A 57671-nucleotide genomic window follows, 5' to 3' on the forward strand; every position below is an offset into this window, starting at 1 on the left:
TTTCAGCGCCGATGGTACTGCATGGGGGACCGTGTGGGAGAGTAGGACGCCGCCGAACAAATTTTAGCCTCAGGCCCTGGGTCATAGACCCGGGGCCTGAGGCATTTTTGCGTTCAGGGCCGATGCGGCTCGATAAAGAACGTGCTCGATAAAGAACGTCCGGGAAATACGTCCGGAATACGTCGGGCCCGGGATCAGGAGATCCCGGGCCCGACGTATTCGATGAATTACTTGCCCGCACCCGCGGCACGTGCGAGTTCCAGGTCGAGGGATTCACGGCGGATGCGCTGGTCGGTGTAGAGCAGCGCGGTGACCGCGGCCGTGACCGGGAATGCGAGGGTGGAGCTGATGACCGCGCCGACGCCGGCGACGATGAGCGTAGGCCAGCTGGTGACGTCACTGTCGGAGCCGCCCGACACGAGCGACTCCACGACACCCACCGGCATCTGCGCGATCATGGAAACCACGAAGGTGAGCGCCACGGCGAGGAGCTGGACGCCGAAGACGCGCCACCAGGACCCGCGCACCAGCTTCGCCGAGCGGCGCATGCTCGCGATGACGCCCTGCTTCTCCAGCATCAGCGCCGGCACCGCCAGGCTGTAGCGGATCCACAGCCAGGCACCGGCCACCACCGATCCCAGGCCGCCCAGCAGCGCGAGCGCGGCGCCCGCCGACTCCGCGCCCGCCGCGGTGACCAGCATGCCGATGCCCAGCCCGACGGCGAGGACACCGCAGACCATCAGCGGCAGCAGCACCAACAGGCCGCACATCCGGCCCAGTTGGGGCCGTGCGCTCCGCCATGCCTCGCCGATCGAGGTCGTACGCCCAAGAATCGCGTGGCTGACCATGACCATCAGCATGCCCGTGGCGATGATCGAGCCGATCAGACCGATCGCCCAGGCGATGCCCACGCCGCCCAGGCTGCTGCCTATGGCATCCAGGAGTTCCCGGGGGGACACGGTCTCGGAATCGGCGAGCGACTGGAGGTCCGGCGTGTGCCGGAACCACAGGCCGGTGACCACGGTCGCCACCGCCTGGGTGCCCACCGCGAGGGCGAACGAGATCCCCAGGGCCGTACGCCACTGGACACGCACGGTCCGGATGGCGGCGTCGATGATCTCGCCGACGGCGAGTGGCCGCAGGGGGATCACGCCGGGCTGGGGAGCCTGCGCCGGAGGCGTCCAGTTCCCCCAGCCGCCACTGGCGGCGGCCTGCGGCCGCCGGCCCCCGCCGGCGGGCTGCTGCGGCCCGGGGTTGGCACGGGCGCGCTCCCGGGTGGTGCGGCGGGTCTGCGGGGGGACCGTGGAGGGCGTGGACCACTGGCCGGCGGGCGGCTGCTCGTCGGCCCACTGCGAGGAGCGTGCGTCCTCGCCGGTGCCGGGCGCCCCGTCCGCGGGGGTGGGCTCCTGCGGAGCGGCCGGGGGCCGCTCCTCGGAAGGGGAGGGTCCGGGCGAGTTCCGGCCCGGAGTGTCGTTCATCTGTCTGTCGCTCCTTCTCGGTACCCGTCCGCCGGTGTGGCTCCGGGCCATTGCCGGCAATCGTGTCACGCTGCCCGGACGGCCGGCGGTGCTCGCGGCGGGGCCGGCGAGGGGCTCGTACGGGGGAGGAATGGAAAGGGGACCTTCAATAGTCGCCTCCCGCCGGGCAGACTGGACAGATGGCTGATCACTTCGCGGCACGCGTGGATCTCGTCGGATGTCCCCTCTCTCCCGCCCTGCGGTGGGACGAGCTGCCGGAAGGGCCCGTGGTCGTGCTCCTCGACCAACGGCGGCTGCCGGCCGAGGAGGTGGAGCTGCTGTGTACGGACGTGCCCGCGCTGGTGGAGGCGATACGCACGCTCGCGGTGCGGGGCGCACCGCTGCTCGGCGTCGCGGGTGCCTACGGCGTGGCCCTGGCCGCGGCCCGGGGCTTCGACGTTGAGGACGCCGCCGAGCTGCTGGCCCACGCGCGGCCGACGGCCGTCAACCTCGCGTACGGGGTGCGGCGGGCGGCCCGTGCGTACGAGGAGGCGCTCAAGGGGGGTGCGGACGGGAGGCGGGCCGCCGCGGCCGCGCTCGCCGAGGCCCGCGTCCTGCACCAGGAGGACGCCGAGGCCAGCGCGCGCATGGCGGCCCACGGCCTGACGCTGCTGGACGAGCTGCTGCCGGGCGGTGGCTATCGCCTCCTCACCCACTGCAACACGGGTGCGCTGGTCTCCGGAGGCGGCGGTACCGCCTTCGCGGTGGCCTCCGCCGCCCATGGTGTGGGACAGCTGAGGCGCCTGTGGGTGGACGAGACCCGTCCGCTGTTGCAGGGCGCGCGGCTCACGGCGTACGAGGCGGCGCGCGCCGGCATGGCGTACACCCTGCTCACCGACAACGCCGCGGGTTCGCTCTTCGCGGCGGGCGAGGTGGACGCCGTGCTGATCGGCGCGGACCGGATCGCCGCCGACGGTTCGGTGGCGAACAAGGTGGGCAGCTATCCGCTGGCGGTGCTGGCCCGCTATCACCATGTGCCGTTCGTCGTCGTGGCCCCGACCACGACGGTGGATCTGGGAACGCCGGAGGGTGCCGCGATCGAGGTGGAGCAGCGGCCGGGGCACGAGGTGACGGAGTTCTCCGCGCCCGCGGTGGCGGGCATGACCGCGGAACCGGGGGCGGGAGTGCCCGCGGCGCCGCTGGGCACCCAGGCGTACAACCCCGCCTTCGACGTCACACCGCCCGAGCTGGTGACCGCCCTCGTCACGGAGAACGGGGTGGTCTCGCCGGTCACCCGGGCCGGGCTGGCCGAGCTGTGTGCCGGGCGGGGAAAGGGAAAGGCCGCGGGCGGGGCCGAATTCCCGGCATGATGTCCCCGGCCGCCGAAGAGGGCGGATGATCTCCGAGGTCAACGGGACACACCGAAGAATGCCATTCACCACAGGTGAGCTGAGTCACCCGGCTCTATGGACCGGATGCGAAAATGGGATGATGTCGATATGAAGGGACGCGTCCTTGTCGTCGACGACGACACCGCACTGGCCGAGATGCTCGGCATTGTGCTGCGTGGTGAGGGTTTCGAGCCGTCGTTCGTAGCGGACGGCGACAAGGCACTTGCTGCTTTTCGTGAGGTAAAACCAGATCTTGTGCTGCTCGATCTCATGCTGCCCGGACGGGACGGCATCGAGGTGTGCAGGCTCATCCGGGCCGAGTCCGGGGTGCCGATCGTGATGCTGACGGCGAAGAGCGACACGGTCGATGTGGTGGTCGGGCTGGAGTCCGGCGCCGACGACTACATCGTCAAGCCGTTCAAGCCGAAGGAGCTGGTGGCCCGCATCCGGGCCCGCCTGCGCAGGTCCGAGGAGCCGGCGCCGGAGCAGCTGACGATCGGCGATCTGGTCATCGACGTGGCCGGGCACTCGGTCAAGCGCGAGGGGCAGTCCATCGCGCTGACCCCGCTGGAGTTCGACCTGCTCGTGGCGCTGGCCCGCAAGCCCTGGCAGGTGTTCACCCGCGAGGTGCTCCTGGAGCAGGTCTGGGGCTACCGCCACGCGGCGGACACGCGCCTGGTGAACGTGCATGTGCAGCGGCTGCGCTCCAAGGTCGAGAAGGACCCGGAGCGCCCGGAGATCGTGGTGACCGTCCGCGGCGTGGGCTACAAGGCCGGGCCGAGCTGACATGTCGGGCAACGGTGCCGCTCCGGAGTGGGGCGCGGGGCGGCCCGTCGAGACGGCGGGCGGCATATCTCTCTTCCGGCGGCTGTGGCGCGCCGGACGGCTGCTGCCCGACGGCGCGGCCGCCGGGCCGGTGCATCCGGTGCTGCGGCTGTACGTGCGCTGGGTGAGGCGTCCGCTGCTGCCCGCGATGCGGCTGTGGCGGCGGAACATCCAGCTGCGGGTGGTGGCCACCACCCTGCTGATGTCGGTCGGCGTGGTGCTGCTGCTCGGGCTCGTCGTCATCGGGCAGGTGCGCAACGGCCTGCTGGAGGCCAAGCGGCACGCCTCGCAGAGCCAGGCGGAGGGCGGTTTCAAGGCCGCCCGGGACTTCGCGGACGGCACCGACAACCGTGGGCAGGACACCTCGCAGTCCGGCGTCCGGGGCATGGACTCCGGCACCTGGCTGACGACCTTGGTGCAGCAGCTCTCCAGCGGTGGCCAGGGCGTCTATCACGTGGTGGCCCTCAGCGCGGACACCAGTGACGCCGCCGTGGGCGCCCGTGGCCCGCGTGCTTCCGGGGACATCGACCCCGAGCACAGCATCCCCGCCGACCTGCGGAAACAGCTGAACACCCAGACGGGAGCGCTGGAGCGGTCCGCGTCGATCAAGCACAGCGCCTCGGACGAGGGCGAGCCCGCGCTGGTGGTCGGCAAGCGGCTGTACGACAACAACAACAAGCCGTACCAGCTCTATTACCTCTTCCCGTACACCCAGGAGGAGAAGTCGCTGACCCTGGTCAAGACCACGCTGGCGACCGCCGGGGTGTTCGTGGTGGTGCTGCTGGGCGCCATCGCGTGGCTGGTGGTGCGGCAGATCGTCACGCCCGTACGGATGGCGGCCGGGATCTCCGAGCGGCTCGCGGCGGGTGTCCTCCAGGAGCGGATGAAGGTCACCGGCGAGGACGACATCGCCCGTCTGGGTGAGGCCTTCAACAAGATGGCACAGAACCTCCAGGTCAAGATCCAGCAGCTGGAACAGCTGTCCCGGATGCAGCGCCGCTTCGTGTCCGATGTCTCCCACGAGCTGCGCACGCCACTGACGACGGTGCGCATGGCGGCGGAGGTCATCCACGAGGCGCGTGACGACTTCGATCCGGTGACCGCGCGCTCGGCGGAGCTGCTCTTCGGGCAGGTCGACCGCTTCGAGTCGCTGCTGTCGGACCTGCTGGAGATCAGCCGGTTCGACGCGGGGGCGGCGGCGCTGGAGGCCGAGCCCATCGACCTGCGGGACGTCGTGAACCGTGTGGTCGACGGCGCCCTGCCGCTGGCGGAGCGCAAGGGCAGCAAGCTGCTCGTACGGGGCGACGAACAGCCGGTGATCGCGGAGTCCGACGCGCGGCGCGTGGAGCGCGTGCTGCGGAATCTCGTGGTCAACGCCGTCGAGCACGGCGAGGGCCGGGACGTGGTGATACGGCTCGCGGCGGCGGGCGGCGCGGTCGCGGTCGCGGTGCGCGACTACGGTGTGGGGCTCAAGCCGGGCGAGGCGACGCGTGTCTTCAACCGCTTCTGGCGGGCCGACCCGGCGCGGGCCCGTACGACCGGTGGCACCGGTCTCGGCCTGTCGATCGCGGTGGAGGACGCCCGGCTGCACGGCGGCTGGCTCCAGGCGTGGGGCGAGCCGGGCGGCGGTTCGCAGTTCCGGCTGACGCTGCCGAGCACGGCCGGGGACACGCTGCGCGGTTCGCCGATCCCGCTGGAGCCCGAGGATTCGCGGCGCAACCGCGGACTGAACGAGGCCGGGGTGCCGCTCGGCGTCTCCGGCCGTGGCGGGTCCGTGCCGGCGCAGCCCGGGCCGCAGGGTCCCGGGCCCGCGCCCGTACCGGCGCAGACGCGGAGCACGCCCGCCGTCGACCCGGCGGCGCTGCCGGGCAGCGGGGCGCGCGTGGTGGCCCGGCAGGGCGGGGCGGCGCCGTACGACAAGAGCGCGGACACCTCGGACAGAGAGCTGAAGGGCACCGACGGCGAGGCCGGGGCCGGTACGGGACGTGAGGGGCAGGCGCGTGGGCGCTGAACGCGGACGCCGCAACCGGCTCGCAGGTCTCGCCGCGCTGGCGCTGAGCGGCGCGCTGCTGGCCGGCTGCGCGTCGATGCCGGACAGCGGCGAGGTCACGTCGGTGGACTCCTCGCAGCGCGCGGACGCCGACTCGCAGGTGCGGGTCTACGGCGTGGCGCCGCACAAGGGCGAGCAGCCGCAGGACTTGGTGACGGGCTTCCTGGAGGCCACGACCAGCGACGACCCGGACTACGCCACGGCCCGGATGTACCTGTCGAAGAACGTGAAGCGGAAGTGGAATCCGTCCGAGGTGACGACGGTGCTCTCCGAGCCGCCGAAGGTGGACGTCTCACGCACGGGTGACCGGAATCAGGACTTCACGATCACGCTGAACGGCAAGCAGGTCGCCAAAGTCGACGACAAGCACGCCTACAAGCCGGACGAGCGGGACTACAGCACGCGGATCCGGGTGGCGCTGGAGGACGGTGAGTGGCGCATCGACGCGCTGCCGCCGGGACTGGTGCTCGGGCTCGCGGACTTCCAGCGCATCTACCGCTCGGTCAACAAGTATTACTTCGCCGAGCTGGGGGCGAGCGGTGTGGGGCAGGGCCGCAATGTGCTCGTCGCCGACCCCGTCTATCTGCGCAAGCGCATAGATCCGGTGACGTCCTCGGTGAAGGCGCTGCTGGACGGGCCGACGACGTGGCTCGACCCGGTCGCGACGACGGCCTTCCGCGAGGGCACGCGGGTGGTCGACCAGCGGCTGTCCCTGGACGACTCCAACGCCCTGAAGGTGCGGCTCAACGACCGGGCGAACGGCACCAGTGAGGAGCAGTGCCTGCGGATGGCCGCGCAGGTCCTCTACACGGTGCAGGACCAGTCGGCCAAGGTCAGCCAGGTGACGCTGCAGCGCGAGAACGGCTCCCAGATGTGTGTGCTGCAGCGGGACCAGGCGCGGTGGTACGCACCGGACCAGACGGCGGGTCATCCGGACCGGCAGTATTTCGTCGACGCGCAGCACCGGATGGTGAGCATCGCGGACGGCGAGGAGGAGCCGCGGCGGGTCCCGGGTCCGTTCGGCGCGGACGCCCCGGTGCAGCTGCGCTCGGTCGCGGTGTCCCGTGACGAGAAGCGGGCCGCGGGGGTGGCGGCCAACGGGCAGTCGCTGTACGTCGCCGGGCTGGAGCAGGGGGCGCCGCTGGGCGACCCGCGGCTGACGGTGCGGGGCGCGGGGGCCAAGGCGGGTCTGACGGCGCCGAGTTGGGACGGGCTGGGTGACCTGTGGGTCGCGGACCAGGACCCGGACCGGCCGCGCCTGCTGCGCCTGCCGGGCGGTACGGGGACGCCGGAGGAGGTCCAGGTGCCCCGGCTCGACGGCGGGCGGATCACCGGGCTGCGGGTGGCCGCGGACGGTGTGCGCGTCGCGCTGCTGGTGACGAAGGGCGACCGGACGACGCTGAAGCTGGGGCGCGTGGAGCGGCACGGCGGAGTCGGGCGGATGACGCTCTCGGTGCAGGAACTGCGTTCCGTGGCGCCGAGGTTGGAGCAGGTCGACGCGGTGTCCTGGGCGGGCGGCAGCCGCCTGCTGGTGGCGGGCAGCGAGCAGAACGGCCTCCAGCAGCTGCTGTACATCGAGACCGACGGCTCGCTGTCGAACGCCTCGGCGCTGCCCGGCATCACCGGGGTGCGCGGGATCGCCGCCGCGGAGAACGCGGCCAAGGCGCCGACGCTGGTCGCCGAGCGCGACGGCGGGATCGTACGGCTGCTCCAGGACACCAACTGGAAGCTGCTGACGAAGGAAGGCTCGGCGCCGGTCTACCCGGGGTGAGGGGCGCTCGCGCCCTCGGGAAGTTCGAGGGTGCGCTGCTTCATTTGAGGGTGCTGTGCTTCAGCAGGGCTGTTCGATGTGTGCTGTGCCCTTTGTGGTCCGTGGTGCTTCTGAGTGTGACCAATGGTTCTCCTGAGGTTGTGACCGGGAGTTATCCACAGGGGTGGCAGGGGTTGCCATGCCGCGGGACAGTAGGGCCATGCGCAGGTGGTGGCAGGAGATCACCGGCCTGGTGCTGCCGGTCGACTGCGCGGGGTGCGGCCGGTGGCGGACGGTGCTGTGTGAGGAGTGCCGCGCGGCGCTGAGCGGGTCCCGGGCCCGCCGTGTGTGGCCGGACCCGGTGCCGGTGGGGCTGCCGCCCGTGCACGCCGCGGCGCGGTACGGCGACAGGGTGCGATCGGTGCTGCTCGCGCACAAGGAACGGGGCGCGCTGGCGCTGGCGGGCCCGCTGGGGGCCGCACTGGCGGGAGCGGTGCGTGCGGTGGTGGAGGGGGCGGACGGGGGCGAGGGGGAGGTGGGGAGGGGCGGGGGAGGCCCCCTGCTGCTCGTTCCCGTCCCCTCCGCGAGGCATGCCGTCGCCGCCCGGGGGCACGATCCGGGGCGGCGGATCGCTCTCGCGGCCGCGGGTGTGCTGCGGCGGGCCGGGCTTCCCGCGCGGACGGCGACGGTGCTGCGGCAGCGCAGGGCCGTCGCGGATCAGGCCGGGCTGGACGCCCGGCAGCGGCGGGCGAATGTGTCCGACGCATTAGGGGTACTCAAGGGGGCAGAGGGGCTGTTGTGTCAGAAGGGTCCGGTGGTGCTGGTGGATGACCTGATGACGACGGGAGCGTCGCTGAGCGAGGCGGCGCGGGCCGTGTCCCTGGCCGGAGGCCGGCTCCTCGGGGCGGCCGTGGTCGCCACTGTCGAGCGTACGCCTGCCGAGCCGGCGCCGCGCATAAGCGGAACCCTCGGAGAACGCCACTCGTTGACGAGGGAAACGGCAGGAAAACACCTGAATGGGGGTACGCCCCGGTAGGGGCTACCGACAGGCGTCCGGGCGAGATATGTTCGGTTGTGAGGAATGGCAAGAGCTATGCCTCATATCTCCGAATGGCGCTTTTCCTGTGCTTTCGAAGAAGCTTGGAGTCGATGGGGTGTAGATCTTGTCGATGGGGCAGGAGGAGGTGAAACCGCCGAGTCGGTGGCTCCGGGGTGCCCCCGGGGCTTGTTGCAAGAGGGATGCGCTCCGCATCTTCAGCGGGGCGATCCGGGAACGGAGTTCTGCGTGGACATCGTCGTCAAAGGCCGCAAGACCGAGGTGCCCGAGCGCTTTCGCAAGCACGTGGCCGAGAAGCTGAAGCTGGACAAGATCCAGAAGCTCGACGGCAAGGTGATCAGCCTCGACGTCGAGGTGTCCAAGGAGCCCAACCCCAGGCAGGCCGACCGCTCCGACCGGGTGGAGATCACGGTGCGTTCGCGTGGACCGGTGATCCGGGCGGAGGCGGCGGCAGCCGATCCGTACGCCGCGCTGGACCTCGCCACCAGCAAGCTGGAAGCGCGGCTGCGCAAGCAGAACGACAAGCGTCACAGCCGCAGGGGCAACGGACGCATTCCCGCGAGCGATGCCGCGTCGACCGTCATCGGTGCCGCGGAGCTCAACGACAGCGGTGAACTCACCGTGGAGCAGGCGATGGACGGAGTCCCGGTCACCCGCATGGGACCGCTCGAGGTTCAGGGCGAAGGCCCCCTGGTGGTCCGGGAGAAGACCCACACCGCCGCTCCGATGACGCTCGACCAGGCGCTCTACGAAATGGAGTTGGTCGGCCACGACTTCTATCTGTTCGTCGACTCCGAGACCAAGCTGCCCAGTGTCGTCTACCGGCGGCACGCCTACGACTACGGCGTCATCCGTCTCAACGCCGACCCGCTGTTCGAAGCGGAGCCCGGCGGGGCGGGCGGAGCGCTCGGCGGCTGAGCCGGGAGGCCCGGCAGGCGGCCGAAGCCTCTCGCGGCCCGCGTCGTAGACATCCATCCAATGGTGCCCTCGGAGCGCTCAGGCGCTCCCTGGGCACCCTGTGCGACGGCGGGAGCACCGCCCGGTTGCGCGGCATGAAATCATGACGGTCGGCCAACCACCGGCCCGCCGAAACCGGTTGGGGTGGCGGTGCACTGTGCAACCGCGAGGGACTCTGGGCCTTCAGGGGTCTCCAGGGGGAGGAACGATGGCGGACAGGTTCGGGCCGGTGCTCGTGCCCGGCGAGGACGACGACGAGAGTGTCTGCGCGGACCGGGGCGGCACGCGCGCGGAGCCCATCAGGGTCCTGGTGGTGGACGACCACGCGCTCTTCCGCCGGGGGCTGGAGATCGTCCTCGCGCAGGAGGAGGACATCCAGGTCGTCGGCGAGGCCGGGGACGGTGCGGAGGCGGTCGACAAGGCCGCCGACCTGCTGCCGGACATCGTGCTGATGGATGTGCGGATGCCCAAGCGCGGCGGCATCGAGGCGTGCACCTCCATCAAGGAGGTGGCCCCCAGCGCCAAGATCATCATGCTGACGATCAGCGACGAGGAGGCCGATCTCTACGACGCCATCAAGGCGGGGGCGACCGGCTATCTCCTCAAGGAGATCTCCACCGACGAGGTGGCCACCGCGATCCGGGCGGTCGCCGACGGGCAGTCGCAGATCAGCCCGTCCATGGCCTCCAAGCTGCTCACCGAGTTCAAGTCGATGATCCAGCGCACGGACGAGCGCCGGCTGGTGCCCGCGCCCCGGCTCACCGACCGTGAGCTGGAGGTGCTCAAGCTCGTCGCCACCGGGATGAACAACCGCGACATCGCCAAGGAGTTGTTCATCAGCGAGAACACCGTGAAGAACCACGTGCGGAACATTCTGGAGAAGCTTCAGTTGCACTCCAGGATGGAGGCCGTGGTCTACGCGATGCGGGAGAAGATCCTGGAGATCCGCTGAGGGCGGGCGGGGCGTGGCTGCCTCCGGCTGGGGACCGGGGGCCATCCCCCCCCGGGGGGGCGCGGGATCGGTGAAAGCGGCCGCGCCGGTCAGCCGAGGGCGGTGACCAGGGCCGCGGCCAGCTTCGCGTCGTCGCAGCGCTCTATGCGCACGGAGTCGCAGCCCACCCACTCGGCCGCCTCGCGCAGTGCCTGTGCCATGGGTGCCACGGCCCTGGGCCCGTCGAGGGAGACCTGGCGGGCCACCAGGGTGCTGCCCTCGCGGGCCGGGTCGACCCGCCCGGCCAGCCGTCCGCCCGTCAGCAGCGGCATCGCGAAATAGCCGTGCACCCGCTTCGGCTTGGGCACATACGCCTCCAGCCGGTGCGTGAAGCCGAAGATCCGCTCCGTGCGCGGCCGGTCCCAGATCAGCGAGTCGAACGGTGAGAGCAGCGTCGTACGGTGCCGGCCGCGCCCCTCACCGGCCAGCGCCCGCGGATCCGCCCACGCCCGCTTGGACCACCCGGCGACCTCGACCGGCACCAGCCCCGTGGCCTCGATCACCGCGTCCACCTGCTCGCCCTTGAGGCGGTGGTAGTCCGCGAGGTCGGCCCGGGTCGCGACGCCCATCGCCGCGCCCGCCTGGGTGACCAGGCGCCGTACGCACTCCAGGTCCTCCAGGTCGTCGTGGAAGAGGGCGTCCGGGACGGCGCGCTCCGCCAGGTCGTACACCCGCTTCCAGCCGCGCCGCTCGGTGCACACGACCTCGCCCGTGTCGAGCAGCCACTCCACGGCGATCTTCGTCTCGGACCAGTCCCACCAGGGGCCGCCGTTCTTGGCTCCGCCCAGCTCCGTGGCCGTCAGCGGACCATCCGCTGCGATCCGGTCGCGGACGGCGGCGCAGGAGCGCTCCGGCTCCTTCATCACGTGCCAACGGTGCCCGCGCGCCTGGAACGCCCGCCGCCGGAAGGCGAAGAGCGGCCACTCCTCGATGGGCAGGAGGCACGCGGCGTGCGACCAGTATTCGAAGCTGTGCGGCGGCTCGGCGGCCGTGCGCGGCGTCCAGTAGGCGGACTCGACCGCGGCGCGCCCGACCGCGCCCAGCCGTGCGTACGGCACCAGCTCGTGCGAGCGGGCCAGCACCGAGATCGTGTCCAGCTGCACCGCGCCCAGCCGCCGCAGCACCCCGCGCACCCCGGCCCGCCGGTCGGGGACGCCCAGGAGCCCCTGGGCCCGCAGCGCGATGCGCCGCGCCTCGTCGGCGGAGAGCCGGTGCTCGGCGCGTGGACCCTTGGCAGCGGCGGCAGTTGTCATGCTGGAGACCATGACGCCAGCGTAGATCCCGGCACTGACAACGCCCGGGTCGGCCGGGCCTGTTCGGTCTGGGCCCGTTCGGTCAGGCCCGTTCGGGGAACGGCAGGTAAGGGGTCACGGTCGGCAGGCCCAGGTCCGAGGGGAGCAGCGAGCCGACCCAGGCGTCGCGGCGCGTACCGGCGTACGGGATCTTCGCGCGCTGGGTGCCCTCCATGCGGAAGCCCACCTTCAGGGCGACCGCGCGGGAACCGGTGTTCCCGGCCTCCGCGTACCACTCCAGCCGCTCCACGCCGAGCTCCTCGAACCCCCAGCGGGCCACCTCGCGGGCGCCCTCCGTGGTGTAGCCCCGGCCGCGCCGCTCCTTGGCGGTCCAGTAGCCGAGCTCGGCCTGCCGCTCGGGGGAGCGCAGCTGGGCGAGCCGCACCAGGCACATCGACCCGACCAGTTGACCCTCGTCACGGGTGAACAGGCCCCAGGTGTACATCGAGTCGTCGCGCCAGCCCGCCGGGCAGGTCTCCTCCAGGAAGGTCCGCGCGTCCTCGCGGGTGTAGGGGGAGGGGACGCTGGTGTAGCGCGGGATGTCCGGGTCCTGGCAGGCCGCGTGCACGGCGTCCACGTCGGACGGAGTGAAGGGGCGCAGCGTCAGGCGCGGGGTGGTGAGGGAGAGGGGTTCCATGCGGGGAGTGTGGTCGTCGGCCGCGGTCCCGGGCGAGTGATTTTCCCCGTTGACGTCGATCGCGGAGAAATGTCACAGGCCCGGCACCTTCGGGTGGTGCCGTTCGTTCACCGTGCGGGTGACACCCGGCCCAGGACCTGACGGACCTCCCGGCGCGGCGGGGTCCTCGCTTACGATGGCCGTTGCGGCGGGGACTGTCCCGTCGTGCCCGCGCACCCTCCCCCTGCCTGCGGCGGGGGCAGCCCCAGTGCCAGGCCCGACCGGCAAGGAGTCAGCCTACGTGTCCGTCTTCGGCAAGATCATGCGTGCAGGAGAAGGCAAGATCCTGCGCAAGCTGCACCGCATCGCGGACCAGGTCAATTCCATCGAAGAGGACTTCCTCAGCCTCTCCGACGCCGAGCTGCGCGCGCTGACCGACGAGTACAAGCAGCGGTTGGCCGACGGGGAGTCCCTGGACGACCTGCTCCCCGAGGCGTTCGCGACCGTCCGTGAGGCCGCCAAGCGCGTGCTCGGCCAGCGGCACTACGACGTCCAGCTGATGGGCGGCGCCGCCCTGCACCTGGGCTATGTCGCGGAGATGAAGACCGGTGAGGGCAAGACCCTGGTCGGCACCCTCCCGACGTATCTGAACGCCCTGTCGGGCAAGGGTGTCCACCTGATCACCGTCAATGACTATCTGGCGGAGCGCGACTCCGAGCTGATGGGCCGGGTGCACAAGTTCCTCGGTCTGTCGGTCGGCTGCATCCTCGCCAACATGACGCCCGCGCAGCGCCGCGAGATGTACAACTGCGACATCACGTACGGCACGAACAACGAGTTCGGCTTCGACTATCTGCGCGACAACATGGCCTGGTCGCAGGACGAGCTGGTGCAGCGCGGGCACAACTTCGCGGTGGTCGACGAGGTCGACTCCATCCTCGTCGACGAGGCCCGTACGCCGCTGATCATCTCCGGCCCGGCCGACCAGGCCACCAAGTGGTACGGCGACTTCGCCAAGCTGGTCACCCGCCTGAAGAAGGGCGAGCCGGCCAACCCGCAGAAGGGCATCGAGGAGACCGGCGACTACGAGGTCGACGAGAAGAAGCGCACCGTCGCCATCCACGAGTCCGGCGTCTCCCGCGTCGAGGACTGGCTGGGCATCGACAATCTCTACGAGTCGGTCAACACCCCCCTCGTCGGCTATCTGAACAACGCCATCAAGGCGAAGGAACTGTTCAAGAAGGACAAGGACTACGTCGTCATGGACGGCGAAGTCATGATCGTCGACGAACACACCGGCCGTATCCTCGCCGGCCGCCGTTACAACGAGGGCATGCACCAGGCGATCGAGGCGAAGGAAGGGGTGGACATCAAGGACGAGAACCAGACCCTGGCCACCATCACCCTCCAGAACTTCTTCCGCCTCTACAGCAAGCTCTCCGGCATGACCGGTACGGCGATGACCGAGGCCGCCGAGTTCCACCAGATCTACAAGCTCGGCGTGGTGCCGATCCCGACCAACCGGCCGATGGTCCGCAAGGACCAGTCCGACCTCATCTACCGCACCGAGGTCGCCAAGTTCGACGCCGTGGTCGAGGACATCGCGGAGAAGCACGAGAAGGGCCAGCCGATCCTGGTCGGCACGACCTCCGTCGAGAAGTCGGAGTACCTCTCGCAGCAGCTCGCCAAGCGCGGCATCCAGCACGAGGTGCTCAACGCCAAGCAGCACGACCGGGAGGCGACGATCGTCGCCCAGGCCGGCCGCAAGGGCGCCGTCACCGTCGCCACCAACATGGCCGGCCGTGGCACCGACATCAAGCTCGGCGGCAACCCCGACGACCTCGCCGAGGCCGAGCTGCGCCAGCGCGGCCTGGACCCGGTGGAGCACGTCGAGGAGTGGGCGGCCGCCCTGCCGGACGCCCTGGAGCGTGCCGAGGCCGCGGTGAAGGCGGAGTTCGAGGAGGTCAAGGCGCTCGGCGGGCTCTATGTGCTGGGCACCGAGCGCCATGAGTCCCGCCGCATCGACAACCAGCTGCGCGGCCGTTCCGGCCGTCAGGGCGACCCGGGCGAGTCCCGGTTCTACCTCTCGCTGGGTGACGACCTGATGCGCCTGTTCAAGGCCCAGATGGTCGAGCGCGTGATGGCCATGGCCAACGTCCCCGACGACGTGCCGATCGAGAACAAGATGGTCACCCGGGCCATCGCCTCCGCCCAGTCGCAGGTCGAGCAGCAGAACTTCGAGACGCGTAAGAACGTCCTGAAGTACGACGAGGTGCTCAACCGCCAGCGCGAGGTCATCTACGGCGAGCGCCGCCGCGTCCTGGAGGGCGAGGACCTGCACGAGCAGGTCAAGCACTTCATGGACGACACCATCGACGACTACATCCGCCAGGAGACCGTCGAGGGCTTCGCCGAGGAGTGGGACCTGGAGCGGCTGTGGGGCGCCTTCAAGCAGCTCTACCCCGTGAAGGTCACCATCGAGGAGCTGGAGGACGCCGCGGGCGACCGCGCGGGCATCACGGCGGAGTTCATCGCGGAGTCCATCAAGGACGACATCCACGAGCAGTACGCCGCCCGTGAGGAGCAGCTCGGCTCGGACATCATGCGTGAGCTGGAGCGGCGCGTGGTGCTGTCCGTCCTGGACCGCAAGTGGCGTGAGCACCTCTACGAGATGGACTACCTCCAGGAGGGCATCGGCCTGCGCGCCATGGCCCAGAAGGACCCCCTGGTGGAATACCAGCGCGAGGGCTTCGACATGTTCCAGGCCATGATGGAGGGCATCAAGGAGGAGTCCGTCGGCTATCTGTTCAACCTGGAGGTCCAGGTCGACCAGCAGCTGGAGGAGGTCCCCGTCCAGGACCGCGGCGAGCGCCCGTCCCTGGCGAAGGAGCCCCAGGACGCCGTCGTCGCCGGTGCCCGTCCGGAGATCCGCGCCAAGGGCCTCGACGCCCCGCAGCGGCCGGACCGGCTGCACTTCTCGGCCCCCACGGTCGACGGTGAGGGCGGTGTCGTCGAGGGCGACTTCGTCGGCGACGAGGGCCCGACGCGCTCCCCGGCGGACGGCATGACCCGCGCCGAGCGGCGCAAGGCCCAGAAGAACAGCGGTGGCCGCCGCCGCAAGAAGTAATTCCGGCGGGCGGTGACACGAGGCGGGGGCGGGGCACACGGTGCTCCGCCCCCGCCTCGCGCGCTAGGCGCGCGCCCCGCCGAGCTCGACGGCCGCGCACCGCCACCGCTGGTCCGTGCCGTGCTCCAGACGGAAGGCGAGCGCCTGGAGCCGGTCGCCGGAGACGATCCGGGCGAACGCCTCGATCACCCCGGGCCGGGGCCGGAACTCGTCGCAGTGCCGGACGAAGGGCGTACGGCCCGGCGGCGGGGGCCGCAGCGGGGCCCGCGGGGCCAGCGCGGCGAGCTGGTCGTAGGCGTCGCCCACGGTGTGCCCGAGCATCCAGTGCACCGGGCGCTGGCCGCTGAGGGTGAGCAGCAGCCGGTTGGCGAACCAGTAGCGCGGCAGGCCCTCGCGCTCGCGGCGGCGGGCCGCCGCGTCGGGGTGCGGGCGCCTGCTGTCGGCGCGCCGCGGCGGGCCGGTCCTGGCCGCCCGTGCGGGCCTGGCCGGTCCGGTGGTGGTGCGCTGCATGCCGATCGCCCCCGCGATGCCGGGCCCGGTGCCGATGCCGGGCGGTGGCCTCTCCTTGTGGTCTTTGTGGATCTTCTACCGGCGGCCCGCTGAGGGCGGCAAGGACGCGTGGGCGCGGGCCGGGCGGCAGACCGGTTTCCCCTATCAGGGGCCTGTCGGGCCCAAGGGGCACAGGAGAGCGTTTCGGCGGCCCGGCGGGACTGGAAGTCCCTGGGGCGGCAAGCGGGGGGAGAAAGCGCCTCCACCGGGTCTCCCGGCACTCCGAAGGGGGACTCCCGCCGTATGCTGGCAGCGCGTTCTTTCAGGCTTCAGGATCTTCAGGAAAGCAGCGGTCATGCGCGTCTACGTCCCCCTGACCCTCCCCGGTCTCGCCGAGGCGCACCGGACCGGCCAGCTGGGGCCCGCCCCGCTGCACGCCTTCGCCGTCACCCCCGCGCTGCGCGAGTGGTATCTCTCCGACGACGTCGAGGAGCTGGAGTACGCGGCCCTCGGCCGGGCCGCCGAGGCGTCGCTGCGGATGCTCGCCGGTGACCCGGACGCCGCCCGCCGGCGCGTCGTCGTCGCCGTCGACGTGCCCGAGGGCGCCGCGACCACCGACCCCGACCAGGGCCTGGAGCAGTCCACGCTGGGCCGGGTGCGGCTGGCCTCCGCCGTGCCGCTGGCGAAGGCGGCGGCCGTGCACCTCGACTCCGGTGACGCCGAGGCGGATGTCGCGGCCGCGGCGGCCGCGCTGGGCGCCGCCGACCAGGGCGACGACGACGCGCAGTTCACCGTGGACGGCGCGGAGGACCACGACCTGATGTGGTTCGGCGTCCAGGAGATCGCCGGCCTCATCTGAGGAACGCCCTGGTGGGCGCGGGTGCCCGGGGGCTTCGGGCGGCGTTGTCAGTCCAGGTCGGTACCGTCGGGTCCATGGGGAATCACGGGGCGCACATCATCTGGGACTGGAACGGCACGCTGTTCCACGACACCGACGCGGTGATGGCGGCGACGAACGCCGCCTTCGCCGAGATCGGCCTGGAGCCGATCACGCTGGAGCGGTACCGGGAGCTGTACTGCGTCCCGATCCCGCGGTTCTACGAGCGGCTGATGGGCCGTCTCCCCACCCGGGCCGAGTGGGACCACATGGACCTGGTCTTCCAGCGGCACTACCGTGACCACTCCCCGCGCTGCGGCCTCGCCGACGGTGCCGAGGGTCTGCTGGAGAGCTGGCAGGGGGCGGGCGGCACCCAGTCGATCCTGTCGATGTTCGGGCACGACGAGCTCGTGCCCCTCGTCCGCGGTTTCGGCATCGAGCGCAGATTCGTCCGCGTCGACGGGCGCACCGGCCCCTCGGGCGGCAGCAAGGCCGAGCACATGGCCCGTCACGTCGCCGGGCTCGACGGCATACCCCCTCGGCGCGCCGTGGTGATCGGCGACGCCGTCGACGACGCGGTCGCGGCGGCCCACGTGGGCGCCCACGCGGTGCTCTACACCGGGGGGTCGCACAGCCGGGGCAGCCTCGGTGAGGCGGGTGTGACGGTGGTCGACAGCCTGGCGGAGGCCGTCGCCGAGGCGGAGCGGCTCGTCGGCGCCGCTCGCTGAGGCGCGGGGGAGCGGGCCGCGCACGGACCCGGCTGAGGACACCGGCTGGGGACAAAGGGGGGCAAGTGACGCTTGAGGAAGAGTTGAGCGGAGAGGGGCGCCGCGTCGCTGTCCAGACCGTCAAAGTTCGGGCCCGGGTTTTGTACACAAACGGCTCATGACGCTTCCCCGGGGAAGAGCGATAGCCTTACCAGGTGATCAGCGCGATATCCAGCAGGGGCGACGACGCCCCTGTCCTGCGCCCGGAGTGCCACCGCACCCGGGCCGCCGCTGGTCCCCGCACCTGGGCACCTCTGACGAATCTCGTCAAGAAAGGCCCGGTCACCTCTCATTCCGGCATAACGTCGAGGACGACCGGATACCCCGTGTCGCGGCGTGATGCCTTCACCGTCTATGTCACGCAACGGCGCGCGACAGGAGCCAGAGGACATGCAGACCAAGCTGGACGAAGCCAAGGCCGAGTTGCTCGAACGGGCGGCCCGCGTCGCTGAGAACAGCCCGGCCGGGGGGCAACAACCGACTGGGCCGAAGGGTGAGGGCAGTCTCGACCCGGAGACGTTGACCGCCTTTCTCCAGCGCTACTACCTGCACACCGCGCCCGAGGACCTCAGCGGCCGGGATCCGGTCGACGTCTTCGGCGCCGCGCTCTCGCACCACCGGCTCGCGGAGAACCGGCCGCAGGGTACCGCCAATGTGAGGGTGCACACACCGACGGTCGAGGAGAACGGCTGGACGTGCAGCCACTCCGTCGTCGAGGTCGTCACCGACGACATGCCCTTCCTGGTCGACTCCGTCACCAATGAGCTCTCCCGCCAGGGCCGCGGCATCCACGTCGTGATCCACCCCCAGGTCGTCGTGCGCCGTGACCTCACCGGCCGCCTCCTGGAGGTCCTCGGCTCCAACTGCGACGCCCACGGCGACGGCAAGGACGCCGTCCTGCCGCACGACGCCCTCACCGAGTCGTGGATCCACGTCGAGATCGACCGCGAGACCGACCGCGGTGACCTCAAGCAGATCACCTCCGACCTGCTGCGCGTCCTGTCCGACGTCCGCGAGGCCGTCGAGGACTGGGAGAAGATGCGCGACGCCGCGCTGCGCATCGCCGAGGAGCTGCCGTCCGAGCCCTCCGCCCCCGATGTGCCCGAGTCCGAGGTGAGCGAGGCCCGCGAGCTGCTGCGCTGGCTGTCCGCCGACCACTTCACCTTCCTCGGCTTCCGCGAGTACGAGCTGGCGAAGATCTCCACCGACGGCGGCGAGGAGGACGTGCTCAGCGCCGTCCCCGGCACCGGCCTCGGCATCCTGCGCTCGGACCCCACGCACCACGACGAGGGCCACCACGCCGGCCCCCTCGGCTCCCACCTGGCCCGCCCGGCGTCCCCGTCCTTCAACCGGCTTCCGGCGGACGCCCGCGCCAAGGCCCGTGAGCACAAGCTGCTCGTGCTGACCAAGGCCAACAGCCGCGCCACCGTGCACCGCCCCTCCTACCTCGACTACGTCGGGGTGAAGAAGTTCGACGCCGACGGCAACGTCATCGGCGAGCGCCGTTTCCTGGGCCTGTTCTCCTCCGCCGCGTACACCGAGTCGGTGCGCCGGGTCCCCGTCGTCCGCCGCAAGGTCGCCCAGGTGCTGGCCGACGCCGGGTTCACGCCCGACAGCCACGACGGTCGCGACCTGCTCCAGATCCTGGAGACCTACCCGCGCGACGAGCTCTTCCAGACGCCGGCCGACCAGCTGCGCACCGTCGCCACCAGCGTCCTCTACCTCCAGGAGCGCCGCCGCCTGCGGCTCTACCTCCGCCAGGAGACCTACGGGCGCTACTACTCCGCCCTCGTCTACCTGCCGCGCGACCGCTACACCACGGGCGTCCGGCTGCGGCTGATCGACATCCTCAAGGAGGAGCTCGGCGGCACCAGCGTCGACTTCACCGCGTGGAACACCGAGTCGGTCCTCTCCCGGCTGCACTTCGTCGTCCGCGTCGAGCCGGGCGCCACCCTGCCCGACCTCACCGACGCCGACGTCGAGCGCATCGAGGCCCGCCTGGTCGAGGCCGCCCGCTCCTGGGCGGACGGCTTCGCCGAGACGCTCACCGCAGAGGTGGGCGAGGAGCGCGCCGCCGAGCTGCTGCGCCGCTACGGCCAGGCGTTCCCCGAGGGCTACAAGGCCGACCACAATCCGCGCAGCGCCGTCTCCGACCTCGGTCACCTGGAGAAGCTGACCACGGCCGGCGGCGACCGCGACTTCGAGCTCAGCCTCTACGAGCCGGTCGGCGCGGGCCCCGGCGAGCGCCGCTTCAAGATCTACCGCACCGGTGAGCCGGTCTCCCTCTCCGCCGTCCTGCCGGTGCTCCAGCGCCTCGGCGTCGAGGTCGTCGACGAGCGCCCGTACGAGCTGCGCTGCTCGGACCGGACGACCGCCTGGATCTACGACTTCGGGCTGCGGATGCCCGAGCGGGTCGAGGGCGACGACGCGCGCACCCGCTTCCAGGAAGCCTTCGCGGCCGTGTGGACGGGCGCCGCGGAGAACGACAACTTCAACAAGCTGGTGCTGGAGGCCGGTGTCGACTGGCGCCAGGCGATGGTGCTGCGGGCCTACGCGAAGTACCTCCGGCAGGCCGGGTCGACCTTCAGCCAGGCGTACATGGAGGACACTCTCAGCAACAACGTCCACACCACGCGCCTGCTGATCAACCTCTTCGAGGCCCGGATGTCGCCGGCGCTCCAGCGCGCCGGGCACGAGCTGATCGACGGGCTGCTGGAGGAGCTGGACGGCGCCCTCGACCAGGTCGCGAGCCTGGACGAGGACCGCATCCTGCGGGCCTTCCTCACGGTCATCAAGGCCACCCTGCGCACCAACCACTTCCAGCGCACCAGCGCCGGTCTGCCCCACGCCTATCTGTCCATCAAGCTCGACCCGCAGGCCATCCCCGACCTCCCGGCGCCCCGCCCGGCGTACGAGATCTGGGTCTACAGCCCGCGCGTCGAGGGTGTGCACCTGCGGTTCGGCAAGGTCGCGCGCGGTGGTCTGCGCTGGTCCGACCGGCGTGAGGACTTCCGCACCGAGGTGCTCGGCCTGGTCAAGGCGCAGATGGTGAAGAACACCGTCATCGTGCCGGTGGGCGCCAAGGGCGGCTTCGTCGGCAAGCGGCTGCCGGACCCGTCGCTGGACCGCGACGCCTGGCTGGCCGAAGGCATCGCCTCGTACAAGACCTTCATCTCGGGTCTGCTCGACATCACCGACAACATGGTCGGCGGCGAGGTCGTGCCCCCGAAGGACGTCGTGCGGCACGACGGTGACGACACCTATCTGGTCGTCGCCGCCGACAAGGGCACCGCGACCTTCTCCGACATCGCCAACGAGGTCGCCGAGTCGTACGGCTTCTGGCTCGGTGACGCCTTCGCGTCCGGCGGCTCCGCGGGCTACGACCACAAGGGCATGGGCATCACCGCCCGCGGCGCCTGGGAGTCCGTCAAGCGGCACTTCCGGGAGCTGGGACACAACACCCAGACCGAGGACTTCACGGTCGTCGGCGTCGGTGACATGTCCGGTGACGTGTTCGGCAACGGCATGCTGCTGTCGGAGCACATCCGGCTGGTGGCCGCCTTCGACCACCGCCACATCTTCCTCGACCCCACCCCGGACGCGGCCGTCTCCTACGCCGAGCGCCGCCGTCTGTTCGAGCTGCCCCGGTCCTCCTGGGCGGACTACGACACGAGCCTGCTGTCGCAGGGCGGTGGCATCCACCCGCGTACGGCCAAGTCGATCCCGGTCAACGCGCACGTCCGGGCCGCCCTCGGCATCGAGGCGGGCGTCACCAAGATGACCCCCGCCGAGCTGATGAAGGCGATCCTGCGCTCGCCGGTCGACCTGCTGTGGAACGGCGGCATCGGCACGTATGTGAAGGCGTCCACCGAGTCGCACGCCGATGTCGGTGACAAGGCCAACGACGCGATCCGCGTCGACGGCCAGGACCTGCGGGTGAAGGTCGTCGGCGAGGGCGGCAACCTCGGTCTGACGCAGCTGGGCCGCATCGAGTTCGCGCGCGCCGGCGGGCCGGAGGCCACCGGCGGCCGGGTGAACACGGACGCCATCGACAACAGCGCCGGTGTGGACACCTCCGACCACGAGGTGAACATCAAGATCCTGCTGAACGCGCTGGTCACCGACGGCGACATGACCGTCAAGCAGCGCAACAAGCTGCTGGCGGAGATGACCGACGAGGTCGGCGAGCTGGTCCTGCGCAACAACTACGCGCAGAACGTGGCCCTGGCCAACGCCGTCGCCCAGGCGCCCAGCCTGCTCCACGCCCATCAGCGGATCATGCGCCGGCTGACCCGCGACGGTCACCTGGACCGCGCGCTGGAGTTCCTGCCCACCGACCGGCAGATCCGCGAGCGCCTCTCGGCGGGCCGCGGGCTCACCCAGCCGGAGCTGGCGGTCCTGCTCGCCTACATCAAGATCACGACGTCCGAGGAGCTGCTGGCCACCGACCTGCCGGACGACCCGTATCTGGAGCGGCTGCTGTACGCCTACTTCCCGCAGGCGCTGCGCTCCTCCTTCGGCGAGCAGATCGACGGGCACGCGCTGCGCCGGGAGATCATCACGACGGTCCTGGTCAACGACACGGTCAACAGCGGCGGTTCCACCTTCCTGCACCGTCTGCGGGAGGAGACCGGGGCGTCGCTGGAGGAGATCGTCCGGGCGCAGACCGCGGCCCGGGAGATCTTCGGCCTGGGCAAGGTCTGGGACGCCGTCGAGGCGCTCGACAACCTGGTGCCGGCCGAGGTGCAGACCCGCGTCCGGCTGCATTCGCGCCGCCTCGTCGAGCGCGGCACCCGCTGGCTGCTCAACAACCGGCCGCAGCCGCTCCAGCTCGCCGAGACCATCGAGTTCTTCCGGGACGGCGTGGCGGCGGTCTGGTTCCAGCTGCCGAAGCTGCTCAAGGGCGCCGACAGCGAGTGGTGGCAGTCCATCCGCGACGAGCTGGTCGCGTCCGGCGTGCCGGACGACCTGGCCGTCCGGGTGGCCGGTTTCTCCTCCGTCTTCCCGGCGCTGGACATCGTCGCCATCGCGGAGCGCGGCGGCAAGGAGCCGCTGGACGTGGCCGAGGTCTACTACGACCTGGGCGACCGGCTGCACATCACCCAGCTGATGGACCGGATCATCGAGCTGCCGCGCTCCGACCGCTGGCAGTCCATGGCCCGCGCCTCCATCCGTGAGGACCTCTACGCGGCCCACGCGGCGCTCACCGCGGACATCCTGTCCGTGGGCAACGGCGCCTCCACGCCGGAGCAGCGCTTCCGGACGTGGGAGGAGAAGAACGCGGCGATCCTCGGCCGGGCGCGCACCACGCTCGACGAGATCCGCGGCTCGGACGCCTTCGACCTGGCCAACCTGTCGGTCGCGATGCGGACGATGCGGACGCTGCTGCGGACGCACAGCTGACGCCTGGATGAACAGAGGGCGGCCCCGGGGGGAAATCCCCGGGGCCGCCCTTTTTGTCGGGTTGATTCGTGTTAAGAGAGTCCAATGAAGGTCGTCACACGAGTTGCCCCCGCCCCGGCGCCTCCGAAGGCCCTCCCCGACCATGCCGCGCGCCGGGAGGCGGCGCTGGCGGCCGTCCTCTATCTCGCCGTCGCGGCGGCCGGGTTCGCCGTCCTGTTGCTGATCAACCATCACCTCGGGCGCGGCGTGGAGCAGCTGCTGCGCCGCTGGGACAGCGGCCACTATCTGCACATCGCCAAGCGCGGCTATCCGGGTGAGATCCCCTACGACCCGGACGGGGAACCGAAGTTCAGCACCATCGCCTTCTTCCCGCTGGTGCCCGCCCTGATCCGGGCGGTGCACCTGCTGACCGGGCTGCCGTTCCCGTACGCCGGGGTGGCGGTCTCCTGGTGCGCGGCGGCGGTGGCCGCGGCCGGGGTCTACCGGCTGGTGCGCACGGTCGGGGGGCGGCCGGGCGCGGGGTACGCGTGCGTGGCGCTGTGGGCGTGTTCGCCGTACGCGTTCGCGCTGTGGGTGCCGTACTCGGAGGCGGTCTTCAGCGCCGCGCTCCTGTGGTCGCTGGTGGCCCTGCTGGAGCGCCGCTGGCTGACGGCGGCCGCGCTGTGCGTCCTGGCCGGTGGCGTACGGCCGACGGCCTCGGTGCTGATCGGCACGGTGATGCTGACCGCCGGGTGGGCGGTGATCCGGCGGCGGGACGGCTGGCGGCCGTGGGTGGCGCTGGCGGCGGCGCCGGCGGGGCTGCTGGGGAGCTGGCTGTTCCTCGGCGGCAAGGTGGGCCGGCTCGACGGGTGGTTCGAGGCGGAGCGCGCCTGGGACCAGCAGTTCGACTTCGGCCGGGCCACCGCGCACCTGCTGAAGGGGATGCTGCTCTACCACCACGCGGGCCACACCGGTGATCTGCGCGGCACGGTCGTGCTGGGGCTGCTGCTGCTCACGGCGATCGGGGTGGTGGCGCTGGCGCTGGACCGTCAGGTGCCGTGGCCGCTGGTCGCGCTGGTGGCGGGCGCGTGGGTGCTGATGGTGGGGACGCCCGGTTCGCCGCTGTCCAAGCCACGCTTCATGCTGCCGTTCCTGCCGGTTCTGCTGCTGTTGGTGGCCCGGCCGCTCGCGCGTGCTCCGCTTGGGGTGCGGGTGTGTCTCTACGGTGGAGGTGCGGTGGTCTCGGGGTGGTACGCGGCGGGGTTGCTCGTGCTGTTCGCGGGGTCGCCGTGAGGGGAGGGCTCGCCCGTACGGGGCGGCCGGGCCCGGCGCGGCAGCGCCCGGAACACCCAGGCGCGGTAGGACCAGAAGCGGAAGAGGGTGGCCGCGCCGATGCCGAGGAACTTGAAGAGGTTGCTCTGGAAGGGAGTGTCCCAGCCGAAGCCGTAGGTGGCGACGTAGAGCACGCCGTTCTCGATGACCAGCCCGACCGCGCTGAAGGCGGCGAAGAGGGCGATCTCCCGGCTGCGGTGGCTCTTGTCGCGGTCGCGGTAGGCGAAGTGGCGCAGCCCGACGTAGTTGAAGGCGATGGCGACCACGGTCGCGAGCACGCTGCAGCGGACGACGGGCAGGCCCGTGGTGGTGCGGCAGAGGTTGAAGACCGCGAGGTTGACGAAGATCCCCAGGCCGCCGACCGTGCCGAACTTCGCGAACTCCCGGCCGAGGGCCAGCAGCCGTGCCGCTCGGGAGGGGGGCGCCGCGCGCGGTGTGCCGGGCGCTCCGGGGCCGGGGGTGCCGGACCTCCTCGGTCGCAAGGGTCGCAAGGGCCTCTCCCATTACGTTCGCCACGCAAAGCAGACATTTGCCGCAGAGAACCGATTGTAGTGTAAATTGCCGCAAAAACTGACACAGTGCGAAGATGACGGCGAGGACAGTGGCATGACAGAGGCGGTACTGCTCGTCGGCGGCAAGGGGACCCGGCTCCAGCCGCTGACCCTCAACACGCCGAAGCCGATGGTCCCTGCCGCCGGGGTGCCCTTCATCGCCCACCAGCTGGCCCGCGCCAGAGCCGCCGGGGTCGGCCACGTCGTCCTGGCCACCTCCTACCTCGCCGAGGTCTTCGAGCCCTACTTCGGCGACGGCTCCGCCCACGGCCTGCGCCTGACCTATGTCACCGAGGACGAACCGCTGGGCACCGGCGGCGCGATCCGCAGCGCCGCGAGCGCCCTGACCTGCGGCCCCGGCGCACCCGTGCTCGTCTTCAACGGTGACATCCTCACCGGCCTCGACATCAGGGGCCTGCTGCGCCGGCACGAGCGGGCCCAGGCCGAGGTCACCCTGCACCTCACCCGCGTCGCCGACCCCCGGGCCTTCGGCCTCGTGCCCACCGGCCCGGACGGGCGCGTCCTGGCCTTCACCGAGAAGCCACAGCACCCGGAAGAGATCGTCACCGACCAGATCAACGCCGGTTGCTACGTCTTCCGGCGCGACGTCATCGACACCATCCCCACCGGCCGCCCCGTCTCCGTGGAGCGCGAGACCTTCCCCGGGCTGCTGGCCTCCGGCGCGCTGCTGCACGGCGTCGTCGACGCCTCGTACTGGCTGGACCTCGGCCGCCCCGCCTCCTTCGTCCAGGCGTCGGCCGACCTCGTGCGCGGCGTCGTGCGCTCCCCGGCCGTCCCCGGCGAACCGGGGGAGTTCCTGCTGCTGCCCGGCGCCCGTGTCGAGGCCGGCGCCCGCCTCGGCGGCGGCACGGTCGTCGGCGCGGGGGCGTACGTCGCGGCGGGCGCCGACATCGAGGGCTCCGTCGTCCTGGACGGCGCGCACGTCGAGGCGGGCGCCCGCGTGCGCGCCAGCATGATCGGCCAGGACGCCCGGGTGGGCCCGCGCACCGTGCTCGACGGCGTGGTGATCGGCGACCGTGCCACGATCGGCGCGGACAACGAACTCCGCGACGGTGCCCGCGTCTGGTGCGGCACGGCCATCCCCGACGCCGCCATCCGCTTCTCCGCCGCCTGAAACGGACCCCGCCGGCCACACCGACAAGGACAGGCACATGAGCGCAATCCGCACACCCGCCATGACCCCGCTCCCCACGGAGTGGGGGCGCACCGCGACGACCGTGGTGATGCCCACGTACAACGAGGCGGACAACCTCCCCGCCATGGCCGAGGCGCTCATGGCGCTGCCGCTGGAGGGGCTGCGGCTGCTCGTCGTCGACGACAACAGCCCCGACGGCACCGGCAAGATCGCCGAGGACCTGGCCGAACGGTACAACCGGCCGGACCGCGCCCGGATGTCCGTCCTGCACCGCACCACCAAGGACGGCCTCGGGCGCGCCTACGCCGCCGGCATGGCCCGCGCCGTCGACGAAGGGGCCGCGTACGTCGTCCAGATGGACGCCGACGGCAGCCATCCGGCCGACAAAGTCCCCGAGTTGCTCGGCGTCGCCCTCGCCACCGGGGCGGACGTCGTCGTCGGCAGCCGCTATGTCCCCGGCGGCACCCTCTCCGCCGCCTGGGGCCTCCACCGCAGACTGCTCTCCCGCTGGGCCAACGCCTACGCCAGCACGATCCTGGGCACCCGCGTCCGCGACATCACCAGCGGCTTCAACCTCTGGAGCGCGGAGGCCCTGCGCGCCATCGACCTCGCCACCGTCGGCAGCGCCGGATACAGCTTCCAGGTCGAGATGAAATACCGGGCCCTGCGCGCCGGGCACATCGTCATGGAGGTGCCGATCCACTTCGAGGACCGCACCGTCGGCGAGTCGAAGATGAACCTGGCCGTGCAGCTCGAATCCGTGGCCATGCCATGGCGACTGCGCGCGAGGGCCGCCCGTGCCGCCGACGGCCGCGCCCGCTGAGCGCACGGCCCCGCGCACCGCCGGGGCCCCTGGGTCCGGCCCGCGCGCCCCGCGCCGGGCGCTCGCGGCCTGCGTCCTGCTGCTCGCCGCCCTGCTGCTGCTCATGGTCGTACGCCTGCCCTGGGCCGGCGATCTGGGGATGCACGCCGCCGTCCTGGAACGGCTGCGCGCCGACCCGCTCCACCCCGGCAACCCCCTGGTGCGCGCGGACACCTCCAGCCCCTACTACTCCCCGTGGGCTCTCCTGCTGGCCCTGGCCGCCTCCGTGACCGGCTGGAGCACTTTCACCGTGCTGCGCCTGGGCGGCCTCGCCGGACTCGCGCTGCTGGGCACCGGCATCGCCGCCTTCGTCCGCACCTTCACGCGCGCATGGGCGGCGGTCCCGCTGGCGCTGCTGTGCGTCCTCTTCCTCCACGGGGTGCGGCTGTTCGCGTGGAGCGGCTTCCCCGGCCTGGTCTCGCTGTCGCTCACCCTCGCCTACCCCAGCACCCTCGCCCTCGGCCTCGCCTTCCATCTGTGGGCGCTGCTGCGCGGGGCGCTCGCCGCAGGCCGGGGCCCGGCCCGCTTCCTCGCGCTCGGGCTGCTGCTGGCGTGCGTCCTGCTCGTCCACCAATTCACGGGCGCGGTCGCCGTGCTGGGCGCCACCGCGATCCTCCTGGGCACCCGGCCATGGCCCCCCGCCGCGGTGTGGGTACGGGTGGGCGTCGCGGCCGTGCCGGCCGTCGCGGTGCTCGCCTGCTGGCCGTACTACTCCTTCTTCTCGCTGCCCGGCGCGGGCGGCCTCGACGACATCCACCGGCCGCTCTACGACCACCTCGCGACGAAGTTCGGCCTGGCGGCCCTCGGCGTGCCGGCCCTCGCGGCGCGCTGGTGGCGCGACCGCCGCGACCCGCTGGTGCTCTTCTGCGGGCTCGGCCTGCTGGTCTTCGCGGCGGGCGGACTCGCCGGGCACCAGGCGTGGGGGCGGATCCTGCCCGCCGCGCTCCTGCCCGCCCAACTCGCCCTCGCCGTCGAGATCGCCGACGGCGCCCACCGGCGGCTCCGCGCCGCCCTCGTGCCCCTGACGGCGGCCGCGCTGCTGGCGGGCGCGTGGACCCAGGCCGGGGCGCTGTCGTACGTCCTGCGGCCCGCCGCCCTCCCGCCGCCGCTGCGCCGGGTGCACACGATCGCGCTCTGGCCGCGCTTCGACTGGGCGGCGCGCGCGATGCCCCGGGGTGCCACGGTGATGACCGACAACTACTACGCGCTGCGCACCGTCCCCGCCTACGGCCCGTACACCGTCGCCCCCGCCTACCCCGACGTCTTCCTCCGTGACGAACAGCGCCGCCGGGACGCCACCCGCCGCTACTTCTCCCCGGCCGCATCCCGGGCCGAACGGCTCGGCATCCTCAAGGAGTTCGGCGCGCGCTGGGTGCTCCAGCGGAACGGCGGGCCGGGCCTGCCGCCGGACGACCCCGCGCTCAGGACGGCGGCGCGCGGACCCGGCGGCTTCGTCCTGTCGGAAGTGGTCGCATCGTGAGCGGCTCCCGGGGCGCGCCCGGCGTCGTCCACTCCCGGTGGCCCGGTTCCGCCGACGCCCCCGCCCGGTGGCTGCGCGGGCGCGCGCCCCGGCCGCTGCTCGCCGCCGCGCTGCTGGTGCTCGCGCTGGACGTCGCGCGGGTGCTGTCCGGCACCCGGACCGGCCTCGACAACGCCGTCGTGGTGCGCGCGGCACGCACCCTGCTGGACGGCGGCTCGCCGTACGCGGACAAGCGCTTCCTCTATCTGCCGGGCGCGGTCTTCGCGGCACTGCCGCAGACCCTGGCCGGGGAGCGCGCGCTGTTCTACGCGGTGCCGGTCGCGACCGCGCTGCTCGGACTGGCGGGCGTGCTCGTCTCGTTGCGGCTCTTCGGCGTGCGCGCCGACAGCCGGCTCGCGGCGGCGATGGTCGCCGGGCTCGGCGTGTTCGAACCGTTCCACGGCCTGGTCAGCCTCGGCAACTGGACGGTCCTCTCCGTCATCGCCTTCCCCGTCACTCTGCTCCTGGCCCACCGCGGGCGCTGGTGCGCGGCCGCGGTGGTCACCGGCGCGGCCGTCGCCCTGAAGCCGATGCTCGTGCCGCTGCTGCTCCTGTTCGTGCTGGCCCGCCGGTGGCGGGCGCTGGCCTGGGCCGTCGGCGTGCCCGTCGCGGTGTCGCTCGCGGCGGCGTCGGCGATGCCCCGGCCGGGCCGGTTCCTCACCCGGACGCTGCCGTTCCTGCTGCACGGACAGGACGCGTACGCCCGGCCGTTCGACGCCTCCTGGACGACCGTGCTGCCACGGCTCGGGGTGCCGTCACCGGTGGCCTTCGCGCTCGCCGGGGCCGCGGCGCTGACCGTGCTCGCCCTGGCCCGGCTGCGCTGGCGGGCCGGGGGAGACGAGCGGGCGCGGCTCGTGGAGTGCGCGTCCCTGCTGATGCTCGCGGCGTTCCTGATCTCCCGGCCGTCGTTCCAGCACTACATGCTCGTCGTCCTGCCGTCGCTGGCCGCCTCCGCGGTGGTGCGCGGTACGGCGGCGCGCTCGGCCTGGTGCTGGCTCCCGCTGCTCCCGGAGCTCGCCGCGGTGCGCTGGCCGTATCTGGACGGGGCGCGGAGACATGCCTTCCGCGACATCGTCATGATCACGGGCGTGACCGCGGCACTGGCCGTACGGGCCTGGCGCGGCCGGGCCGGGCCCGCCCGCGAGGTCACTGTCAGTGGTCGCGTCTACTCTTTCGGTAGTGATCCCGATGCCGGTGATCACCTGGACCGCTCGGAAACGGGGTGAAGTGTGAGCACTGTGCGACGGCCCGCCCGGCAGGGCCCTGACGTCAGTGTCGTGGTGATCGCCTACAACGACGCCGAACGGCTGCCGCGCGCCGTGCGGTCCGTGCTCGGCCAGTCCCTGCGCGCCCTCGAAGTGATCATCGTCGACGACTGCTCGGCCGACGGCACCTTCGCCGCCGCGTGCGAGCTGGCCGAGGCCGACCCCCGGGTGCGCGCCCTGCGGCTGCCCGCCAACAGCGGCGGCTGCGGCGCCCCGCGCAACGCGGGCATCGAGGCGGCCCGCGCGCCCCACGTGATGTTCCTCGACAGCGACGACGAACTGCCCTACCACGCCTGCAAATCCCTGCTGCTCACCGCCGAGGAGACCGGCGCCGACCTCGTCACCGGCGAGGTCACCCGCTTCTTCGAGGAGACCGGCAGCACCGGCCTGTGGTATCCCGAACTCTTCGACGACGCCCACGTCTTCGACGGCATCCGCGCCGCGCCCCGGTACTTCCTGGACGCCCTGTCCACCAACAAGCTCTACCGCGCCGACTTCCTCGCCCGGCACGGCCTGCGCTTCCCCGAAGGCGTGCACTACGAGGACTCCCTCTTCAGCGCCCAGGCCCTCACCCACGCGCGCCGCTTCGCCGTCGTCCCCTGGCCCGTCTACACCTGGTGGCTCGCCGCCGACCCCGCCACCCCCTCCATCACCGCGGGCCGGCACCGGATCGAGAGCGTGCGGGACCGCGTCGCCGTGGCCGGGCTCGTCGACGCCTTCCTCCGGGAGACGGGCAACGCCGACCTCAAGGCGGCCGCGGACGAGAAGTTCCTCCGCCACGACCTGCGCCTCTATCTGGGCGACCTGCCCTTCCGCGACCACCGCTGGACCGCGGAGTTCGCCGCCGTCGTCACGCCCCACCTGCGCACCCTCGCCCCCGAGGCCCACGCCGCGCTGCCCCGCGAACAGCAGATCTGTCACTATCTGCTGGGCGCCGGGCGGTTCGCCGAGGCCGCCGAGTGCGCGCGCACGCTCGACCGCCCGCACCTCGCCCCCCGCCACGTCGTCCGCGCCGCCGGGCGGATGTACTGGGGGCCGCTCCCCCCGGCCGGCCCCGAGGCCGCCGCCGGCCTCGACATCACCGGATGGCACCTGGACGCGCAGCCGTTCACTGGCGGGCCCCTGCGCCACGAGGTGGCGCACATCGGCCCCGCCGGGCCCCTGCTGCGCGTCCTCCTGCACACCCACGACCCCGCGCGCCTGCTCCCCGACGCGGGCCCCGACACCGCCGAGCTGCGCGTCGCCACCACCGCGGAACCCCTCGCCGTGCCCTTCCGCTACGACCCGCCCCGCACCGGCGCGGACGGCCTGCCCGCCCCCCGCACCGCCACCATCGAGCTCGACCCGCGCCGGATCCCCCTCGGGGTCAAGGGATTCCGGGGCCGCCGCCACCCCGTGGTCGTCCTCGGCCGGATGGGTCTCACCCGCACCGACCCCCTGCTGGTCCCCGGCGACCTCACCTCCCTCACCCTGCACCTGGCGCGTCACCGGCTGCGCGTCGGCCGCGAGGAGCGGGACGCCGGGCGGCTCGAACTGACCTGGGAGCGCACGGGATTCCTCGGCCACGCCGAGGCCGCGGCGCCGCGCCTGCGCACCGTCCACCGCGGGCTCCACCGGCTCACCCGCCGCGTCACCGGCCCCCGCGCCAAGGTCCTCACCTACCACGAGCTGCAAAGGCTCCCCATCGACGACGAACTGGTCGTCTTCGAGGCCATGGAGGGCCGCGGCTACACCGACAGCCCCCGCTACCTCCACGAGGAACTCCTGCGCCGCGGCCTCCCGCTGCGCGCCGTCTGGTCGTACACGGGCAGCCGCTCCTCCTACCCCGAGGGCATCCCCCTGATCAGACGGGGCAGTTGGGAGTACGTCCGCACCGTCGCCCGCGCGCGCTACTGGGTCGATTCGCACGGCTTCCCCGTCCCCTACGGAAAGCGTCCCGGCACCCGCTATCTCCAGACCTGGCACGGGCAGGCGTTCAAGCACATGGGCTTCGACGTCCCCGGACTGCGCCTGGCGGGCGCCGAGCGGCGGCGCCTGCACCGCGAGACGGTGGCCCGCTGGGACGCCCTCATCGCGCCCAGCGAGGAGTTCGAGAAGACCTTCGTCCGGGCCAACGGCTACACCGGCGAGCTGCTGCGCACCGGCCTGCCCCGCAACGACCCGCTCGTGCGCGGGCACGAACCCGAGCAGCGCGAGCGCGCCGCCGTCACCCGCGAGCGGCTCCAGATCCCGCCTGGCCGCAAGGTGCTGCTCTACGCCCCGACCTTCCGCGACGGGACGCGCGGCGGCGAGTCGATCCGGGTCGATCTGGACGGGCTGGTGCGGCGCACCGGCGAGGAGTGGATGATCATCGTCCGCCCGCACTACTACGAACGCTTCACGGTGCCCCGCGAGCTGGGCCACGCGGTGCGCGACGGACGGGAGTTCCTCGATGTGAACGACCTGCTGCTCGCCTCCGACGCCCTGCTCACGGACTACTCCTCGGTGATGTTCGACTACGCGAACCTGGGGCGGCCCCTCCTCTTCTACGCCGACGACTACGACCGCTACCGCTCCCTGACGCGCGGCACGTACTACGACCTGACCGAGATCGCCCCCGGCCCGCTGCTCGGCACGGTGGACGAGCTGGCGGCGGCGCTCACGGACCTGGACGCGGTCCGGGAGGAGTGGGCGGGGGCGTACGAACGGTTCCGGACCCGCTTCAACCCCTACGCGGACGGCCGGGCCGCCGAGGGTGTGGTCAAGCTGTTCTTCGAGGGCGGCCGGGCGGGAGGCGGCGGGCGATGACGGCGCGCGATCTGTTCCTCGTCGGCATCGACGTCGACTCCATGGGCGGCTCCCAGCGGGTCCTGCACACCCTCGCCCAGGGCTTCGCGGAGCGCGGGCACCGCGTGGAGCTCATCGGGATCCGGCCGAGCCCCGAACCCCACGTCTATACGCCCGACCCCGCCTACGGGCACACCACCCTCTACTCCGCGCCGGCGGCGCCCCCCTGGCGGGCCGGCTCCTTCGCCGAGCGGCTGAGCCCCGCCCGGACGCGCGCCGCCCGCGCCGAGCGGCGCGAGCGGGACCAGGCCCGCAGGCACCTGGCCGCCCGCTTCGCCCGGGTGCCGGACGGGCTGGTGATCATCGGCTCGCCCTGGGCGGCGGACTGGCTGGACGAGGTCCCGTGGCGCCACCTCAAGGGCATCGGGCAGTACCACGAGTCCTTCCTCCAGGCGTGCGCCTCGGAGAACCTCCAGCTGATCCTGCGGCACTATCCGGCGTTGGAGAAGTCGGTGTTCCTGAGCGAGCCGGACGCCGCGGAGTTCCGCCGCAGGAGGCTGCCCAACGCGACGGTCCTGCCCAACCCGCTGCCCTTCGACCCCGGCCCGCCCGCGCCCCTGGACACCCGGCGGATCGGCGCGGTGGGCCGCCTGGAGGAGGTCAAGCGGCTGGACCGGCTGCTGGACGCGTTCGCCGTCGCGGGCGCGGCGGAGCCCGGCTGGGAGCTGCACTGCTTCGGCGACGGCCCGCTGGAGCCCGAACTGCGCGCCCGCGCCGAGCGGCTGGGTATCGGGGACCGGGTGCGGTTCCGGGGCAGCGTGCGCGACATGGCCGCCGCCTACCGCGAGCTGTCGGTCGTGGCCCTCACCAGCGAGCGCGAAGGCCGCCCGATGGCACTGGCGGAGGCGTCCGCCGTGGGCGTGCCGTGCGTCAGCTTCGACCTGTCCGGCGGTGTGCGGGAGTTGGTCGCCCACGGCCGCACGGGCTCGCTGGTTCCCCCCGGCGACACGGCGGCCTTCGCCGAGGCGCTCCGGCGGCTGATGGCCGACGCGGCGCTGCGCCGGCGGTACGGGCGGGCGGCCCGCGCGCATGTCGCGTCCCTGCGGCTGGAGGACGTGCTGGAGCGCTGGGAGGCGCTGTTCGCGGAGATCGACCGGTAGGGGGGGGGCGGGGTGGTGGGGGTTGCTCGCTGTTGTCGCCTGCGGGTTCGTTGCCGCCTGCGGCGGGAGCGGCCTTGGGGGACCCCCCGGACGGAGTCCGGGGGAGCGTCCTCAATCGCCGGACGGGCTGGGGGTGTGGGGTTCTTCGCCGTCGTCGACGGCGGGGCCGCGCCGCGGAGGGGCCACGCGGGACTGCTTTGCTTTACGTCCCGCGCGACCCCTGCGCGGCCCTGCCCCTCGCGTGCGTGGACGGCCCCAGGGCCCGGAGGGACGTCAGGGCTTCGGGGTGCTCCATCAGCCCGTCCGGCGTTTGAGGACAAGCGGCGAAGCCGCTTGGGGGGTCTGGGGCACCGCCCCGGTTCCGGGAAGGGGCGGGGCGGGGGAAAGGGGCCCACCGGCCCGCACCTGAGCCCTTACCCGGGGCGGAGCCCCGACCCCGCGTCAGGCGCGGCCAGGAAGCCGCGAAGCCCGGGAGAGGACCCGCCACAGCCGTGGTGCGACGGCCGCCACCCCGGCCGGCCCCGCCGCCACGCGCAGGGCCAGGGAGCCGGTGGTCGTGGCGTACGGCCGGGCCAGCAGGAGGCCGAAGCGGCGGCTGGGCAGGGCGGTCCGGCGCGGTGTGCGGCCCGTGGCGCGGACGGACGTGCGGAAGGAGCCGCCCGACGCCAGGTGCGGCCGCACGCGGATGTCCCAGGACTGCGGGGCCGCGCCCGCGCCGTCGCGGATCCCCAGCCGGGTGAGCCGGCTGAGGCGGAGCGGCAGCCGCACGGTCCAGAGCGGGCCGCCGCCGGCCAGGGCGCTGGTCAGGGGGACGGTGCGGCGGAGGGTCGCCGTGCCGTTCCGGTGGCGCAGTTCGACATCGATGGTGCGGGGCGGGTCGGCGGCGAGCCGCCCGTGCAGGTCGTGGACGCTCAGCCGCAGTTCGCCGCGCAGGAGCCGCAGTTCGGCGTCCACGGTCACCGGGAGCTGCGCGAGGGGCACGGCCGCCGGGTCGGTGAGGCCGTCCAGGGGCGCGCCGGGGAGGTCCGCCGCCCACACCGGGTCGCCGCCCCGCTCCGCGTAGGGCGGCGGCAGCCGGGCCGGGCGGGCGGCGAGCTGGGCGAGGCGGCCGAGGTCGCGCGGCGCGTCCGAGGCCAGGATCACACGGGCGATCCAGCGGGCCGGGGCGCGGGCCGCGACCAGCTCCGCCTCCTCGTACGTGGCGAGATAGCCGCGGGTGATCCGCCACCACGCGTGCCGGTAGCCGAGGCCGCGCACGGGCAGTTCGCGGACGTACATCCGCAGGTCGTGGTCGAGGAACTTCACCCGCGCGGCCCGGGCCAGCGGTTTGCTGCCCGCGTCGCGGAAGACGTCCACGCTGCGCCGGTGGGCGCGGACGCGGGCCTGCCAGTTGGCGACGCGCTCGCGGTCCAGGGAGATCGAGGGCGCGGCGGCGCCGCGGCGCACGTGCCAGACGTAGACGGTGTCGGGCACGGTCGCGATGCGCGGCGCCGCGGCCAGCACCCGCGCGGTGAAGACGAAGTCCTCGTAGATGAACGGCCCTTCGGGGAAAGCGATGGCGTGCTCGGCGAGGAAGGCGCGCGAATAGAGCTTGTTGACGCAGAGGGTGTCATGGAGGAGCGCGGGGCGCTCCTCGGGCGGGCGGGCGCCGGCCCGCCGGTAGAGGCCGGGCTGCCAGCGGGTCTCGCGGCCCTCGGGCAGCTCGCGGCGTACGCACAGACCGGCCGCCACCGGCGCCCGGTGCCGCAGCGCGGCCCGCAGCAGGGCCTGGACGGCGCCGTCGGGCAGCGTGTCGTCGCTGTCCAGGAACATCACGTACGGCGCGGTCGCGGCCCGTACGCCGTCGTTGCGCGGGGCGCCGCAGCCGCCGCTGTTGACGGCGCGGTGGATGACCCGCAAGCGGGGCTCCCCGGCGGCCAGCGCGTCGAGCAGCGGGCCGGTGCCGTCGGTGGACGCGTCGTCCACGGCGATCACCTCGGCCACCGCCGGGCCCTGGGCGAGGGCCGAGCGCACGGCGTCACCGATGTGGGCCGCGTCGTCGAAGCCGATGACGATCACGCAGACCCGCGGGGCGGCGGGCGGTTTCCGGGACTCGCTGTCGTCTGCCTCCACGAAAGCCATTTTTACCTACGAAACATCACCATCGGGGATATTCACGGCCCGGGCGTGGCCGGGCGGGACACGGAGGGGCCGGGATGCGGACAGTGCTGGTGAGGAGGGCCCGTGCGGCCGGAGGGGAGCCGGCCGCCCCCGGGCCGGTGCCGGAGCCCGTGCGGCGCGCCGGCCGGCGCGCCGCCGTGCTCGTCCCCGCGGCCGTGATGCTCGGCATCGGCCTGTGGGGGCTGGACCGGGGCACGATGTGGCGGGACGAGAGCGCCACCTTCCAGGTGGCCCGCCGCTCGGTGCCGCAGATCCGGCACCTGCTGGGCAGCGTCGACGCCGTCCACGGCCTCTACTACCTGCTGATGCACTGGGTCCTCGCCCTGCGCGCCGACGAGATCGCGCTGCGGCTGCCGTCCGTCGTCGCCTCGGCGGCCACGGCCGCGCTCGTCGGCGCGCTCGGCAGCCGCCTCGCCCGGCCCCGCGTGGGTCTGTGGGCCGGGCTGCTCTACGCCGTCACCCCCTTCGTCAGCCACTACGCCCAGGAGGGCCGCTCGTACGCCCTGGTCGCCGCCGGGGCCGCGCTCGCGACCTGGCTGCTCGTGCGCGCCGTCGAGGACGGCGGGCGCGGGCGGTGGGCCGGCTACGGCGTGGTGGTCGCGGTCACCGCGCTGCTGCACGAGTTCGCGATCCTGCTCCTTGCCGCGCACGCGCTGACCCTGCTCATCTCCCGGGTACCCGCGCGGATCTGGCGCGCCTGGGGCCGCGCGGCCGCCGCCGCGTGCGTCGCGCTCGCCCCGCTGGCGGTCCTCTCGCGCGGGCAGAGCGCCCAGGTCTCCTGGATCAGGACGCCCGGACCCGCCGAGGCGGAAGCGCTGCTGCGCTCCTTCGCGGGCCCCCGCGACCTCGTCCTCCTCGCCACGCTGCTGCTGATGACCGTGGCCCTCGCCGCCCCCGGCCCCCGCGGGAGCCGGCTCCACCTGAACGCCGTCGCGCTCCCCCTGGCGGTCCTCCCGCCCGTGCTCCTCTACGCGGCCGCGCAGTTCCAGCCGCTCTTCCTCGACCGCTATCTGCTGTTCTGCCTCGCCGGAGTGCCGCTGCTCGCCGCCGCCGGGGCCGACCGGATCCTCGGGGCGCTCCCATGGCGGCGGGCCGTGGCGGCGGCCGGGGTCCTCGCCGTCGCGGCGGCCTTCCTGTGGCAGCTGCCGCAGCAGGAGCGCGAACGGCTCCCCGTCAGCCGCGGCGACGAACTGGCCCCGGTGGCACGCCTGGTCGGCGGGGAGGCCCGGCCGGGCGACGCGGTGCTCTTCCTCCCGCTCCACGAGCGCCGCGTCGCGCTCGCCTACCCGCGCGACTTCACCGGGCTCCACGACCTCACCCTCAAGAGGTCGCCCGCCGCCTCCGGCACGCTCTTCGGCGAGGAGGTCCCGGCGGGGGAGCTGCGCACGCGGCTGGCGCGCCTGCGCCCGGGGGCGCGGGTGTGGGTGGTGGCGGACACCACCACGGTGGGCACGCCGTGGTTCCGGGCCCAGCGCCCGGAGTCGGCCAAGTGGGACGGACTCCGGGAGTTCTGCGCCGAGAAGTCCTCGGCCCACGTACGCGGGGGAGCGGTATCGCTGTACGTACGCCGTGGCTGAGGCCCTATTTCACGGCCCCCGCCATCACCCCGCTCACGAACTGCCGCTGGAACGCGAAGAAGACCGCCAGCGGCACCACCATCGACAGGAACGCGCCCGACGCGAGCACGTCGATGTTGTCGCCGAACTGGCGCACCTGCTGCTGGAGCGCCACCGTGATCGGCGGGTGCCCGCTGTCCGCGAAGATCAGGGCGATCAGCATGTCGTTCCACACCCACAGGAACTGGAAGATCCCCAGCGAGGCGATGGCCGGCCCGCCCAGCGGCAGCACGACCCGGGTGAACAGCCGCAGTTCGCCCGCTCCGTCCAGCCGCGCCGCCTCCAGCAGCTCGCGGGGGATCTCCGCGAAGAAGTTGCGCAGCAGGAAGACCGCGAAGGGCAGCCCGAAGGCCGTGTGGAAGAGCACCACGCCCGGCGTGCTCTCGAAGATGCCCAGCTTGTCGAAGAGCTTGGCCACCGGGATCAGCGCCACCTGCACCGGCACCACCAGCAGCCCCACCACCGCCATGAACCACCAGTCGCGGCCCGGGAAGTCGAGCCAGGCGAAGGCGTATCCGGCGAGCGCGCCGATCAGGATGACCAGCACCGTCGCGGGCACCGTGATCAGCGCGGTGGTCAGCAGGGAGCGCATCACCGTGTCGTTGTGGAAGAGATCGCTGTAACTGGACGTGGTGAGCTGCGCCGGGTGGGCGAAGACCTTCCACCAGCCGGAGCCCGTGATATCGGACTTGTCCCGCAGCGACGAGAGCAGCAGCCCCACCGTGGGCGTCAGCCAGAACAGCCCGACGGCGATCAGGAAGAAGCGCATGGCGCCCCCGCCCAGCCGGGCCGCGATCCGCGCGGGCAGCGACTGCCTGGCCCGTACGGCCGTGTCCACCGTGGTCATCGCTGCCGCTCCTTCCGGATCCGCCGAATATTGACCAGCATCACCGGGAGCACGAGCACCAGCAGGAAGACCGCGATGGCGCTGCCCACCCCCTGGTTGACGTCCGTGCCGAACGACGACTGATACAGCTGGAGGGCCAGGACGTTCGCCTTGTCGAGGCTCGCGCCCGGCGCGATGATGTAGACGAGGTCGAAGATCTTCAGCACATTGATCATGAGCGTGATGAGGACGACCGCCAGCACCGGCGCCAGCAGCGGCACGGTCACCCGGCGGAAGACCTGCCACTCGTTCGCGCCGTCCACCCGCGCCGCCTCCAGCAGTTCACGGGGCACGCTCGCGAGCCCCGCCGCGATGAGCACCATCGCGAAGCCCGCCCACATCCACACGTACGCCCCGATGATCGACGGGGTGACGAGGGACGGGCCGAGCCAGTCGATGCCGTTGTAGTGCGAGGCGAAGTTGGCGGCGGCCAGCCGCAGCCGCGCGCCGTCCGCGACGGCGGGCAGCGTGAAGGTGCCGTCGGACTCCGTCGTGGCCGAGGCGACGGCCGCGCCGTCCTTGACGGCCTCGACCTTCACCCCGCCCAGCGCCTTCTCACCCGCGTCGATCATGCCGGGCGTCCCGCCGCCACCCCGTGTGAAGTCCATCCACACGGTGCCGGTGACCTTCCCGGCCACGCCCCGCGCCGGGATGGCGTCCTTCGCGCCGCCCAGGTCCCCGGGCTTCACGCCCACCAGTGGCAGGGCGGCGGGCGTGCCCGCCTTCACCACCGACCGGGTGGTGAAGGCACCGCCGCTCGCCGTGAGCACCTTGTCGTTCACGGGGTGCGCGCCCGGGAAGGGCGCCGGCTTCGCGAACGTGTCGTGAATGCCCACCCACACGGCGTTCGCCACGCCGCGGTCCGGGTTCTGCTCGTAGACCAGCCGGAAGATGATGCCCGCGGCGAGCATCGATATCGCCATCGGCATGAAGACGACCAGCTTGAACGCCGTTCCCCAGCGCACCCGTTCGGTGAGCACCGCGAAGATCAGCCCGAGCGCGGTGGCGACGGACGGCGCGACGATCACCCAGATGACGTTGTTCTTCAGCGCCGTACGGATCCGGTCGTCCGTGAACACCTCATGGTAGTTGTCGACCCCCACGAAGCCGTGGCCCGAGGCGTCGAACAAGCTGCGGTAGACGGAATAGCCGATGGGATAGACGACGAGGGCGCCGAGCAGGGCCAGCGCGGGCAGCAGGAAACAGGCCGCCACCCACGGCCGGGTGCCCAGCACGCTGCGGGACTTCTTCGAGGGCGGTACGGCCGCCGGGGCCGCGGCGCCGCCCGCTGTCGCGGTCGACATGGGGCTCCCGTCCGTTCAGTTCCTGAACGCCTTGGCCGCGTCGGACTCCAGCTTCGCCTGGGTGCCCGCCACGTCACCCGGGTTCTTCAGGAAGTCCTGGAGGTCCTTCCACTCGCCCTGCCCCGGCTTGGCGCCGAAGGAGGCGGGGGCCTGGTCGGACATGTCGAAGCGGAAGTCGTCGCCCGCGGCGACGAGGGACTTCGCGATGCCCCGGAACACCTCGTCGGGGTACGCGGCGGGGTCGAGGTTCTTGTTCGCGGACAGGAAGCCGCCCTGGTGCGCCCAGATCGCGGCCGCGTCGGGGGAGGCGAGGAAGGTCAGCAGGGCCTGGGCGGCCTGGCCGTCCTTCAGCGCCACGCCGACGTCGCCGCCGGTCACCACCGGCGGCTTGGCGCCGACGGCCGGGAACGGGAAGACCTTGGCGTCCTTGCCGAGCCGCGCCTTGGCCCCGGCGATGTTCACGGCCGCGAAGTCGCCCTCGAAGACCATGGCGGCCTTCGCCTTGTCACCGCCGAGGAAGGTCTGGGTGACGGAGTCGGGGAACTGCGTCCCGATCGCCCCGCCGTTGCCGCCCGCCAGCAGCTCCTTCTTGCCCAGGAGCTGCCCGAGCGTGGTCAGCGCGTCCTTCACGGACGGATCCGTCCACTTGATGGCGTGCTTGGTGAGCTGGTCGTACTTCTCCTGGCCCGCCTGGGAGAGATAGATGTTCTCGAACCAGTCGGTGAGCGTCCAGCCGTCCGCGCCGGCGACCGACACCGGGGAGACGCCGAAGTCGGCGATCACCTGCGCGGTGTGCAGGAAGTCGGCCCACGTCCTGGGCTCCTTCGCGCCCGCCGCGTCGAAGATCTTGGTGTTGTACCAGACCAGGGACTTGTCGGCCGCCTTGAAATAGACGCCGTACTGCTTGCCGCCGTGCGAGCCGAGTTCCTGCCAGCCCTTGGCGAAGTTCTTGTCGAGCTGCGCGGTGACCTCACCGCTGAGCGGCTTCAGCCAGCCCTTCTCCGCGAACTCGTTCAGCACGCCCGGCTGTTGGAGCATCGCCACGTCCGGCGGGTCGCCGCCCGCGACCTTCGAACCGACGAAGGACGCCATGTCGTCACCGCTGGGCACGAACGACACCTCGGCGCCCGTGCGCTTGGAGAACTCGTCCAGCACCTTGGTGAAGTTCTTCTGCTCGTCACCCGTCCAGACGGCGGTCACCTTGAGCTTCTGCCCGCTGAGCTCGGGGAGTCGCACGGTCTGCGGGACCGCCCCGCCGCTGGTGCTCGCCGAGGGCTTGTCGTCGCTCTTGTCATCACTCCCGCAAGCGGCGGCGGTCAGGCCCAGTGCCCCCACCGCTACGAGTGCCAGTGCCCCGCGCGTCCCGCGCGCCGTACGTATGCTGCGCCGCCGCATTGCCGCCCCTCCCGTACGAGCTCCCCGCAGACGGCCGGGCTTGCCCGTCTCCCGTGCGACAGGTCTACGCCGGGTGGGGGGCTCCCGCAATAGCGTGTCGCGCGTCAAGTGGCTGATCGTGATGGGGCTGTGATGAGGCGTCAGGTGAGGGCGGGGGGTTGTGGGCCTGCCCTGCCCGCACTGGGCGCGTGCCCCAGGCCCCCGGCTGCGGGCCGGTTCACCGCCTGCGGCGGGAGCGGCCTGCGGCCGCGTCCTCAAGCGCCGGACGGGCTGGTTTGTTCCCCAGCCCCGCCCCTTCCCGAAACTGGGGGCAAGCCCCCAGACCCCCGCAACACGCTTCGCGCGTTGTCCTCAAGCGCCGGACGGGCTGAATGCGAACCCTGAAGCGGACACGTCCCGCACTTGCTCTCCGGTGGGAGGGGGTGGGGCTGGAGGGTGGGGTTCTGGAACGCGGTGCGTCGTCACGGCACTCAGAACGCAAAAGGGCACCCGCACCGCGTTCCAGGTCCCCAGCCCGGAAGACCCACCCCCGGCACCCACCACAAACCAGCCCGGCCGGCGCTTGAGGCCACCCCACAGAAAGCACAACGGACCCGCACCAGACAACGGCGAACCCGCAGGGCGCTCCCGCCGCAGGCGGCGACGGACCCGCACCAGACAACGGCGAGCCCGCAGGCCGCCCGACACGCACAACCCGCAACGCACCACCACTCACCCTCAAAGCAACGGCGGCGCCGCCTCCACCCCAGCCGACTGCGCCGCCCGCTGGAGCGCACTCGCCAGCAACGCCAGATCCGTAGGCCCATTGCCCAGCTCACGCAGCGGCCGTCGCGTCGGAGGGTCACCCATACGCGCCCAGTCCAACGGCACGACCGTAGGCCGCAGCGTCGCCGTCCGCGGGATGCGTCCCGTGACCCGGCCCGCCTGGAACGGCGTCGTGGCGTCGTCGTCCGGCCGCATCAGCCGGCCGCGGCCCGGCGCGGGGCCGCCCGTGCCGCTGCCGTCGCCCGGCGAACCGTCGGCCGAGGGCGGCGCGATCTCCAGCGCGGCGCGCAGCCCGGCCCGCTCGACGGCGGCCGTGTCGGCCGTACGGTCAGGGCGGCCGGACGCGGCCACGAGGTGCACGCCGAGCCGCTCGCCGTCGCGGGCGACGGCCTCCAGGGCCCGGACGACCGAACCCGCCGCGGGGCGGCCCGTGCTGCCCAGCGCGGGGGCGACCAGGGCGTCGAAGTCGTCGACGAGGACGACGAGCCGGGGCAGCGCCGTCTCGGCCGTGCGCGACGGACCGCCCTTCTGCGTACGGAGCTTGAGCGTGCCGCTCGGGGCCGTCTCCAGATCGCCGGTGGAGTCCGCCGGGCGCCGGGGCGCGACGACCTGCGGGGCGGCAGGGGCGGCAGGGGCGGCCGACGCGGCCGCCTGCGCGTGCCACGCGGCGAAGTCGAGCCGCCCCAGCAGCTCGGCGCGCCGCTTGAGCTCCGAGGTGAGCGCCTGCGCGAACTCCCGCATCCGCATGGGGTCGGCGGCCGCGAGATACGTCGACACGTGCGGCAGGTCCGTACAGAGCCGCAGGCCCTCGCCGCGCTCGGCGCCCGCGCCGTCGACCAGCACGAGCGAGAGCCGGTCGGGGCGGTCGGCGGCCGCGAGCGAGGCGGCGAGCGAGCGCAGCAGCTCGGTCTTGCCGCTGCCGGGGCCGCCCTCCACGAGCAGATGCGGCCCGTCGGCCGCCAGGTCCACCGCGAGCGGGCCGTGCGGTCCGGCGCCCAGCACGGCGACGGCGCGGCCGCCCGGCCGGGTGCCGCGGTCCGTGGCGGCCGCCCAACGGGCCGTCAGCGAGGCGGGCGTGGCTCGCGCGAGCCCCAGCTCGTCCAGCAGCCGGGCCGTGCGCGGCAGCGCGGCCACGACCCGGGACGCCTGCCCGTCCGCACCGCCCGAGTCCGCCATCCGCAGCGGCGCGAGGGCCCGAGCGAACCGCTCGGCCCATGCCGCCGAGACGGCGTCGACGGCCGCCACCACGGCGGCGCCGACCGGCTGTTCGCCCTGGCCGCCGCACGCCGCGACGGCGCCCCCGGCCGCGGCGCCCGCGTGCGCGTCCTGGTGCAGACCGTACGGATCCGGGCGGCCGGTGTGCAGCGGCTCCACCGCGGTGCCGGGGGCCGCCCCCGGCCCGAACGCGCCCTCGCCGTACGCCCTGTCGGCCGCCGGGGCCGGTGCCCGGTGGATGACCTGCACGACCGTGGCCACGTCGCCGCTCAGCAGCGCCACCACACCGCAGTGCGGGAACGCCGGTGCCGCGGCCCGCGCCGTCGCCAGCGTGGCGGAGACGGGGGAGGCGGGCGTGGTGGCCGGGGCGTCGGCCAGACAGATGAGGTGGATGCCCGCGGCCCGGCCGCCCGTGGCCAGCCGCGAGACCGTCTCCCGGAGATCGGCCGAACCCGGGTCGCCGTCCACGATCAGCACCGTGTGCGCCCCCGTGTGGCGCTCGGCGGCCGCGGTGACGGCCGCCGGGGGAGCGGCCGCCCAGTGCGGGCCCAGCGGGCCCTCGTCCAGCCGGCGCACGAGCTCGGCGACCCGGGCCACGGCCTGCTCGCGGTCGTACGCCACCAGCAGCCGGCAGTCCTGGCCGCGCACCGGCCGCAGCTGCGGCAGCCAGCTCAGCCAGGACCACTCCGCCAGCCGCTCCTCCGCCGACCGCGAGCGGTCCGCGCTGATGAGGACGAATTCCAGGGCCGCGGGCGAGTGCAGCGCCGCGAGCTGCGCGAGGACGGACCGGGCCAGCCCCGACAGCCGCCCCCGGGGCCCGGCCAGGCCGAGCGAACCGGCCTGGCGCAGCCCGACCGTCACCGGCACCGAGGTGAGCGGCGCGCTGCCGTCGGCGGTGTGCCGGTCGGCGGTGCCGAGCCGGACGGTCAGCAGGTCGGGGTGGTCCGGGCCACGCTCCCACAGACGCGGGCCCGGCCCGAGGACGGTCAGCAGCACGCTCGCCGGGTCGGGCCAGCGCTCGCGCAGGACGGCCGACTCCGCGCGGGCGCGCTCGGCCGCGTCCTCGGTGCCCCACTCGTCCGTGGTCAGGGGGCGGGTGACCGCGCCGCGCCCGCCGGCCAGCCGCCGGGCCCATGCGCCTATGCCGCGATTGCGGCCGCCCGCGCGCCTGCGCGCGTCGTCCGGGGCGTGCTCGTCGCTCTCCGCGTCCGCGGCCGTCACCGCCGCGCCCAGCGGGACGCCGCGGCCACCGTGGGTGACCGGGCTGCCGGGCGGGCTGTCGAAGGGACGGGCCGTCGCGCTGTCCGGGCCGAGGACCGCGGTGCCGAGGGAGGTGGCACCCGCCCTCGGGTCCGCCTGCGCCGGGCCGCCGGGCCCGCCCAGCCAGGCCCCGGCCACGGGCGCCCCCACGGGCCCGTGGGGCGGCTCGACGACGCCCACCCGCAGGTGGCCCTCGCCGTCGGGGGCGGCCGGGAGCACGCTCGGGGCGGCGTCCAGCGTGCCGTGCAGGCTCAGCACGGACTCACCCGCGCGCAGCAGCGCGCCGGAGGGATACACGACCGGCTCTTCCCCCACGGCCTCGCCGTCCAGGGTGGTGCCGTTGGTCGACCCCAGATCCCGCAGGGTCACGGTGCCGTCGTCGGCCAGGGTGACCGCGCAGTGCAGCCGGGAGACGTCCGGGTCGTCGAGGGGCACGTCCGCGGCGGTGGAGCGGCCGACGCTGACCTCGCCGCCGTGCAGCAGGTGCACGCCGCCCGCGTCCGGCCCGGAGACCACGTGCAGCCGGGCGGCGGCCTCCGGCGTGCCGGAGAGCAGCACGCCCGCGTGCCGCTCCGGATCGGCCGGGGCGCAGAGGGAGAGGACGGCGCCGTCGATCAGGGGCGGCTCGCCGAGCGCGCAGCGCTGGGCGTCGAGCCGCTCGGCCCCGGCGTAGACGACGACGGCGCCGCTGCCGAGATCGGAGCCGGCCGCGGCGACGGCCGCCGCGAGGCCGCTGGTCACACTGGCGAGGGCGGTGCCCGTGGGGGCGGTCACCAGGACGTCACAGGCGCGTGTGGCGTGCGTGGTGTGGCCGCTGAGCGGCCCGAGGACGGTCAGCCGGATCTGCATCGCCGTCAACGGTCCCTTCCTGCCCCTGCCGCGGCCGGGACAGCGGGCGCATCCGCCGCTTCCCCCACCGTGCACGGGCGCTTCGGCACGTACAGGTCACCACGTCGCGCGGGGCCCCGCTCTCCCTCCCCACCGCATCCGTGCTGCGAGCATCCTCGCACCTGCCGCCGACAACGCGCCCGGCGAGAGCCAATTCGTGATCTTGGACGATGATCGGGCCGTGCGAAAAATGCGGATGATGACCAAGTAAGGGCCAGGCAGGCCGGGGAAGCGCTCACCGGAAGGCCATTTTTTGCCGCTTGATGACGCTCATTGGCAAGTTTTCCCACGGCCGTCGTCGTGCCGTTCGCCGCGCCTCTTTCGGGTCACCTCACACCACCCCGCCGCCCCACGGCAACCAACTGTCCGGAACGCGCGTCTTTACCCCAAGCCCCCCGGATTTCGGCAGGCCGGTGGTCCGTACGACGGCACTACAGTGGGCGAAGGGCCGCCACGGCGCGCGACGACCACGAGGCGTCACGGGAGCGGGAGCGGCCGTCAGCAGCGTGGATCACGACAGCGGATCACGGCAATCACGACCAGGGAGCGCATGACGTGCGGCCGGTAGGCAGCAAGTACCTCCTCGAGGAGGTGCTCGGACGCGGGGCGACGGGCACCGTTTGGCGGGCCCGGCAGCGCGAGACGGCCGGTTCCGAGGCCGCCGTGGCCGGGCAGCCCGGCGAGACCGTCGCGATCAAGGTGCTGAAGGAGGAGCTGGCGAACGACGCGGACGTCGTCATGCGCTTCCTGCGCGAGCGCTCCGTCCTGCTGCGCCTCACGCACCCCAACATCGTCCGCACGCGTGACCTCGTCGTCGAGGGCGACCTCCTCGCCCTCGTGATGGACCTGGTCGACGGCCCGGACCTGCACCGCTATCTGCGCGACAACGGCCCCTTCACCCCGGTCGCCGCCGCCCTGCTCACCGCCCAGATCGCGGACGCCCTCGCCGCCAGCCACGCCGACGGCGTCGTCCACCGCGACCTCAAGCCGGCGAACGTCCTGCTCTCCGGGGCGGACGGGCAGCTGATGCACCCGATGCTCACCGACTTCGGCATCGCGCGCCTCGCGGACTCCCCGGGCCTCACCCGCACCCACGAGTTCGTCGGCACGCCCGCCTATGTCGCGCCGGAGTCCGCCGAGGGCCGCCCGCAGACCTCCGCCGTCGACATCTACGGCGCGGGCATCCTGCTGTACGAGCTGGTCACCGGGCGCCCTCCGTTCGCCGGGGCCACCGCGCTCGAAGTCCTCCACCAGCACCTGAGCGCCGAGCCGCGCCGCCCCACGACCGTGCCCGAGCCGCTGTGGACGGTCATCGAGCGCTGTCTGAGGAAGCGGCCCGAGGAGCGGCCCAGCGCCGAGAACCTCGCCCGCGCCCTGCGCGTCGTCGCCGCGGGCGTCGGCGTGCACGCCTCCCCGGCCCAGGCCGAGGCCGCCCTGGGCGTCGCCGCCCTGCTCGCCCCCGACCCCGAGCCCGCCCTGGTGCCCGGCAGCGGCGACGGCTCGCCGCTCGGCTCCCCGTCCGGCGACGCCGAGCCCACACAGGTGCTGCCGTCGAACGCGGGCTCCTACGACCCGAACGCGGCCACCAGCCTGCTGCCGAACACCCCCGGCGGCGCGCACGGCGCCGATCCCACCCAGGTCATGCCCGCCGGTTCCGGCCCGAGCGGCGGCGCCGACCCCACCCGCGCCATGCCGCCCGTCCCGCCGCTGCCCGGCGGCGACGGCCCGCACCCCTGGCAGAGCCAGATGCGCGCCGCGCGGGACCGCAACGAGCAGACGCAGATGCGCTACCTCGACCCGAGCGAGGACCCGCTGCGCCGCCGCCCGCACCGGCAGGCGGCCCAGCCGCAGCAGCAGTACCAGCAGCCCCCGCAGCCTCCCCAGCAGCAATACGGGCAGCAGTACGCGCCCCCTCAGCAGCCGTACGCTCCCCAGCCGCAGCAGTACGCCCCGCAGCAGCCGTCCCGGCGGCAGCAGCGCCCGCAGGCGCAGCCCCAGCCACAGCCGCAGCGTTATCAGGAGCCCCAGCCGCAGCGGTACGCCCCGGAGCCGCCGCCCGCGCGCCGCGAGCCCCGCCCGCCCCGGCAGCGCAGCGCGAATCCGATGCGCATCCCGGGCCTCGGCTGCCTCAAGGGCTGCCTGTTCATGGTCGTGGTGCTGATCATCGGCTCCTGGCTGGTCTGGGAGTTCACACCGCTCAAGGACTGGGTCGCCGACGGCAAGAGCTTCTGGGACGCCGCCTACGGCTGGTTCCTCGACATCAAGGACTGGGTCTCCGGCCTGGGCTCCTCCTCGGGCGGCGGCAACTAGCGGCGGGCGCGTCACCACCGGCGCCGCGTCAACTGCGCCGCCGCGTCGACATGTCGACACCCAAGGGGTGTTTTAAGCCGCAGAAGTGACAGTTGGTGCGGGATCGGCGCCCCCAACCCCCTCGCGGCCGCGTAGCTTGGTCGCCAGCGCTCCCTTGTCGGACGTCGGAGGACCCGGAAAGGAACCCGAACAGCCTTGGCACGGAAGATCGGCAGCCGGTACACCGCCCATCAGGTCCTGGGGCGCGGCAGTGCGGGCACGGTGTGGCTTGGCGAGGGCCCCGAGGGCCCGGTCGCCATCAAGCTCCTGCGCGAGGACCTCGCCTCCGACCAGGAGCTCGTCGGCCGGTTCGTGCAGGAGCGCGCGGCCCTCCTCGGACTCGACCACCCGCACGTGGTGGGGGTCCGCGACCTCGTCGTCGACGGCGCCGACCTCGCGCTCGTCATGGACCTCATCCGCGGCACGGACCTGCGCACCCGCCTCGACCGCGAGCGCCGCCTCGCGCCCGAGGCGGCCGTCGCCATCGTGGCCGACGTCGCCGACGGCCTCGCGGCCGCGCACGCGGCGGGCATCGTGCACCGCGACGTGAAGCCCGAGAACGTCCTGCTGGACATGCAGGGGGCCCTCGGCCCCGGCGGCGCCCACCCGGCGCTCCTCACCGACTTCGGCATCGCCCGGCTCGTGGACTCCCCGCGCCCGGCCGAGCCCACCATCCCGCGCCCCGCCGGGCCGGGCGGGCGCTCCCCGAGCCCCCGCAGCGTCATCGGCACCCCGGACTACCTAGCCCCCGAGATCATCGAGGGCCTGCCGCCGCGCGCCTCCGTCGACGTCTACGCCCTCGCGACCGTGCTCTACGAACTGCTCGCGGGCTTCACGCCCTTCGGCGGCGGCCACCCCGGCGCGGTGCTGCGGCGGCACGTGACCGAGACCGTGGCGCCGCTGCCCGGCATCCCCGACGAGCTGTGGCAGCTGATCGTCCAGTGCCTGGCCAAGGGGCCCGCGTCCCGGCTGCGCGCGTCCGAGCTCGGCGTCCGGCTGCGCGAGCTGCTGCCCGGCCTCGCCGGGATCCCGCCGCTCGACATCGACGAGCCCGAGGACGAGCCCGAGGCGGTCGCGGCCACGCTCACCGAGCGGGAGACGGCCTACGACGGCGGGTCCGCGTCCTTGGGCGTGGCCACCGCGCCCCGGCGGCGCGGCGCCGTCCCGCTGGTGCCGGGAGCCGTCGCCGACTCCAGCCGCGAGACCCACACGAGCATGCGGGTGCCCACGCCCGCGGAGCTCGCCGGCGGCGCGCACGGCACGGCGCGGGCCCCGAGGGCGGCCGGCCAGCGCCGCGCGGGCTCCGCACGCCACCGCTCCCCGGAGGAGACCCGGCGCCGCCGCATCAAGCTGGGCGCGGCCGCGGTCGCGCTGGCCGCGGCGGCGGGCGTGGGCGGCTGGTTCGCGGTCACGTCCCACGAGGCGAAGTCGCCCACGCCGGGCGTCCACCACGAGGACCACCCCCCGACGGACCCGGACCCGCTGCCGTAGCCGCCTGCGGCGGGCACTGGGCGCACCCATCGGACACCCGCAGCCCGGCGCAGCCGTTAGGCTGGGTGCGTGGCAGTCGTTGATGTATCCGAAGAGCTGAAGTCCCTCTCCTCGACCATGGGGTCGATCGAGGCCGTCCTGGACCTCGACAGGATGAGGGCTGATATCGCCGTGCTCGAGGAGCAGGCGGCCGCCCCCTCCCTGTGGGACGACCCGGAGGCGGCGCAGAAGATCACCAGCAAGCTGTCGCACCTCCAGGCGGAGCTCCGCAAGACGGAGAACCTGCGCGGCCGCATCGACGACCTCGGGGTGCTCTTCGAGCTCGCCGAGGCCGAGGGTGACGCCGACGCCCTCGCCGAGGCGGAGACCGAGCTGGGTGACGTCCGCAAGGCGCTGGCCGAGATGGAGGTCCGCACGCTCCTCTCCGGTGAGTACGACTCCCGCGAGGCGCTGGTCAACATCCGCGCCGAGGCCGGTGGCGTCGACGCCTCCGACTTCGCCGAGCGCCTCCAGCGCATGTACCTCCGCTGGGCCGAGCGCCACGGCTACAAGACGGAGGTCTACGAGACGTCGTACGCGGAAGAGGCCGGCATCAAGTCGACCACCTTCGCCGTCCAGGTCCCGTACGCCTACGGCACGCTCTCCGTCGAGCAGGGCACGCACCGCCTCGTCCGCATCTCGCCCTTCGACAACCAGGGCCGCCGCCAGACGTCCTTCGCGGGCGTCGAGGTGCTGCCGGTCGTCGAGACCACCGACCACGTCGAGATCGACGAGTCCGAGCTGCGCGTCGACGTCTACCGCTCCTCCGGCCCCGGCGGCCAGGGCGTCAACACCACCGACTCCGCGGTGCGTCTGACCCACATCCCGACCGGCATCGTCGTCTCCTGCCAGAACGAGCGCTCGCAGATCCAGAACAAGGCGACCGCGATGAACGTCCTCCAGGCCAAGCTCCTCGAGCGCCGCCGCCAGGAGGAGCAGGCCAAGATGGACGCGCTCAAGGGCGACAGCGGCGGCTCCTGGGGCAACCAGATGCGGTCGTACGTCCTGCACCCGTACCAGATGGTCAAGGACCTCCGCACGGAGTTCGAGGTCGGCAACCCGACCGCCGTCCTCGACGGTGACATCGACGGCTTCCTGGAGGCCGGCATCCGCTGGCGCAAGCAGCGGGAGAAGTAGCAACAACCAGCCGTATAGGCGGACATACCCGCTTGTAACCTTCTTGACGCTGCCTCAAAAACTGGTCAGGCTGACGCGCGGCATGCGTATCACTGGGGTGCGTGTGGCGGGGGGACGAGCGGCCCGGCCGGTCCGGCCGGCTCAGCCGCTCTCGACCCCCGGATGCGCCACCGCCCCGTGCATAGCTGCTCCGATGACGATCAGCTACTGGGGGTAGCAGGTATATGACCAAGAAGACGCGGCTGCGCGTCGCGCGCATAGCCGCCGGCGCGGTTGTCGCCGCGGGTGCTTCGCTGACCGCGGCCGGTGCGGCTTCGGCCGCGGGCGTCCATGTTGCCGGAGTCGCCACGACGAGCGGTGTGCACACCGCCGTCGCCGTCGACGGCGACCCCAACGAGATCCCGCAGCCGCCGGTGGGCGGTGACACGAGCGGTACGGCGACCGGCTCCACCACGGGCACGACCGGCACGACGACGGGCGGTCCGTCCTCGGGTGGTCAGACGGACGGTGGCCAGACCACCGGCACCACGACCGGCGGCCCCTCCACGGGTGGTCAGACCGATGGTGGCCAGACGACCGGCACCACGACGGGCGGTCCGTCCACGGGCGGCCAGACGGACGGTGGCCAGACCACCGGCACCACGACCGGCGGCCCCTCCACGGGCGGCCAGAGTGATGGCGGTACGACGGACGGTGGCAAGACCACGGGCGGTCAGACCGACGGCGGCAAGACCACCGGTGGTCAGACGGACGGCGGCACCACCGACGGCGGCAAGACGACCGGTGGCCAGACCACGGGCGGTCAGACGGACGGCGGTCAGACGGACGGCGGTCAGACGGACGGCGGTCAGACGGACGGCGGCAAGACCACAGGTGGCCAGACCACCGGCGGTCAGACCGACGGTGGCAGGACCACCGGCGGTACGGCCGACGGCGGCACCACCACCGGTGGTGACCACAGCGGGACCACCGGCGGCGACGGCTCCAATGGCGGTGACCACAACGCGGCGACCGGCGGTGCCACCGGTGGCGACCAGGGCGACAAGCCCGGTCGCACCTGCCCCGTGGACACCAACAGCAACTGCGGCACCAACACGGACACCGACAGCGCGGGCGCCAAGCCCGTGCAGCAGGCCAAGCCCAAGGAGCAGCTCGCCGAGACCGGCGCGGGCCAGACGACCTTCCTGGTCGTCGGCGCCGCGACGATGATCGCGGGCGGTATCGGCTTCCGGCTGCTGCCGCGTCTGATGACCCGCGCCACCGCGGCCTGACGGCCCGGGCGGGAACGACCGAGGGCCCGGAGCGCGCGACAGCGCTCCGGGCCCTCGTACGTGTGTGCGGGGGTGCCGCGGGGTGACCGGGTGACTACCCGGCGAAGCCGCGCGCCACGACGGCCACCGCTATCAGCGCCACGAGCAGCGCGAGCAGCGTGGCCGGGGTCAGTCCGGCGAAGACGCCTTCCTGGTGCTGCAGCCGCTCCCTGCTGGCCCGGCACACCGGGCAGCGGCCCTCACTGACGGGGGCCGCGCAGTTGGCGCACACCAGTCGGTCGCATGTCATGCGATCTCCTCCTCCGGTACGTCCAACGCGCGGGATGGCCGGGCGGTTCCCCCTACCACTGTGCCAGCTTCCACGCCGTTCGGCGCGGCCGGTCGGCCGTACCCGGGGGCGTGGACCCGATTGCCCCAGTTTTGTCCCCGCGGAGCCGGTGGCAAACGCGCCAAGAGGGGACGCCGACTGCGCGTGCACCGATGGTTCGCGTATGGTCACGCACACCGACGGGAGCCGCGCGCGCGGTGTTCCGTGCCCCCTATCCAGGTCGACGCGTGGTGCACTCGTGATCCGATTCGACAACGTCTCCAAGTCCTACCCCAAGCAGAACCGGCCGGCGCTCCGCGATGTCTCGCTGGAGATCGAGAAGGGCGAGTTCGTCTTCCTCGTCGGCTCGTCCGGTTCCGGCAAATCCACCTTCCTGAGGCTGCTGCTGCGCGAGGAGCGCGCCACCACCGGCCAGGTCCATGTGCTGGGCAAGGACCTCGCCAGGCTCTCCAACTGGAAGGTGCCGCAGATGCGCCGCCAGCTGGGCACGGTCTTCCAGGACTTCCGCCTGCTCCCCAACAAGACGGTCAACGAGAACGTCGCCTTCGCCCTGGAGGTCATCGGCAAGCCCCGGGGCGAGATCCGCAAGGCCGTGCCCCAGGTCCTGGAGCTCGTGGGCCTCGGCGGCAAGGAGGACCGGATGCCCGGTGAGCTCTCCGGCGGTGAGCAGCAGCGCGTCGCGATCGCCCGCGCGTTCGTCAACCGCCCGCTGCTGCTGATCGCGGACGAGCCCACCGGCAACCTCGACCCGCAGACCTCGGTCGGCATCATGAAGCTGCTGGACCGGATCAACCGCACCGGGACCACGGTCATCATGGCCACCCACGACCAGCAGATCGTGGACCAGATGCGCAAGCGGGTCATCGAATTGGAACAGGGCCGTCTCGTGCGCGACCAGTCGCGTGGCGTCTACGGCTACCAGCACTGAAAGGACGCCATGCGCGCCCAGTTCGTCCTGTCGGAGATCGGCGTCGGTCTCCGTCGCAATCTCACGATGACCTTCGCGGTGATCGTCTCCGTCGCTCTGTCGCTCGCGCTCTTCGGCGGGTCTCTGCTCATGCGCGAGCAGGTCAGCACGATGAAGGGCTACTGGTACGACAAGGTCAACGTCTCGATCTTCCTTTGCAACAAGACCGACGCGGAATCCTTCCCCTCCTGTGCCAAGGGGGCGGCGACGGAGGACCAGAAGAAGGAGATCCGCACCGACCTGGGGAAGATGACGGACCTCGTCCAGAGCGTCCAGTTCGAGACGGCCGACGAGGCGTACAAGCACTACAAGGAGCAGTTCGGCAAGAGCTCCCCGATCGCGGGCTCGCTGACGCCGGACCAGATGCAGGAGTCCTTCCGCGTCAAGCTCAAGGACCCCTCGAAGTTCGAGGTCATCTCCAGCGCCTTCTCGCAACGGCCCGGCGTCCAGACCGTGCAGGACCAGAAGACGCTGCTGTCCAATCTCTTCAACCTCCTCAACGGCATGAACTTCGCGGCGCTCGGCGTGATGTTCCTGATGCTGATCGTGGCGCTGATGCTGATCGTGAACACCGTGCGGGTGTCCGCGTTCAGCCGCCGCCGGGAGACCGGCATCATGCGGCTGGTCGGCGCGTCCAGCTTCTACATCCAGATCCCGTTCATCATGGAGGCGGCCTTCGCGGGCCTGCTCGGCGCGGGTTTCGCCTGCGTCCTGCTGGTCTGCGGCCAGTACTTCCTGGTGAACAACTGGCTGGTGCACCACATCGACGTCATCCAGTTCATCGGCTGGGACGCGGTGCTGGCCAAGCTGCCGCTGGTGCTCGCCATCGGGCTGCTGATGCCCGCGCTGGCGGCCTTCGCGGCGCTGCGGAAGTACCTCAAGGTCTGAGGCGGCGGGACCCGGGCGCCGTAAGGGACAACTCCCCGTACGGCGCCCTCTCGTGTCCTAGACTCACGCGCATGCCCGGCCCGTCGATGTTCTCGCCGCGGCGCCGCGGCAGACGCGGTGCCGCACTGACGCTGGTCTTCGCGGGCGTGCTGGCGACGGGCGCCGCGGCCGGTTCCTGGGGCGCGGACGCGCAGGGCGGCCGGAAGCCGGCGGAGGCCCGCCTCGCGGCCCGTACGGCGGCGCGGCCCGCCGCGGGGCCCGGCGGCGCGGCGGGGGCGCGGGGCGAGCGCCTCGTGGACCGCGGCGCCGTCGAGGCCGCCGCCGAACAGGCCGAGCAGGACGGCAAGTCCGGCGCCGAGGCCGCGGCCGAGGTGGTCGGCCGCGGCGGCGACCGCTGGAGCTCCGTCTACAGCGCCCGCGAGTACGAGGGTTTCGAGCGCGCCCTGGACGGCGCGTACGTCGGCGTCGGCCTCTCGGCCCGGAGCACGGGCGACGGCCGGACCGAGGTCGACGGCGTCCGGCCCGGGGGGCCCGCGGACCGCGCGGGCATCCGCGCCGGTGACGAACTGCGCACGGTCGACGGTGTGCCGACGGCGGGCCTCCCCGTCACCGAGGTGATCGCCCGGCTGCGCGGCGACAGCACGGGCGAGCAGGGGACCGCGGGCACCCCCGTGACGATCGGCCTCCAGCGGGCCGGGTGGTCGTGGCAGCGGACCCTGCGCCGCGCGCGGCTGGACACCGAGAGCGTCGCCGTGGACCGGCTGCCGGACGGACAGGCCGAGGGGCCCGCCGCCACCCGGATCAAGGTCGACTCCTTCACCCGGGGAACGGGTGAGCGGATCCGCCGGGCGGCCCGCGCGGCCGCGCGCGGCGAGGGCATCCTGCTGGATCTGCGGGGCAACTCCGGCGGCCTGGTCGACGAGGCCGTGACCGCGGCCTCCGCCTTCCTCGACGGCGGCCTGGTGGCCACCTATGACGTACGGGGCGGACAGCGCACGCTGGAGGCCCGGCCCGGCGGCGACACCGGGGCGCCGCTCGTCGTGCTCGTCGACGGCGGCACCATGAGCGCCGGGGAGCTGCTGGCCGGAGCCCTCCAGGACCGCGGCCGGGCGGTCGTCGTGGGCACCCCGACCTTCGGCAAGGGCTCGGTGCAGCTGCCCAGCCGGCTCGCGGACGGCTCGGTCGCCGAGCTCACCGTCGGCCACTACCGCACCCCCTCCGGCCGCTCCGTCGACGGCCGCGGCATCGCTCCCGACCTGGTCGTACGGAGCGATGCCGAGCGGCGGGCCCGCACAGTATTGAGTGGCCTCAGGGGTGGGTCGTAGTGCGAGAATGGCCGCGCTATGGCTAAAGAGACGACGGGTCGCAAACTGGTCGCGCAGAACAAGAAGGCGCGGCACGACTACCACATTCTGGACACCTACGAGTGCGGCATGGTGCTGACCGGCACCGAGGTCAAGTCGCTCCGGCAGGGCCGGTCCTCGCTGGCGGACGGCTTCGTGCAGATCGACGGTGGCGAGGCGTGGCTGCACAACGTCCACATCCCCGAATACACCCAGGGCACGTGGACGAACCACAGCGCGCGCCGCAAGCGCAAGCTGCTGATGCACCGCGCCGAGATCGACAAGCTCTCCTCCAAGTCGCAGGAGACGGGCCACACGATCGTGCCGCTGGCGCTGTACTTCAAGGACGGCCGGGCCAAGGTCGAGATCGCCCTCGCCAAGGGCAAGAAGGAGTACGACAAGCGGCAGACGCTCCGCGAGAAGCAGGACACCCGCGAGTCGAACCGCGCGATCGCGGCGGCCCGCAGGCGCCAGCGGGCGTCGCAGGCGAGGCGGGTCTGACCCGGGGTCGCCCGTCAGCGGGAATACGCTGGCACCGTCGCGCGTCGGTCACGTACGATGGGCACTGCACACCCCACGGGGTGCGCACCTTGAAAAAACAACATGGGGATGATCGGTTTCGACAGCGGATGTCGAAGCAGGGGAAGCGAGCCGAGGAAGCGGCAATGATCTCGTAAACCATATGTCGCAACCAATAATCGCCAACACCAAGCGCGATTCCTTCGCCCTCGCTGCCTAAGTAGCGACTTTGCGAAGTGTCAGCCCGGGGCTGTTCCCGACCCGGATCCTGGCATCAGCTAGGGAACTAAACCTCTAGACCCGGTCACGGGGTCGAGAGGGAAATCAAACAGTGACTGAGCCCGTCGGAGACTTGTCCGTGTGATCTTCGGGGCCGAGAAAATCGCAGCGGACTGCGCTCGGAGAAGCCCTGATTCCGCACCGTTGGACGCGGGTTCGATTCCCGCCATCTCCACTCATCCCATGTGAGGCGAAGGCCCCACCGCTCCGGCGGTGGGGCCTTCGTCGTGTGTGCCGCGTGCCCGCGCAGGGCAACCCGGAGGCCGCCGCGTCCCTCTTCCTCGGTGGCGGACAAGGGGGTGCGCGGTGAAGTGGACGCATGCGGTGCTGGCCGTGGTGGGAGCCGCGGCGCTGTGGCCGGCCGTCGGCCCGGCCCGGGGCGCGGCGGCCGACGACGGGCGGGGCGGAGTGCACCTGCTGCTCAACGGCGCCTTCGACAACCGCCCCGGCGGCCTCGTCGACATCGATGTCCAGGGCGTACGCGGCCGGGGCGACGTCACCGTCTCCTCGCCCGTCTTCCCGCACCGCGTCACGCTCGCCCCCTACGCGCACCGCGCCCCCGCCGCCGAGCACGGCCACCACGCGCGGCCCGCCATCGCCATGAGCGCGAAGCCCGGCAGCTATCCGCTCACCGTGCGCGCGGGCGGGCGGGTCGTCGCCCGGGACAAGGTGGAGGTCGGGCCCTCGCGCAGGCCGCGGTTCACGGTGACCGCGCCGGGCGAGGTCATGCGGCCGGGGGAGCGGCTGTGGATGGCCTACGACGATCTGTTCCCCGGCGAGACGGGGACGGCCTTCGAGGTGCGCTCGCCCGCCTTCCCCGCGCCCGTGCGGCTCAGCCACGACCCGTCGGGCGCCGACTGGAACAACCCCCGGCTGTTCGCCGGCGGCCTCGGCCTGCCGGCCTCGGTGAAGGACGGCACCTACAAGGTGACGCTCACCGGCCCCGGCGGCCGGAAGATCGACGAGAAGCCGCTGGTGATCCGCGCCGCCCGGCCCGGCGACCGCGACTATGTGGGCCGGGCGCGCGGACCGGCGTTCTTCGGCACCACGCCCGCGTCGGGCCCCGAGCGGGCCCGTACGCACGGCCACACCGTCCCGGCCGGCGGGACCGTCAACGTGCTGTGGCGCGATGCCTCGCCCGACCCGGGCGAGGAGGGGCGGCTGACCGCCACGTCACCGGCCTTCGAGCGGCCGGTGCCGCTCAAGCGCGACGAGAGCAAGGCGGGGGACGGCGACTCCCCCCGCTACTACGGCCCCGCGCGGATCCGGCGCGGCCTGGGGGAGGGCAGCTATCCGGTGACCGTGGTCAGCCACCACGGGCGCGTACGGAAGATCGGGCAGCTGGTGGTGACGGCGGCGGCCTCGCCCTCCAAGGTGTCCGGGTCGGCCCTGGTGACCACGGTGGTCCTCGCGGGTCTCGCCGCGCTGCTGGGGCTGACGGGTCTGGCGCTGGCCAGGTCGCGGATCAGCGGGCCCGCAGCCTGAGGAGCACGGTTTCCCACGCCCGGCGCTTGCGGGTAACCGGCGGAAGGGCGTCCGGGGTGCGGGGCGCGGCCACCACCAGCATGCTGCCGCTGACGGTGAACAGGGGGCTTCGGCAAGAGGAGTTCGGCATGTGCTCAACTCTCGCCGCCGTCGTGCACCGCGGTCCAACACCTGATCAGTGGCCATTCACGCACTCCTGTTGTTAACTGCCGTGCGTGCCGCACGACATAGAGCCACGCCTCCTCCGCGCCTTCACCGCCGTCGCCGAAGAGCTGCACTTCACCCGCGCCGCCAGCCGCCTCCACCTCGCCCAGCAGGCTCTGAGCCGCGACATCCGGCGGCTCGAACAGCGGCTGGGCGCCGAGCTGTTCACCCGCACCACCCGGCAGGTCACGCTCACCGCCGAGGGCGCGCGCCTGCTGCCGTACGCCCGGCGGATCCTCGCCG

41 protein-coding genes and 1 other RNA gene (1 of these 42 running past the window's edge) are annotated in these 57671 nt (G+C 72.8%); 30 read left to right on the top strand and 12 right to left on the bottom strand.

Translation table 11 applies throughout. From position 1 onward, the window contains the following. Positions 1 to 227 precede the first annotated feature (227 nt). Positions 228 to 1478 carry a hypothetical protein gene (locus ACH427_RS29795; protein ID WP_398874466.1) on the bottom strand — a complete coding sequence of 417 codons (1251 nt, stop codon included), beginning with the start codon at positions 1476 to 1478 and terminating at the stop codon, positions 228 to 230. 179 nt (positions 1479 to 1657) lie between these two features. Between ACH427_RS29795 and mtnA the strand changes: the two genes are divergently transcribed. The 7 genes from mtnA to ACH427_RS29830 all read left to right on the top strand — a co-directional run bounded on the left by mtnA (position 1658) and on the right by ACH427_RS29830 (position 10439). Continuing rightward, positions 1658 to 2827, top strand: a complete 1170-nt coding sequence (gene mtnA / locus ACH427_RS29800; protein WP_398874468.1) for an S-methyl-5-thioribose-1-phosphate isomerase — start codon at positions 1658 to 1660, stop codon at positions 2825 to 2827. A 129-nt stretch (positions 2828 to 2956) separates the two neighbouring features. Further along, positions 2957 to 3634, top strand: a complete 678-nt coding sequence (mtrA, locus tag ACH427_RS29805; RefSeq protein WP_361525340.1) for a two-component system response regulator MtrA — start codon at positions 2957 to 2959, stop codon at positions 3632 to 3634. A gap of 1 nt (position 3635) precedes the next feature. After that, complete coding sequence (gene mtrB / locus ACH427_RS29810; RefSeq protein ID WP_398874470.1) at positions 3636 to 5684, top strand: MtrAB system histidine kinase MtrB; 2049 nt, start codon at positions 3636 to 3638, stop codon at positions 5682 to 5684. Next, positions 5674 to 7494, top strand: a complete 1821-nt coding sequence (locus ACH427_RS29815; protein ID WP_398874472.1) for an LpqB family beta-propeller domain-containing protein — start codon at positions 5674 to 5676, stop codon at positions 7492 to 7494. The genes mtrB and ACH427_RS29815 overlap by 11 nt, the downstream gene beginning before the upstream one ends. A gap of 199 nt (positions 7495 to 7693) precedes the next feature. Further along, positions 7694 to 8509, top strand: a complete 816-nt coding sequence (locus ACH427_RS29820) for a ComF family protein (RefSeq protein WP_398874474.1) — start codon at positions 7694 to 7696, stop codon at positions 8507 to 8509. Positions 8510 to 8758: 249 nt separating this feature from the next. Beyond that, positions 8759 to 9448: a ribosome hibernation-promoting factor, HPF/YfiA family gene (gene hpf, locus ACH427_RS29825; RefSeq protein ID WP_398874476.1), complete on the top strand. Its 690-nt coding sequence runs from the start codon at positions 8759 to 8761 to the stop codon at positions 9446 to 9448. Between the two features lie 247 nt (positions 9449 to 9695). Next, positions 9696 to 10439 (top strand): response regulator, encoded by a 744-nt coding sequence (locus ACH427_RS29830; protein WP_398874479.1) that lies wholly within the window; start codon positions 9696 to 9698, stop codon positions 10437 to 10439. 89 nt (positions 10440 to 10528) lie between these two features. Here ACH427_RS29830 and ACH427_RS29835 read toward each other — a convergent pair whose 3' ends face one another. Beyond that, positions 10529 to 11743 carry a winged helix-turn-helix domain-containing protein gene (locus ACH427_RS29835; protein ID WP_398874481.1) on the bottom strand — a complete coding sequence of 405 codons (1215 nt, stop codon included), beginning with the start codon at positions 11741 to 11743 and terminating at the stop codon, positions 10529 to 10531. A 70-nt stretch (positions 11744 to 11813) separates the two neighbouring features. Then, positions 11814 to 12407 (bottom strand): GNAT family N-acetyltransferase, encoded by a 594-nt coding sequence (locus ACH427_RS29840; RefSeq protein ID WP_398874483.1) that lies wholly within the window; start codon positions 12405 to 12407, stop codon positions 11814 to 11816. 280 nt (positions 12408 to 12687) lie between these two features. Here ACH427_RS29840 and secA point away from each other — a divergent pair, with 280 nt between their 5' ends. Next, the gene (secA, locus tag ACH427_RS29845; RefSeq protein ID WP_398874485.1) at positions 12688 to 15513 is read left to right on the top strand and encodes a preprotein translocase subunit SecA; all 2826 of its coding nucleotides are present in this window, start codon (positions 12688 to 12690) and stop codon (positions 15511 to 15513) included. Between the two features lie 63 nt (positions 15514 to 15576). Here the strand turns inward: secA and ACH427_RS29850 are convergent, their stop codons facing one another. After that, on the bottom strand, positions 15577 to 16023 hold the full coding sequence (locus ACH427_RS29850) for an Rv3235 family protein (RefSeq protein ID WP_398874487.1): 447 nt from the start codon (positions 16021 to 16023) through the stop codon (positions 15577 to 15579). Between the two features lie 334 nt (positions 16024 to 16357). Between ACH427_RS29850 and ACH427_RS29855 the strand changes: the two genes are divergently transcribed. The 4 genes from ACH427_RS29855 (at position 16358) to ACH427_RS29870 (ending at position 24321) form a co-directional block, all read left to right on the top strand. Continuing rightward, entirely contained in the window at positions 16358 to 16861 is a 504-nt protein-coding gene (locus tag ACH427_RS29855) for a DUF6912 family protein (protein WP_398874489.1), read from the top strand. 74 nt (positions 16862 to 16935) lie between these two features. Then, entirely contained in the window at positions 16936 to 17607 is a 672-nt protein-coding gene (locus tag ACH427_RS29860) for an HAD family hydrolase (RefSeq protein WP_398874491.1), read from the top strand. Positions 17608 to 18036: 429 nt separating this feature from the next. Further along, the gene (locus ACH427_RS29865; protein ID WP_398874493.1) at positions 18037 to 23049 is read left to right on the top strand and encodes an NAD-glutamate dehydrogenase; all 5013 of its coding nucleotides are present in this window, start codon (positions 18037 to 18039) and stop codon (positions 23047 to 23049) included. A gap of 84 nt (positions 23050 to 23133) precedes the next feature. Then, entirely contained in the window at positions 23134 to 24321 is a 1188-nt protein-coding gene (locus ACH427_RS29870) for a hypothetical protein (protein WP_398874495.1), read from the top strand. Here the strand turns inward: ACH427_RS29870 and ACH427_RS29875 are convergent. Then, positions 24249 to 24758, bottom strand: coding sequence for a GtrA family protein (locus ACH427_RS29875; protein WP_398874547.1), 510 nt, complete (start codon positions 24756 to 24758; stop codon positions 24249 to 24251). The two genes, ACH427_RS29870 and ACH427_RS29875, sit on opposite strands and share 73 nt — an antisense overlap. A 208-nt stretch (positions 24759 to 24966) precedes the next feature. Here ACH427_RS29875 and ACH427_RS29880 point away from each other — a divergent pair, with 208 nt between their 5' ends. The 6 genes from ACH427_RS29880 to ACH427_RS29905 are packed head-to-tail and all read left to right on the top strand — an operon-like array spanning position 24967 to position 33639. Beyond that, entirely contained in the window at positions 24967 to 26046 is a 1080-nt protein-coding gene (locus tag ACH427_RS29880) for a sugar phosphate nucleotidyltransferase (protein ID WP_398874497.1), read from the top strand. A 37-nt stretch (positions 26047 to 26083) separates the two neighbouring features. Continuing rightward, positions 26084 to 26890 (top strand): polyprenol monophosphomannose synthase, encoded by an 807-nt coding sequence (locus ACH427_RS29885; protein ID WP_398874499.1) that lies wholly within the window; start codon positions 26084 to 26086, stop codon positions 26888 to 26890. Continuing rightward, on the top strand, positions 26865 to 28409 hold the full coding sequence (locus tag ACH427_RS29890) for a hypothetical protein (RefSeq protein ID WP_398874500.1): 1545 nt from the start codon (positions 26865 to 26867) through the stop codon (positions 28407 to 28409). The genes ACH427_RS29885 and ACH427_RS29890 overlap by 26 nt, the downstream gene beginning before the upstream one ends. Beyond that, positions 28406 to 29674: a glycosyltransferase 87 family protein gene (locus tag ACH427_RS29895; protein ID WP_398874502.1), complete on the top strand. Its 1269-nt coding sequence runs from the start codon at positions 28406 to 28408 to the stop codon at positions 29672 to 29674. The genes ACH427_RS29890 and ACH427_RS29895 overlap by 4 nt, the downstream gene beginning before the upstream one ends. 3 nt (positions 29675 to 29677) lie before the next feature. Continuing rightward, positions 29678 to 32500, top strand: a complete 2823-nt coding sequence (locus tag ACH427_RS29900) for a CDP-glycerol glycerophosphotransferase family protein (RefSeq protein WP_398874505.1) — start codon at positions 29678 to 29680, stop codon at positions 32498 to 32500. Next, positions 32497 to 33639 carry a glycosyltransferase gene (locus ACH427_RS29905; RefSeq protein WP_398874506.1) on the top strand — a complete coding sequence of 381 codons (1143 nt, stop codon included), beginning with the start codon at positions 32497 to 32499 and terminating at the stop codon, positions 33637 to 33639. Before ACH427_RS29900 ends, ACH427_RS29905 begins: the two co-directional genes overlap by 4 nt. A 441-nt stretch (positions 33640 to 34080) precedes the next feature. Here the strand turns inward: ACH427_RS29905 and ACH427_RS29910 are convergent, their stop codons facing one another. After that, entirely contained in the window at positions 34081 to 35760 is a 1680-nt protein-coding gene (locus ACH427_RS29910) for a glycosyltransferase family 2 protein (RefSeq protein WP_398874509.1), read from the bottom strand. 74 nt (positions 35761 to 35834) lie between these two features. Between ACH427_RS29910 and ACH427_RS29915 the strand changes: the two genes are divergently transcribed. Continuing rightward, complete coding sequence (locus ACH427_RS29915) at positions 35835 to 37376, top strand: glycosyltransferase family 39 protein (RefSeq protein ID WP_398874511.1); 1542 nt, start codon at positions 35835 to 35837, stop codon at positions 37374 to 37376. Between the two features lie 4 nt (positions 37377 to 37380). Here the strand turns inward: ACH427_RS29915 and ACH427_RS29920 are convergent, their stop codons facing one another. From ACH427_RS29920 to ACH427_RS29935, 4 genes are all read right to left on the bottom strand, one after another. Then, positions 37381 to 38262, bottom strand: coding sequence for a carbohydrate ABC transporter permease (locus tag ACH427_RS29920; RefSeq protein ID WP_398874513.1), 882 nt, complete (start codon positions 38260 to 38262; stop codon positions 37381 to 37383). After that, positions 38259 to 39605 (bottom strand): carbohydrate ABC transporter permease, encoded by a 1347-nt coding sequence (locus tag ACH427_RS29925; protein ID WP_398874515.1) that lies wholly within the window; start codon positions 39603 to 39605, stop codon positions 38259 to 38261. The genes ACH427_RS29920 and ACH427_RS29925 overlap by 4 nt, the downstream gene beginning before the upstream one ends. Positions 39606 to 39620: 15 nt before the next feature. Continuing rightward, a complete protein-coding gene (locus ACH427_RS29930) occupies positions 39621 to 41000 on the bottom strand; it encodes an ABC transporter substrate-binding protein (protein WP_398874517.1) in 1380 nt (459 codons plus the stop codon). A 717-nt stretch (positions 41001 to 41717) separates the two neighbouring features. Then, positions 41718 to 45089, bottom strand: a complete 3372-nt coding sequence (locus tag ACH427_RS29935; RefSeq protein WP_398874549.1) for an FtsK/SpoIIIE domain-containing protein — start codon at positions 45087 to 45089, stop codon at positions 41718 to 41720. 594 nt (positions 45090 to 45683) lie between these two features. On the opposite strand from ACH427_RS29935, the gene ACH427_RS29940 reads away from it, so the two are divergent. From ACH427_RS29940 to ACH427_RS29955, 4 genes are all read left to right on the top strand, one after another. Then, the gene (locus ACH427_RS29940; protein ID WP_398874519.1) at positions 45684 to 47438 is read left to right on the top strand and encodes a protein kinase; all 1755 of its coding nucleotides are present in this window, start codon (positions 45684 to 45686) and stop codon (positions 47436 to 47438) included. A gap of 195 nt (positions 47439 to 47633) precedes the next feature. Beyond that, complete coding sequence (locus ACH427_RS29945; RefSeq protein WP_398874522.1) at positions 47634 to 48968, top strand: serine/threonine-protein kinase; 1335 nt, start codon at positions 47634 to 47636, stop codon at positions 48966 to 48968. 69 nt (positions 48969 to 49037) lie between these two features. Continuing rightward, complete coding sequence (prfB, locus tag ACH427_RS29950) at positions 49038 to 50144, top strand: peptide chain release factor 2 (protein WP_366005068.1); 1107 nt, start codon at positions 49038 to 49040, stop codon at positions 50142 to 50144. A gap of 224 nt (positions 50145 to 50368) precedes the next feature. Further along, positions 50369 to 51415 carry a hypothetical protein gene (locus ACH427_RS29955; protein WP_398874525.1) on the top strand — a complete coding sequence of 349 codons (1047 nt, stop codon included), beginning with the start codon at positions 50369 to 50371 and terminating at the stop codon, positions 51413 to 51415. A 94-nt stretch (positions 51416 to 51509) separates the two neighbouring features. Here the strand turns inward: ACH427_RS29955 and ACH427_RS29960 are convergent, their stop codons facing one another. Continuing rightward, a complete protein-coding gene (locus ACH427_RS29960) occupies positions 51510 to 51704 on the bottom strand; it encodes a hypothetical protein (protein WP_366005066.1) in 195 nt (64 codons plus the stop codon). 277 nt (positions 51705 to 51981) lie between these two features. Here ACH427_RS29960 and ftsE point away from each other — a divergent pair, with 277 nt between their 5' ends. The 6 genes from ftsE to ACH427_RS29990 all read left to right on the top strand — a co-directional run bounded on the left by ftsE (position 51982) and on the right by ACH427_RS29990 (position 57224). Then, the gene (gene ftsE, locus ACH427_RS29965; protein ID WP_361531257.1) at positions 51982 to 52671 is read left to right on the top strand and encodes a cell division ATP-binding protein FtsE; all 690 of its coding nucleotides are present in this window, start codon (positions 51982 to 51984) and stop codon (positions 52669 to 52671) included. A 9-nt stretch (positions 52672 to 52680) separates the two neighbouring features. Beyond that, entirely contained in the window at positions 52681 to 53598 is a 918-nt protein-coding gene (gene ftsX, locus ACH427_RS29970) for a permease-like cell division protein FtsX (RefSeq protein WP_366005065.1), read from the top strand. Between the two features lie 71 nt (positions 53599 to 53669). Next, on the top strand, positions 53670 to 54923 hold the full coding sequence (locus tag ACH427_RS29975) for a S41 family peptidase (protein WP_398874528.1): 1254 nt from the start codon (positions 53670 to 53672) through the stop codon (positions 54921 to 54923). Between the two features lie 18 nt (positions 54924 to 54941). Next, the gene (gene smpB / locus ACH427_RS29980) at positions 54942 to 55442 is read left to right on the top strand and encodes an SsrA-binding protein SmpB (protein WP_398874530.1); all 501 of its coding nucleotides are present in this window, start codon (positions 54942 to 54944) and stop codon (positions 55440 to 55442) included. A gap of 104 nt (positions 55443 to 55546) precedes the next feature. Beyond that, positions 55547 to 55917: a transfer-messenger RNA gene (gene ssrA, locus ACH427_RS29985) on the top strand. A gap of 128 nt (positions 55918 to 56045) precedes the next feature. After that, positions 56046 to 57224 (top strand): hypothetical protein, encoded by a 1179-nt coding sequence (locus ACH427_RS29990; protein WP_398874533.1) that lies wholly within the window; start codon positions 56046 to 56048, stop codon positions 57222 to 57224. Here ACH427_RS29990 and ACH427_RS29995 read toward each other — a convergent pair. After that, on the bottom strand, positions 57205 to 57354 hold the full coding sequence (locus tag ACH427_RS29995; protein WP_398874535.1) for a hypothetical protein: 150 nt from the start codon (positions 57352 to 57354) through the stop codon (positions 57205 to 57207). The genes ACH427_RS29990 and ACH427_RS29995 overlap by 20 nt on opposite strands. An 85-nt stretch (positions 57355 to 57439) precedes the next feature. On the opposite strand from ACH427_RS29995, the gene ACH427_RS30000 reads away from it, so the two are divergent. Beyond that, a protein-coding gene (locus ACH427_RS30000; protein WP_398874537.1) for a LysR family transcriptional regulator crosses the window boundary here: on the top strand, positions 57440 to 57671 show its beginning. Its footprint extends 728 nt past the window's final position; 232 of the gene's 960 nt are visible here — the first part of the coding sequence; the start codon lies at positions 57440 to 57442; the stop codon falls past the right edge of the window.

It is taken from the genome of Streptomyces sp. NPDC020379 (genome assembly GCF_044387105.1).
Classification (GTDB): Bacteria; Actinomycetota; Actinomycetes; order Streptomycetales; family Streptomycetaceae; genus Streptomyces.

Coding starts and splice junctions, on each gene's coding strand:
- mtrB (WP_398874470.1), top strand. CDS start 3,636: ATGTCGGGCAACGGTGCCGCTCCGGAGTGGGGCGCGGGGCGGCCCGTC.
- ACH427_RS29795 (WP_398874466.1), bottom strand. CDS start 1,478: ATGAACGACACTCCGGGCCGGAACTCGCCCGGACCCTCCCCTTCCGAG.
- ACH427_RS29855 (WP_398874489.1), top strand. CDS start 16,358: ATGCGCGTCTACGTCCCCCTGACCCTCCCCGGTCTCGCCGAGGCGCAC.
- ACH427_RS29915 (WP_398874511.1), top strand. CDS start 35,835: ATGCGGACAGTGCTGGTGAGGAGGGCCCGTGCGGCCGGAGGGGAGCCG.
- ACH427_RS29840 (WP_398874483.1), bottom strand. CDS start 12,407: ATGGAACCCCTCTCCCTCACCACCCCGCGCCTGACGCTGCGCCCCTTC.
- ACH427_RS29885 (WP_398874499.1), top strand. CDS start 26,084: ATGAGCGCAATCCGCACACCCGCCATGACCCCGCTCCCCACGGAGTGG.
- ACH427_RS29850 (WP_398874487.1), bottom strand. CDS start 16,023: ATGCAGCGCACCACCACCGGACCGGCCAGGCCCGCACGGGCGGCCAGG.
- ACH427_RS29930 (WP_398874517.1), bottom strand. CDS start 41,000: ATGCGGCGGCGCAGCATACGTACGGCGCGCGGGACGCGCGGGGCACTG.
- ACH427_RS29865 (WP_398874493.1), top strand. CDS start 18,037: ATGCAGACCAAGCTGGACGAAGCCAAGGCCGAGTTGCTCGAACGGGCG.
- ACH427_RS29880 (WP_398874497.1), top strand. CDS start 24,967: ATGACAGAGGCGGTACTGCTCGTCGGCGGCAAGGGGACCCGGCTCCAG.
- ACH427_RS29935 (WP_398874549.1), bottom strand. CDS start 45,089: ATGCAGATCCGGCTGACCGTCCTCGGGCCGCTCAGCGGCCACACCACG.
- ftsX (WP_366005065.1), top strand. CDS start 52,681: ATGCGCGCCCAGTTCGTCCTGTCGGAGATCGGCGTCGGTCTCCGTCGC.
- ACH427_RS29955 (WP_398874525.1), top strand. CDS start 50,369: ATGACCAAGAAGACGCGGCTGCGCGTCGCGCGCATAGCCGCCGGCGCG.
- ACH427_RS29870 (WP_398874495.1), top strand. CDS start 23,134: ATGAAGGTCGTCACACGAGTTGCCCCCGCCCCGGCGCCTCCGAAGGCC.
- ACH427_RS29910 (WP_398874509.1), bottom strand. CDS start 35,760: ATGGCTTTCGTGGAGGCAGACGACAGCGAGTCCCGGAAACCGCCCGCC.
- ACH427_RS29920 (WP_398874513.1), bottom strand. CDS start 38,262: ATGACCACGGTGGACACGGCCGTACGGGCCAGGCAGTCGCTGCCCGCG.
- ACH427_RS29860 (WP_398874491.1), top strand. CDS start 16,936: ATGGGGAATCACGGGGCGCACATCATCTGGGACTGGAACGGCACGCTG.
- ACH427_RS29820 (WP_398874474.1), top strand. CDS start 7,694: ATGCGCAGGTGGTGGCAGGAGATCACCGGCCTGGTGCTGCCGGTCGAC.
- ACH427_RS29835 (WP_398874481.1), bottom strand. CDS start 11,743: ATGGTCTCCAGCATGACAACTGCCGCCGCTGCCAAGGGTCCACGCGCC.
- mtnA (WP_398874468.1), top strand. CDS start 1,658: ATGGCTGATCACTTCGCGGCACGCGTGGATCTCGTCGGATGTCCCCTC.
- ACH427_RS29995 (WP_398874535.1), bottom strand. CDS start 57,354: ATGCCGAACTCCTCTTGCCGAAGCCCCCTGTTCACCGTCAGCGGCAGC.
- ACH427_RS29960 (WP_366005066.1), bottom strand. CDS start 51,704: ATGACATGCGACCGACTGGTGTGCGCCAACTGCGCGGCCCCCGTCAGT.
- ACH427_RS29925 (WP_398874515.1), bottom strand. CDS start 39,605: ATGTCGACCGCGACAGCGGGCGGCGCCGCGGCCCCGGCGGCCGTACCG.
- ACH427_RS29975 (WP_398874528.1), top strand. CDS start 53,670: ATGCCCGGCCCGTCGATGTTCTCGCCGCGGCGCCGCGGCAGACGCGGT.
- smpB (WP_398874530.1), top strand. CDS start 54,942: ATGGCTAAAGAGACGACGGGTCGCAAACTGGTCGCGCAGAACAAGAAG.
- ACH427_RS29830 (WP_398874479.1), top strand. CDS start 9,696: ATGGCGGACAGGTTCGGGCCGGTGCTCGTGCCCGGCGAGGACGACGAC.
- ACH427_RS29905 (WP_398874506.1), top strand. CDS start 32,497: ATGACGGCGCGCGATCTGTTCCTCGTCGGCATCGACGTCGACTCCATG.
- mtrA (WP_361525340.1), top strand. CDS start 2,957: ATGAAGGGACGCGTCCTTGTCGTCGACGACGACACCGCACTGGCCGAG.